Origin of the sequence: Streptomyces sp. NPDC058008 (assembly GCF_042886395.1) — a bacterium.
Lineage (GTDB): Bacteria > Actinomycetota > Actinomycetes > Streptomycetales > Streptomycetaceae > Streptomyces.
Window position 1 is genome coordinate 74,968 of sequence record NZ_JBHVQX010000001.1, and the last position, 50,389, is coordinate 125,356.

Genomic DNA, 50,389 nt, shown 5'->3' on the forward strand with positions numbered 1-50,389 from the left:
TGGGGCCCCTTTGGGTGCTATGGAATCTGTTTTTTGTTTAAAACAAATTTTGGAACCGGTTTATTTCAAATTTCTGGCCGGGGCCCGGCACGGGCCCGGGCCCCCCCCCGCCCCCGCGGGGGCTGCCCCGGTCCCGTCCGGCCGAGCGGGTGCCCTCCCGTTCAGCCCTCCTTGATGAATCCTTCCTTCAGCAGCCAGTCCTTCGCCACCTCGTGCGGGTCCTGGCCGTCCACGTCCACCTTGGAGTTGAGCTCCTGCGCGAGATCCGTCGTCAGCTTCCTGGTCACCGGCGCCAGCATCGTGGCGATCTCCGGGTACTTGTCCAGGGTCGCCGTGTGGATGACCGGGGCGGCGTTGTAGTTGGGGAAGAACTTCCTGTCGTCCTCCAGCACGTCCAGGTCCATCGCCCGGATGCGGCCGTCCGTGGTGTACACCTCGCCCAGCAGGCAGGAGTCCGACTTCGACACCTGCGTGTAGATGATCCCGGCGTCCATCTTCTTGATGTTCGAGGCCGGCAGGTCCATCCCGTACTTCTTCTCCATGCCGGGCAGCCCGTCGTCGCGTGAGGCGAACTCGTTCTCCACGCAGACCGTCACGGCCTTCGGGTCCTTCTTGGCGAGCGCGGCCACGTCGGAGAGGGTCTTCAGGTGGTACCTGGCGTTGTTCTTCTTGCTGACGGCCAGGGCGTACGTGTTGTCGAGGGTGGCCGGGGGCAGCCAGGTCACGCCCTTCCCCAGGTCCTCGTCACGGACCGCCTTCCACTGCTTCTCCGGGTCCGCGATCGGCTCGGCATGGCCCAGATAGGTGATCCACGCCGTGCCCGTGTAGTCGTACAGCGCGTCGGCCTGCCCCTGGACGACCGCCTCGCGGGCGCTGATCGACCCCGGCAGGTTCGTGCGGTCCAGCACCTCCGCGCCGGCCGCCTTGAAGACCAGGCCGATCACGTTGCCGAGGATGATGTTCTCGCTGAAGTTCTTCGAGGTGACGGTCAGCGAGGCGCCCTTGAGCGGCTTGCCCTGCCCGACCGACCCCGGTTCCACGTCGTCCACCAGCGGCGATCCGCTCTTCAGCCCGCACCCCGTGAGGAGGAGGGCGAGCGCGGCGACCGACGCCAGGCCCGTGCGTACCCTCATGCGTCCTCCAGTCCGCGCGGCGTCAGCCACAGTTCGACCAGCGAGGCCAGCCAGTCCACGAGCAGGGCCAGCACCACGGTCAGTACCGATCCGAGGACCAGCACGGGCATGCGCTGCGTCTGGATCCCCGAGGTGATCAGGTCGCCGAGGCCGCCGCCGCCCCCGAAGGTGGCCAGCGTCGCCGTGCCGACGTTGAGCACCAGGGCGGTGCGCACACCGGCGAGGATCAGCGGGACGGCGAGCGGGAGTTCCACCCGGGTGAGCGTGCCGACCGCCGACATGCCGATGCCCCGGGAGGCCTCGACGAGGGTCGGCTCGATCGAGTTCAGCCCCGCCACCGTGTTGGAGAGCACCGGCAGGACGGCGTAGATCACCATGCCGATGATCGCGGTCGACGGTCCGATGCCCAGCCAGATCACCAGCAGCGCCAGCAGCCCGATCGCCGGGGTGGCCTGTCCGATGTTGGCGATGGCGGTCACGCCGGGAGCGGCCTTCCTGATGCCCCGGCGGGTGAGCGCGATGCCGAGCGGGATCGCGATGACCAGCACCCAGAAGGTGGAGATCGCGGTCAGCCTGACGTGCTGCCACCAGCGCACCTCGACGGTGTCGCCGGCCAGTGAGTTCCGCGCGATCGAGTCGAGCTCGACGTGCGAGATCCACAGGTACGTCGCCACCAGGACGACCGCGAGGACGGACGGCACCAGCGCGAGCTTCTGCCAGGTGATGCGGCGCCGCGGCCCGGACGGCGGCGCGGAGGGCTCGGCCTCCTCGTCGCGGAAGGCGAGGCCTCCCACGTCATGCTCTCCGGGGGGCCGGGACCCCTTGGGAGGTGCCTGATGACTGGGGGTCATAGCCCGCTGCCACCGCCCTCCAGTTCCCGCTCCGTCCGGTGGACGCGCAGCTCCTCCAGATCGTGCTGGTGCTCCATGGCGGTGAGGCGGTCGGCCTCCAGGAGTTCCTGCACGGAGTTCAGCAGGGTGTGCATGTCGACGACGCCGATGAACTCGCCCCGCCGCCCCGTCACGGCGACCCGCCCGCCGCTGTCGGTCAGCACCGCCTCCAGCGCGTCGTGCAGCGTCGCGTCCCTGGTCACCGTGTCGTGCACCAGCTGACCCGCTCTGGCCAGCGAACCCTTGGCCCGCATCAGGTCGCCGCGCCGCAGCCACTTGTACGGACGGTTGCGGCGGTCCAGCATCAGCAGCTCGTTGTGCCGGCCGTCCCGCAGCTTGTTGAAGATCGACTGGAGCGGGTCCTCGACGGTGACCGTGGGGAAGTCGGCGATCCCCACGTCCCTCACCCGGGTGAGGTTGAGCCGCTTCAGCGCCGCGCCCGCGCCCACGAAGCCCGAGACGAAGTCGTCCGTCGGGTTGGTGAGGATGGCCTCGGGGGTGTCGAACTGCGCGATGTGCGACTGCTCCCGGAGCACCGCGATGCGGTCCCCGAGCTTGATCGCCTCGTCGAAGTCGTGGGTGACGAAGACGATCGTCTTGTGCAGCTCGTGCTGGAGCCGGATCAGCTCGTCCTGGAGGTGGTCGCGGGTGATCGGGTCGACCGCCCCGAACGGCTCGTCCATCAGCAGCACCGGCGGGTCCGCGGCCAGCGCCCGCGCCACGCCCACCCGCTGCTGCTGGCCCCCGGAGAGCTGGCGCGGATAGCGCCCGTGGAACTCGCGGGGATCCAGTCCCACCAGGTCGAGCATCTCCTCGACCCGGTCCTTCACCCCGGACTTGGACCAGCCCGTCATCCTCGGCACGAGGGCGATGTTCTCGGCGACCGTCATGTGGGGGAAGAGGCCGGAGGACTGGATGGCGTAACCGATCTTCCGGCGCAGCTTCACCGGGTCCATGTCGGTGACGTCCTCGTCGTTGATCCTGATCCGCCCGGACGTCGGCTCGATCAGACGGTTGATCATCTTCAGGGTGGTGGACTTCCCGCAGCCCGAGGGGCCGACGAGGATCACGGTCTCGCCGGCCTTGATGTCCATAGACACGTTGTCCACGGCGGGGGCCGGGCTGCCGGGATAGGACTTGCTGAGGTTCTCCAGCCGGATGGTGGCGCCCGAGGTGCCGTCGGGGCGGGGCGGTGCCGGATCCGTCGGCTGGGTGGCGGTCTCAGACACGGATCCCCCTGGAGATGGTGAGCCGCCCGAGCAGGACGTACGCGGCGTCGAAGAGCAGGGCGAGGATGACGATGCCGATGGTGCCGGCGAGGACCTGGTTGATGGCGTTGGCACTTCCCAGTGAGGCGAGTCCGCGGAAGATCTCGTTGCCGAGACCGGGACCCGAGGCGTACGCGGCGATGGCGGCGATGCCCATCAGCATCTGGGTGGAGACCCGGATGCCGGTGAGGATGGGAGGCCATGCGAGGGGCAGTTCCACCTTGAGGAGCCGCCTCGTCCGGGACATCCCGATGCCCTTCGCCGCGTCGACGAGGGACGGGTCGACCCCGCGCAGCCCGACGATGCAGTTGCGGACGATGGGCAGCAGCCCGTAGAGCGTCAGGATGATCACGGTGGGCGGTACCCCGAGGCCGACGAGCGGGATCAGGAGACCGATCGCCGCGAGCGAGGGGATGGTGAGGATCGCCGAGGTGGACGTGACGGCCAGTGAGCCGCCCCAGCCGCTGCGGTAGCTGACGACACCGATCAGGACGCCGAGGAGGGTGGCGATGACCATGCACTGGAAGACGGCGCTCGCGTGCTGGAACGCGTCGGTCAGCAGCTGCTGGTGCCTGGTCCCCAAATACTCCCAGAAGTTCACATGTTGCTCCCTCGGCTCAGTCGGTGTCCTCTGCAGCCTGCTCAACCAGCGGGATAATACGCAGCGGCACCGGGTTTTCCATGACGATCGCCGTGGAGGCCCGGACGATGCCATCAAAGCCGACCACGCGGTCGATCACCCGCTGGAGGTCGGCGTTCGACCGGGCCACGAGCCGGCAGAGCATGTCCCCGTGGCCGGTCGTCGTGTGCAGCTCCAGCACCTCGGGCACCCCCCTCAAATGGGCGCGCACGTCACTGCCTTGGCCCTGCTTGATCTCCAGCGTGGCGAACGCGGTGACGGGATAGCCGAGCGCCGACGGGTCCACGTCCGGGCCGAAGCCGCGGATGACGCCATTCGACTGAAGCCGGTCCAGCCGCGCCTGGACCGTCCCGCGTGCCACCCCGAGCCGCCGCGACGCCTCCAGCACACCGATACGGGGCTCACGCGCCAGCAGCACGATGAGCCGGCCGTCCAGCCGGTCGATCGCCATGATCCGCCTCCCGGGTAGTCAGGCTGTACAGACAGCCCGCCCATCCTGGCGGCAGTGTGTACAGATTGACCAGTGGATGGCCGAACTGTTGCGCACCTTGCGAGGCGGCGGGAACCTTCGGACATGACTGAGACTGTGCACACCACCCCCGACACCGCCCGGCAGGCCGATCCCTTCCCGGTCAAGGGAATGGACGCGGTGGTCTTCGCGGTGGGCAACGCCAAGCAGGCGGCGCACTACTACTCGACCGCCTTCGGCATGAAGCTCGTCGCCTACTCCGGACCGGAGAACGGCAGCCGCGAGACCGCGAGTTACGTCCTGACCAACGGTTCGGCCCGCTTCGTCCTCACCTCCGTCGTCAAGGCGTCCACCGAATGGGGCACCTTCCTCACGGACCACGTGCACGCCCACGGTGACGGCGTGGTCGACCTCGCCATCGAGGTCCCCGACGCCCGGGCGGCCTACGCGTACGCCGTCGAGCACGGCGCGAAGGGCCTCACCGAGCCGTACGAGGTCAAGGACGAGCACGGCACGGTCGTCCTGGCCGCCATCGCCACGTACGGCAGGACCCGCCACACGTTGGTCGAGCGCGGCGGCTACGACGGGCCGTACCTCCCCGGCTACGCCGCCGCCGACCCGATCGTCGAGCCGGCCGCGAAGCGGACCTTCCAGGCCATCGACCACTGCGTCGGCAACGTCGAGCTCGGCCGGATGAACGAGTGGGTGACCTTCTACAACAAGGTCATGGGCTTCACCAACATGAAGGAGTTCGTCGGCGACGACATCGCCACCGAGTACTCCGCCCTCATGTCGAAGGTCGTCGCCGACGGCACGCTGAAGGTGAAGTTCCCCATCAACGAGCCGGCGATCGCGAAGAAGAAGTCGCAGATCGACGAGTACCTGGAGTTCTACGGCGGCGCGGGCGTCCAGCACATCGCGCTCGCCACGAACGACATCGTGGCCTCCGTGCGGGCCATGCGCGCGGCGGGCGTGCAGTTCCTGGACACCCCGGACTCGTACTACGACACCCTGGGGGAGTGGGCGGGCGAGACCCGGGTGCCCGTGGAGACGCTGCGCGAGCTGAAGATCCTCGTCGACCGCGACGAGGACGGCTACCTGCTCCAGATCTTCACCAAGCCGGTCCAGGACCGCCCGACGGTCTTCTTCGAGATGATCGAGCGGCACGGCTCGATGGGCTTCGGCAAGGGCAACTTCAAGGCCCTGTTCGAGGCGATCGAGCGCGAGCAGGAGAAGCGCGGAAACCTCTGACGGACACCGCGAAGGGCCCCCTCCCCGCACGGGGGAGGGGGCCCTTCGCCGTACCGGGCGTCACGGGGACGGTGTGGCGCCGCCCTTCGCGCCCGGGGAGGGGGCCGCGGCGGCGGACGCCTCCGGCCGGCTCTCCTTGGCGGGTTCCGGCGACGCCTCGGGCGAGGGCTCCCGCGACGGGCGTGCCTCCCGCGAGGGGCGCGGCTCGGCGGAGGGCGCCGGCGGCTGCATCTGCGCCGGCCCGCCCGACGCCGGGTCACCCAGCCCGTCCAGCGCCTCCCGTGCGAGCGGGGCGGCCAGCGGCGAGAAGTCCGGGTTCGTACGGAGGGCCTCCTCCAGATGGCCGCGCGCCGGGCCGTCCTCCCCCAGGGCGCTCTCGATCACCCCCAGGTGGTAGGTGTACGAGGCGTTGCGCACCCCGGTCTCCACCGCCCGGTCGGCGTACTGCACGCCCTCCTCGCTCCGGCCCGCCCGGTGCAGCGACCAGGCCAGGGTGTCCGCGACCTCCGAGCTGCGGCGCTGCGCCGCCCACGCGGTGCGCATCAGTTCCACCGCGGCCTCCGGGTCGCCGTGGTCGGCCTCGAAGCGGGCCTCGGTCAGCGACTCGTCGACCCCGGCCGTCCTCGCCCGGGAGAGGAGGCCGCGGAGCTTGTCGTACTGGGTCCGCGCATCGCCGTCCAGGCCCAGCGACTCGTACAGCTCGCCCAGTTCGAGCACGTACTCGGGCCGGGGCAGCTTCGTCGTCACGGTGCGGTACTCCGCCAGCGCCTCGTCCTTGCGGCCCAGGGCCGCCAGGGCGCGGGCCCGGCCCGCGAGGGAGGGGAGGTGGCCGCGGTCGGTGCGCAGGGCCGCGTCGTACTGCGCGAGCGCTACGGCCGCCTCCCCGCGCTCGGCGGCGAGGTCCCCGAGGCGGTCCAGGGCCGCCGCCTTCTCCGCCGGGGTGGCGGCGTGGTCCGCGGCCTCCTGGGCGGTGGCCAGGGCGTCCTCGCGCCAGCCCTGGTCGCGGTACATCCGGGACGTCCTGGCCAGCGCCGTCACGCCCTTGCGCAGGGTGCCGTACTTCTCCGTGGCCCTGGCGGCCGCCGGGTACTCGCCGAGACCGTCGTACGCGTCGATCAGCACCGCGTAGGCCGCCCAGCTCTTCGGCTCCCGGGCGCGGACCGTCTCCCCCCACTTCTTCCCGGCGAGGAAGTCGTTGCGGGCGTTGGCGAGCGCCCCGAGGCCCACCCACGCCTCCGCGTTGCCGCGCTCACCCGGCTGCGCGGCCAGCGACCGCTGGAGGGCCTGCTCGGCCCGCGCGTAGTACGCCGTGTCCGCGGACCGCTGCCCCCACTCCACGTACGCCCTGCCGAGCACCGCCCAGGCCGGGGCGTCCGCCGGGTGCGTCTCCACGAACTTCTGGCGGTCGCCGATGAGGGCCGTCAGATCGGACAGGGACGCGGGGGAGCCCGCCGCCGACGCGGCCTCGGCCCGTGCCACCGGCCCCGGCGCGGGCGGTGCGGCCGCCTCCTCGTCCGGCACGGCGATCACCGCACCGGCCACGAGCACCGCCGCGGCCACCGCGCCGAACGCCGCCCTGCGCAGCGTCGTGCGCATCGGCGCGGGGGGCGGTGGGACGGACGTCGCACCCTGGGGCGGCAGGGGGGAGGGGGGCGGCTCCGGATTCTGCTGCGGCTTGGCATCCATGACCATCACTCTGCGTCAGTACGAAGATCGCATCGCGTTCCGCGAAGGTCGACGCAGACGGGTTCACACCATTGGCCCCGGGTGTCAGGCTCGGATCATGGACGCTCTTCTCGAACGACTGCGAGCGGGTCTTCCGCCCGGGGCACTGATCACGGACCCGGACGTCACCGCCTCGTACGCCCACGACATGGCGAGCTTCTGCGACGCGGGAACGCCTGCCGTCGTGGTCCTCCCGCGCACGGTCGAGGAGGTCCAGCACGTCATGCGGACCGCCACCGCCCTGCGGGTCCCGGTCGTCCCGCAGGGCGCGCGCACCGGACTGTCGGGCGCGGCCAACGCCTCGGACGGCTGCGTCGTGCTCTCGCTGGTGAAGATGGACCGGATCCTGGAGATCGACCCGGTCGACCGGATCGCGGTCGTCGAGCCGGGCGTCGTCAACGCCACGCTGTCGCGCGCCGTCAACGGGCACGGCCTCTGCTACCCGCCGGACCCGTCGAGCTGGGAGACCTGCACGATCGGCGGGAACATCGGCACCGCGTCCGGCGGGCTGTGCTGCGTGAAGTACGGCGTCACCGCCGAGTACGTCCTGGGCCTGGAGGTGGTCCTGGCCGACGGGCGGCTGCTCAAAACCGGTCGGCGCACCGCGAAGGGCGTCGCCGGATACGACCTCACCCGGCTCTTCGTCGGCTCGGAGGGCAGCCTCGGCATCGTCGTCAAGGCCGTCCTCGCGCTGCGGCCCATGCCGCCGCAGCAGCTGGCGCTCGCCGCCGAGTTCCCCTCCGCGGCGGCGGCCTGTGACGCGGTGTGCCGGATCATGGAGCGGGGACACACTCCGTCACTCCTCGAACTGATGGACCGTACGACCGTGCGGGCCGTCAACGCGACGGCCTCCATGGGCCTGCCCGACACGACCGAGGCGCTGCTGCTCTGCGCCTTCGACACGCCCGACCCGGCGGCCGACCTCGCGGCCGTCGGGGAACTGTGCACCGCGTCCGGGGCCACCGAGGTCGTGCCCGCCGAGAACGCGGCGGAGTCCGAACTCCTCCTCCAGGCACGGCGGCTGGCCCTCCCCGCCCTGGAGACCGTCAGATCCGCCACGATGATCGACGACGTGTGCGTGCCCCGCTCCCGGCTGGGCGCGATGATCGAGGGGACCGCCGCCGTCGCCGAGAAGTACGGACTGACCATCGGCGTCTGCGCCCACGCGGGCGACGGCAACACCCACCCCGTCGTCTGCTTCGACCACACGGACGCCGACGAGTCCCGCAGGGCCCGTGAGTCCTTCGACGAGATCATGGCCCTGGGTCTGGAACTGGGCGGCACCATCACGGGCGAACACGGTGTCGGCGTACTGAAGAAGGAGTGGCTCGCCCGCGAACTGGGCGAGGTGGGACTTGAGTTGCAGCGGGGTATCAAGGCCGCCTTCGACCCGCTCGGGCTGCTCAACCCCGGCAAGCTGTTCTGACCCCGGCGCGCCACCGCTCAGCCCTCGCCGTCCTGCGCCTCGTCCTGCGACCACGGATCGCCCAGCCAGAGGTCGTCGGCCGGCAGCGGGGTCAGCAGCTCGGCCAGGGCGCCGTCCAGCCCCAGCAGGGTGCTCTCGGTCCCCGGGGGCACCACCCGCAGGGTGCGCTCCACCCACGCGGCGGCGGCTGCCGACGGCACCTCCAGGAGGGCGTTGCCGTCGGGCGAGGTGAGGGCGACGCAGATGATGCCCCGGTCCTCGACCTTGGTGGGCCAGATCCGCACGTCCCCGTGGCCGCACGGCCGGAACACCCCCTCCACCAGCAGTTCGCGGGCGAACGTCCAGTGCACGGGCGACTCGGAGCCGATGTGGAAGGTGACGTGCACGGCGTACGGGTCGTCGGTGAAGTAGGAGAGCCGGGCGGGCACGGGGACGGACCGCTCGGGCGACAGGACCAGCTTCACTTCCAACTCGCGTTCCACGGCGTTCTGCATGAGGGTGTACGACCTTCCGATGCTCGTAGGGGCCGGTCCCGTGACCGGTCCGCACAAGGAGAGAGCGCCCTCCCGGACGTCTATGACGCGACTTCCCAGAAAAACTTCCCCGGACCCTGAAAGTGGTCCAAACGGCAGGACAGGCCCGGGGGTGCTCGGTGGTCTGATAGATGTGGACCCTTGTATTGAGGCCTCGAAGAGATACGGGACCACGGTGATGAGCGCCCCAACCCCGGCACCCGGTGACGAAAGCCCCCGCGAGGGGTACTACCCCGACCCGTCCATTCCCGGCTACGTCCGGTACTGGAACGGGGCTTCATGGGTCCCGGGCACCAGCCGGCCCGCGCCCCCGCAGGACGGGACGGCCCCCGCGGCGCTGCCCGCCCCGGCGGCCGACCCCGCCCCGGGCCGGCCGGCCCCGGTGGACGAGACGGGTCCGGTGTACCTCGACGCGGACGGGGAGGACGCCGACGGGGCGGACGCGGCCCCCGGCCGCGGCAGGCCGGCGTCCGCCTGGCAGGCCGACACCTCCCGGCAGACCGGTTTCGGCGGTGAACGCGACCACCGGGTCGCCTGGGGCGGCCCGGACCCGCGCGTTCCCGGGGCCGGCGCGCCCGGACCCGGCGCCGGGGCACCGCCCTCCGCCTCCGTACCGCGGCCCGCCGCCTCCCCGGCGGACGGCGCGCCCGCCGACCCCCGGCGGCCCGGCGTACCGGAACCGGCGCGCGGGGCCCTGCCCGGGATGCGGGACGGCAACGACGAGGTGACCGAAGGCACCGTCACCCTCCGCGCCGAAGGCCCCGGCAGCCGTCCGCCGACCGACGGCACGGTCACGATCCGCCCGGTGGGCCCCGCCGCGGGCCGGCCCCCGCTTCCCCGCCAGGAGGGGCCCGCCCACCCGGACGGGGCGAGGGGGGTCCGCGCCCTCCCGCCGGGCGGAGCCCCCCAGCCCGCGCCCGCTCCCGCTCCCGCGTCCACCCCGCCGCAGGCCCAGGCACCGGCACCGGGCACGCCCCCGCCGCCGGGCGCCGCCGGGGCCGCGCCCTGGCCGCAGCAGGTCCACCAGCTCGCCCAGCCCGCCCCGACGGCGCGCCCGCAGCAGCCCCTGACCGCGCGCCAGGGGCCGCTGCCCGCCCAGCAGCAGGGCGTCGTGCCCGGTCAGCAGGGCCCGGTCGTGCCCTGGAAGCCTCCGGTGGACGATCCCTTCCAGCAGCTGGCCCGGTCCCAGGCGGCCGCCAGGCCCGCCGCGCTCGGCAAGCGGCTGGCCGCCCGGCTCGTGGACACGGCCGTGCTCGGCGCGCTCGTCGGCGCGGCCGGCTTCCCGCTGGTCACCCGGGCGCTGGACCACGTCGACCAGAAGATCCAGGCGGCGAAGCTGTCCGGTGAGACGGTCACGGTCTGGCTCCTGGACTCCACCACGGCCGCGCTGTTCGGCGGGGTGCTCGCCGTCTTCCTGGTCCTCGGCGCCCTCCTGGAGGCCGTGCCCACCGCCAGGTGGGGCCGCACGCTGGGCAAGAAGCTGTGCGGTCTGGAGGTGCGGGACATCGAGAGCCACGACGCGCCGGACCTCGGGGCGGCGCTGCGCCGCTGGCTGGTGTACGGCGTGCTGGGCCTGGTCGTCGTCGGGGTGGTCAACGTGCTCTGGTGCCTGATCGACCGTCCGTGGCGCCAGTGCTGGCACGACAAGGCGGCCCGTACGTTCGTCGCCGGGGGCTGAGCACCCCGTACGCCCGTGTGCTGACGCCCCGTCCCCCGAAGGGACCTCAGCCGTTGCGGGCCTTCTCGGGCCGGGGTGCACTGCCCCCATGAGCAACGAACCGCCGCCCCCGCCGCCCGACGACGACCCGTTCTCGAAGCGGCCGCCGCAGGGGCCGCCACCCCCGCAGGGCGGTTCGCCCTACGGCGGCGGGCCGCCCCCGCCGCCGAACGACCCGTACGGCGGCGGTCCCTTCGGTGCCGACCCGCTGGCCGGCATGCCTCCGCTGGCCGAACCGGGCAAGCGGATCCTGGCGCGGCTGATCGACTTCCTCATCATCTCGATCCCGCTGTACCTGATCTCGCTGCCCTTCGGCGGCGCGGTCGACGTCTCGGACGACAACAACGGCAGCTTCGGCAACGCGGTGGGCAACGCCTACACCGGGCACCAGCTCGTCTGGTCGCTGATCGGCCTCGTGGTGTACGTCGGCTACGACACCTACTTCACCCACAAGGACGGCAGGACGCCGGGCAAGCGGCTGCTGAAGATGCGGGTCGCGATGCTCAACGACGGCTCGGTTCCCGACACGAGCTCCTCGCTGGTGCGGGCCGTCGTGCTCTGGCTCCCGGCGCTGCTGTGCTGCCCGTGCCTGTGGTGGCTGATCAACATCGTGCTGATGTTCACGGACAAGCCCTACCGGCAGGGTCTTCAGGACAAGGCGGGCAAGACCGTGGTCGTCACCGTCCCGTGAGGCCCCGGGCGTTCAGCGGCGCAGCGAGTGCTCGCCGACCCGTGCCCGCTGGGCGGCGGCGATCTCGATGTCCTCGATGGTGCGGTGCGTGCGGGCGGCGGTGGGCGGTGCCGTCAGCCGGCGGACCGGCTTCGCGCGGGCCGGCAGGGCCATGGCCACCAGCAGCCCCAGCACCATCGCCGCGGTGCCGACGGCGGCGACGCCGATGCCCGACTCCGTGCGGAACAGCAGCAGCATGGCGAGGGCGCAGACGACGACGGTGGCCGAACCGTAGGAGATCTGTGCGGCAGTCGGACGCGGCATGGCGGTATCCGTCCTCGGGGTGTCGGATAGGGAGGTCTCTCAAGCCGTTCGCACTGTCAATCGACTCTACGACGGTGGATGCCCGGGAGGAACCGGCAGTAAGCGCCGCCTCACCGACGGTGCCGGTGCACGGGGGGCGCACGGAGTCACGCCGGCACCGGCCGGGGCGTTCGGCGCGCCGGTCGGGGGTCCGGCCGCACGTCCGGATACCGGAAGAGGCCTCCCGCATAGTGCACTTGGTATGTGCAAGTCAAGATCTGTCTTTTCTCTCATAACTCCGATCGAATGTCGTCACTTGTGACGCGTTGAACGCGCGCGGCCCGTCTTCACCCCCTGGCCGCGGACGCGAACGCCGGGGAGGACTGCATCACGTGACCACTCAGAGACGGGCGCTGCGCGCCACCGCCGTAGCCGTGTGCCTGGCCGCCACCGCCGCGACGGCCTCCGCCTTCGCCACGGCGCAGGCGGACGAAAGGGCGCCGGGCTCCGGCGTCTCCGTCGTCGACCGCCAGGACCCCGCGCCGGTCAAGGCGCACGAACACGACCTGGAAGGCCCCTTCAGCAAGCAGCAGGACGCCCAGCGTCAGGCCGCGCTGGAGAAGGTCCTGTCCGGCGACAAGAAGGTGACCGCCCAGGGCGGTTCGAAGGTCGTCAAGCTCGGCAAGAGCAAGTACGTCGAGCTCGGGCGCGAGAAGACCGACAAGATCTTCACCATCCTCGTGGAGTTCGGCGACCAGGTCGACGACACCACGATGTACGACCCCGACGGCGACGGCCCGAAGCCGCCCGTCAGGAAGTACGGCGGCACGCCCGGCCCGCTGCACAACGAGATAGCGAAGCCCGACCCGGCGAAGGACAACAGCACCGCCTGGCAGGCCGACTACGACCAGGCCCACTTCCAGGACCTGTACTTCGGCCAGGACAAGGGCAAGGACTCGCTCAAGACGTACTACGAGAAGACGTCCTCGGGGCGCTACTCGGTCGACGGCGAGGTCTCCGACTGGGTCAAGGTCCCGTACAACGAGGCCCGTTACGGCTCGAACTACTGCGGCTCGACCAACTGCGCCAACGTCTGGGACGCCGTCCGCGACGGCGTCAACGCCTGGGTCGCCGACCAGAAGGCGAAGGGCCGTACGCAGGCCCAGATCAAGGCGGACCTGGCGCAGTACGACCAGTGGGACCGCTACGACTACGACGGCGACGGCGACTTCAACGAGCCCGACGGCTACATCGACCACTTCCAGCTGGTCCACGCCGGTGAGGACGAGTCCGCCGGCGGCGGCGCCGAGGGCACGAACGCCATCTGGGCGCACCGCTGGTACGCCTACGGCACGAACGCCGGCGCGACGGGCCCCGCGGGCAACAAGGCCGGCGGCACCGAGATCGGTGACACGGGCATCTGGGTCGGCGACTACACCGCGCAGCCCGAGAACGGCGGCCTGGGCGTCTTCGCCCACGAGTACGCCCACGACCTCGGCCTCCCGGACCTGTACGACACCTCCGGCGGCGGCGAGAACTCGGTCGGCTTCTGGTCCCTGATGTCGGCGGGCTCCTGGCTCGGCACCGGCAAGGGCGAGATAGGCAACCTCCCGGGCGACATGACCGCCTGGGACAAGCTCCAGCTGGGCTGGCTCGACTACGACAAGGCGAAGGCCGCGACGAAGTCGACCCACAAGCTGGGTGTCGCGGAGTACAACACCAAGGACAAGCAGGCGCTCGTCGTCGATCTTCCCGAGAAGGCCGTGACCACCACGGTCACCAAGCCGGCCGAGGGCTCCAAGCAGTGGTGGAGCGACATGGGTGACGACCTGTCGAACACCCTGACCCGCTCGGTCGACCTGACCGGCAGGTCCTCGGCGTCGCTGGACCTCTCCGGCTGGTACGACATCGAGGCCGACTACGACTACCTCTACACCGAGGTGTCGGAGAATGGCGGCAGCAGCTGGACCGCGCTCGACGGCACGGCCGACGGCAGGGCCATCCCGCGTGACGCCAGCGACAAGCCGGCCCTGACGGACGTCTCGGGCGCGTACAAGAAGCTGTCGTACCCGCTGGACGCGTACGCGGGCAAGAAGATCGACCTGCGCTTCCGCTACCAGACGGACGGCGGCGCGGGCGGCAAGGGCTTCACCGCCGACGCCATCACGGTCACCGCCGACGGCGCCGTGGTCTTCAGCGACGGTGCCGAGGGCGACGACAACGGCTGGACCGCCAAGGGCTTCTCGCGGATCGGGGAGTCGTTCACCAACGACTACCCGCAGTACTACATCGCCGAGAACCGCCAGTACGTCTCGTACGACAAGACCCTCGAGGTCGGCCCGTACAACTTCGGCTTCTCCACCACCCGTCCGGACTGGGTCGAGCACTACTCGTACCAGAACGGCCTGATGGTCTGGCTCTGGGACACCTCCCAGAAGGACAACAACACCTCGCAGCACCCCGGCCAGGGCCTGATCCTTCCGGTGGACTCCCACGCCAAGCCGCTGAAGTGGGCGAACGGCACGGTCGTCCGCAACAAGATCCAGCCCTTCGACGCGCCGTTCAGCTGGTACCCGAACAAGGGCTTCACGCTGCACAACGCGGACGTCCCGCTGAAGATCAAGCCGTCGCTGGGCGTCCCGGTCTTCGACGACCGCAAGGGCACCTACTGGTACGCGGAAAACCCGACAGGAAGTGTCAAGGTTTCTGACACCAACACCAAGATCTCCATCGTGAACGAGCCGCTCAGCGGCTCGACGATCACGTTGAAGGTCGGCCCCTCGGGCAAGTAGAAGAAGAAACCGCAGGTCGAAGCATGATCGGCCGTCGCCCTCTAGCGGGCGGCGGCCGATCGTGTTTAGGTGCGTCCTACCGGATCCTTATTGACACGAAGTCTTACGGGGGAGCACGAAGCATGGCAGGCGGAGGTTTCTGCAGGTTGCCGAACGGCACCGTGGTGGTGGCACTGACCCTGAACGGCCCGGCCGGCGGCCGCGGCCACGGGGAGCAGGTACGGGTGCTGGTGCACGCCGTGAACCGGGCGCGCGCCCTGACCAGGCTGCGCAACCTCGGGATGCGCGCCGTCTACCTCAGGGGCAACGCCCACCCGCCGACCCCGGACGAGGTCACGGCGGTCCTGCACCACCCGGACGGGCTGCTCTGGCGCACGGCGCCGCAGACCGGACAGGAGCTCTGGCACCCGATACGGGCGCTGCTGGGCTCCGCCGGGTACGCGGGGCCCGCCCGCCCGGCGGCCTGAGCCGGCCGGGCAGGTCAGACGACCGGCTTGCCCGACAGCTCCACGCCCGCGGTGCGCAGCTCCTCCAGGGCCCGCTCGGTGGTCCCCTCGGCGACTCCGGCGGTCAGGTCGAGCAGCACCTGCGTGGCGAAGCCCTCGCGGGCGGCGTCCAGGGCGGTGGCCCGCACACAGTGGTCCGTGGCGATGCCCACGACGTCGACCGCGGTGACGGAACGGTCCCGCAGCCACTGGGCGAGCCCGGTGCCGTTCTCGTCGACGCCCTCGAAACCGCTGTACGCCGCGGAGTGGGCGCCCTTGTCGAAGACGGTGTCGATCGCGCCGGAGGCCACGGCCGGGGCGAAATTGGGGTGGAAGCCCACGCCCTCCGTGCCGGCGACGCAGTGCGGCGGCCAGGAGTGCTCGAAGTCGGGGGTGTCGGAGAAGTGGTCACCGGGGTCGATGTGGTGGTCCCGGGTGGCCACGACGTGGCGGTAGCCGGGCCGGGCCTCGCCGATCAGGTCGGTGATGGCGGCGGCGACATCGGCGCCGCCCGCCACCGCGAGGCTGCCGCCCTCGCAGAAGTCGTTCTGAACGTCCACGACGATCAAGGCGCGATGCATGGCGGTTGTCCTTCGGTGGGGGTCGGGCTCGTGCTGCGGAGCGGTGCGGTGGGGACGGTGGTGGGGTCGTGCCTCCGAGCCTAGAGACTCGGCGCACCCCGCGGGAGGGGGTGCACGCGTCGGCTCTCCTCCCCCCGACACGCCGGATCGGGCGGTACCGGTTCCGGACGGGCCCGGCCGGGCCGCCAGGGGCCCGTCAGGGGCCCGCGGGCCCGTGCGCCGGTGCCGTACGCGCCCCGCGGGCCTCAGGCGTACTCGGTGGGCAGCACGGGTTCCCCGCGCGACAGCTGCATCGCCGACATCGGCAGTCCGGCCCGCGCCCTGACGTGCCGCTCGCGCGCGGCCTCCAGCGGCTCCCGGCCGACCACCTCGCCGCCCCTGACCAGCTCCACCAGCAGCTGCCGGTCCGCCAGCTCCTCCGGAACCCCGCCGCTGCCGATCACCTCGGCCTCGGCCACCCCGTGCCCGTCGAGCCGGCGCGCGGCCCACTTGCGGCCGCCCCTCGACGACTTCGCGCCCAGTGACTTCTTCACCACCGGGAGCAGCGGGTCGGCCGGATCGGCGGAGCGCGCACGCGCCACCAGTTTGTAGACCATCGAGCAGGTCGGGTGCCCGCTGCCGGTGACCAGCTGCGTGCCCACCCCGTAGGTGTCGACGGGCGCGGCGGCCAGCGAGGCGATGGCGTACTCGTCCAGGTCCGAGGTCACCACGATCTTCGTCTCCGTGGCGCCGAGCTCGTCCAGCTGCTGGCGCACCCGGTGCGCGACGAGCAGCAGGTCGCCCGAGTCGATGCGTACGGCCCCCAGCTCGGGACCCGCGACCTCCACCGCCGTACGGACGGCCTCGGCCACGTCGTAGGTGTCGACCAGCAGCGACGTGCCCCGGCCCAGCGAGTCCACCTGCGCCCGGAAGGCGTCGCGCTCGCTGTCGTGCAGCAGGGTGAAGGCGTGTGCGCTCGTCCCGACGGTCGGGATGTTGTAGCGGAAGCCGGCCGCCAGGTCCGACGTCGTGTGGAAGCCGCCGATGTACGCGGCGCGGGCCGACGCCACCGCCGACAGCTCGTGCGTGCGCCGCGCGCCCATCTCGATGAGCCTGCGGCCGCCCGCGGCGGCCGACATCCGGGACGCGGCGGCCGCGATGGCGGAGTCGTGGTTCAGGATCGACAGGATCACGGTCTCCAGCAGCACGCACTCGGCGAAGGAGCCCTCGACCCGCAGGAGCGGCGAGCCGGGGAAGTACACCTCGCCCTCCGGGTAGCCCCAGATGTCGCCGCTGAAGCGGTAGTCGGCCAGCCAGTCGACGGTGGCCGCGTCCACGACGTGCTGGTCGCGCAGGAAGGTGAGCATCTCGTCGTCGAAGTGGAAGTTCTCCACCGCGTCGAGCACCCGGCCGGTTCCCGCGACGACGCCGTAGCGCCGCCCCTCGGGCAGCCGGCGCGTGAAGGCCTCGAAGACGGAACGGCGGTCCGCCGTTCCGGCCTTCAGTGCGGCCTGCACCATCGTGAGCTCGTACTGGTCGGTGAAGAGCGCGGTCGACGGCACACCGACCCGCCGCCCAAGGTCCGCTGAGTTCATGCCGGGGATGCTACTCCCTATTCGTCAAAGTGACGAGATGGGGGCGCCGTTTGTGCGCGGGCCCCTCACAGGTGGCAGCATGGGGTGGGTGAGCGTTGCTTCCCCCGTAGAGATCGAACGTCCGGAATCGGCCGAGGAGACCTTCGCCGTCCCCGAGCCCGACGTCCCCTGGGTGACGCTGGTGCACAACGACCCGGTCAACCTCATGAGCTATGTGACGTATGTCTTCCAGGCCTACTTCGGCTACTCCAAGGACAAGGCGCACAAACTGATGCTCGACGTCCACCAGAAGGGCCGTGCGGTCGTCTCCAGCGGCAGTCGCGAGGAGATGGAGCGCGACGTCCAGGCCATGCACGGCTACGGGCTCTGGGCCACGCTGACCCAGGACCGCAACTGACCCACCGCTGCCCTCCGCCCGACCCACCATCGGAGAATCCATGGCCGGCCACTTCGAGGCCATCCCAGGCGGCGGCGCGTCCGTCGCCCTCGACGAGGTCGAGGTCGCCATCCTGCGCTCCCTCGCCGTCCAGCTGCTCGAACTGATCGGCCCCGGCGACGAACCCGCCGAGGGCGAGGACCCGCTCGCGGCCCTCTTCACCGAGGGGCCCAGCGAGCCGCCCTCCGACCCGGCCCTCGCCCGGCTCTTCCCGGAGGCCTACGGGAACGAGGACAAGGAGCTGCGCGAGGCGTCCGCCGAGTTCCGCCGCTTCACCGAGAACGACCTGCGCACCGGCAAGCGCGAGAACGCCCTCGCCGTCGTGCGGTCGCTCGACGCGCTCTCGCCGGTGGCCGACACCGGCGCGGTGCTCACCCTCACCGCCGAGGAGTGCCACCACTGGCTCGGCTCCCTCAACGACCTCCGCCTCACGATCGGCACCCGCCTGGAGGTGTCCGACGAGGACGAGGGCCAGGACGGTTCGCTCTACCGGCTCCCCGACAGCGATCCGCGCAAGCCGATGGTGATGGCGTATCTCTGGCTCGGCGCCCTCCAGGAAACGCTCGTGGAAACGCTGATGCCCGACTGAGGTCCCCGGACTCGCTCAACGGATGCTCAAATCCGAATAACGATCCCGTCACCTGAATGGCGTTCTTTGCAGCGCCTGGAAACGCTTGTCCGCTTTTTCCTGTGGTGTGCGCCACATAATGTCCGACAGTACGACCCCGCGACCGTGATAAATCTTCACGACCGCCCGGGGACGCCACCCCTGTCCCCGGGGGCGCCACGAGCCGGCCGAACGCCGGCGGCACTCCATCCATATCCGGGGGGATCAGGACCTGATCCGACGCAGAGGACGGCGCGGATCGGCGTGGAGAAAGGCGCACCACCATGACATCGGCGCAGGTCGACAACGGACAGGCGGACGGCCCGAAGGGGGCCGCCGACGCCCCGGCGGGCGAGGGATACCAGCGTGGCCTGGGAGCCCGCCAGATCCAGATGATCGCCATCGGCGGAGCCATCGGCACGGGACTCTTCCTCGGCGCGGGCAAAGCCATCGACCGGGCGGGCCCCAGCCTCATCCTGGCGTACGCCATCGCGGGCCTGGTCATCTTCTTCATCATGCGCGCCCTGGGCGAACTCCTCATGTACCGCCCGGTGTCCGGCTCCTTCTCGGAGTACGCGCGTGAATTCCTCGGGCCGTTCTTCGGATTCGTCACCGGCTGGACGTACTGGCTCTTCTGGGTCGTCACGGGAATCACCGAAGTCACCGCCGCGGCGACCTATATGACGTACTGGTGGAATATCCCGCAATGGCTGTCCGCGCTGGTGTTCACGGTCATTCTCTACGGCGCCAACCTGATCTCCGTGAAGCTCTTCGGCGAGCTGGAGTTCTGGTTCTCGATGGTCAAGGTCACCGCGATCCTCGGCATGATCCTCATCTGCGCCGGGGTGCTCACGGTCGGCTTCTCCGACGCCGGTGACACCGCGACCGTCAGCAATCTGTGGAACGACGGCGGCTTCTTCCCCCGGGGTGTCGGCGGCACGCTGATGACCCTCCAGATCGTGATGTTCGCGTTCCTCGCCGTCGAGCTCGTCGGCGTCACCGCGGGAGAGTCCAAGGACCCCAAGACCGTCCTGCCCAAGGCCATCAACACCGTGCCGTGGCGCATCGCCGTCTTCTACGTGGGCGCGCTGATCATGATCCTCTCGGTGGTCCCGTGGAGCACCTTCAAGCCGGGCGTCTCGCCGTTCGTCGCCGCGTTCGAGGAGATGGGCCTCGGCATCGGCGCCGCGATCGTGAACTTCGTGGTGCTCACCGCCGCGCTCTCCTCCTGCAACTCCGGGATGTACTCCACCGGCCGCATGCTGCGTGACCTCGCGGTCAACGGCCAGGGCCCCAAGGCCTTCACCAGGCTGACCAGGAACGGCCTCCCGCTGGTCGGCACCACCTTCTCCGCCGCGCTGATGCTCGTCGGCGTCTGGATCAACTACCAGTGGCCGGGCGACGCGTTCAACTACGTCGTCTCCTTCGCGACCATCTCCGGCATGTGGGCCTGGATCATGATCCTGGTCTGCCAGATCCGCTTCCGCGCCAGGGCCGACCGCGGCGAACTGCCCCAGTCCAGCTTCAGGGCGCCCGGGGCGCCGTTCACCAGCTGGTTCGCCCTCGGGTTCATCGGACTCGTCATCCTCATGATGGCCATCGACAAGGACGCCAGGATCTCGCTGTACTGCGCACCGCTGTGGGGCCTCATCCTGGGCGTCTCCTACCTGGTGCTCAGGTCGCGCGACCCTGACGGAAAGGCCTTCGCCAAGCGCTGAACGGCGCGACGGCAGCCCCGGGACACGGGCCGCCCCAACGGCCCCGTCCGGCATCCGGGCCCCCGCGTACCACGCCTCGGTACGCGGGGGCCCGTCTGCTTATCCTGGGGGCCATGCTGACCCTTACCCAGGCGCTCCACGACCAGATCGTCGCGCACTCCCGCGCGGACCACCCCGACGAGGCGTGCGGAGTGGTCGCCGGCCCGGCCGGGACGGGCCGTCCCGAACGCTTCGTCCCCATGCTCAACGCCGCGCGCTCACCCACGTTCTACGAGTTCGACTCCGCGGACCTGCTGAAGCTCTACCGTGAGATGGACGACCGCGACGAGGAGCCGGTGATCATCTACCACTCCCACACCGCGACCGAGGCCTACCCCTCGCGCACCGACCTCACCTACGCCAACGAGCCCGGCGCCCACTACGTCCTGGTCTCCACCGCGGACACCGACGACGCGGGCCCCTTCCAGTTCCGCTCGTACCGGATCGTGGACGGCGAGATCACCGAGGAAGAGGTCGAGATCGTCGAGGCCTACCCGGGCGCCGCCTGACGCCCGGGGGCGGCCCCGGACGCACCGCCCCCACCCGCTGTCCGCATCGCGAACGCTCACCATCCACCATGTGGAATCACACTCCGGGTTACGGGTGGGGAATCGATACGATGAGCGCATGGTTCCCCATGACGTGAGCGACAAGACGCCGGGCATGCTGCTCGTCGCGCGGCTGCACGTCGACCTGTGCAGGCTTTCCAGCGCGATGTGTCCGGCTGCCGCCTGCCCGTGAACCGCCCGGCCTGAGCCGCGGTCCGAGCGCACCACGTACGCACCACCCCCCGCGCGGGGGCACACGAACGCGCGCCCCCGCCACCTCCCCGCTTCCGACAGGAGCCCACGCCATGGCCATCGAGGTCCGCATCCCGACCATCCTCCGCACCTACACCGACGGCGCCAAGGCGGTCGAAGGCAGCGGGGAGACCCTCGCCGACCTCCTCGTCGACCTGGAGAGCCGTCACCACGGCATCCGTGAGCGCATCGTCGACGGCGACCAGCTCCGCCGCTTCGTGAACGTCTACCTCAACGACGAGGACGTCCGCTTCCTCGACGGCATCTCCACCAAGCTCAGCGACGGCGACAACGTCACCATCCTTCCGGCCGTCGCCGGCGGCATGCGCTGATGCGGTACGACTCCCCGCTGGCGGCCGTGGGCAACACGCCCCTGGTCCGCCTCCCCCGGCTGTCCCCGTCCGAGGACGTCCGCGTCTGGGCCAAGCTGGAGGACCGCAACCCCACCGGCTCGGTCAAGGACCGCCCGGCGCTCCACATGGTGGAGCAGGCGGAGAAGGACGGCCGCCTGACACCCGGCTGCACCATCCTCGAACCCACCAGCGGCAACACCGGCATCTCGCTCGCCATGGCGGCCAGGCTCAAGGGCTACCGCATCGTCTGCGTCATGCCGGAGAACACCTCGCAGGAACGGCGCGACCTGCTCACCATGTGGGGCGCCGAGATCATCTCCTCCCCGGCGGCCGGCGGCTCCAACACGGCCGTCCGCGTCGCCAAGGAGCTCTCGGCCGAACACCCCGACTGGGTCATGCTCTACCAGTACGGCAACCCGGACAACGCGGGTGCCCACTACGCCACCACCGGACCGGAGATCCTCGCCGACCTCCCCTCCATCACGCACTTCGTGGCCGGCCTCGGCACCACCGGCACCCTCATGGGCGTCGGCCGCTACCTCCGGGAGAACAAGCCGGACGTCAGCATCGTCGCCGCCGAACCGCGCTACGACGACCTCGTCTACGGCCTGCGCAACCTCGACGAGGGCTTCGTGCCCGAGCTCTACGACGCCTCGGTGCTCACCACCCGCTTCTCCGTCGGCTCCGCCGACGCCGTCACCCGCACCCGTGAGCTCCTCCAGCAGGAGGGCATCTTCGCGGGCGTCTCCACCGGCGCCGCACTCCACGCCGCCATCGGCGTCGGCCGCAAGGCCGTCAAGGCCGGCGAATCCGCGGACATCGTCTTCGTCGTCGCCGACGGCGGCTGGAAGTACCTGTCGACCGGCGTCTACACCGCGCCCACGACGGAAGCCGCCATCGAGACGCTGCACGGCCAGCTCTGGGCCTGACGGACTTTCACACCGCCCGGCCGGCGCCGGCGGCCTCGCGCTCCGGAGGCGCGGGACGGGAGGAACACCCCGCCCCGCGCCTCCCGCGCGTTCAGCCCAGGCCGCGCACCCGCCCCCACACCGCCCCGTCCAGCTCGCCCGCCTTCCGCCGGAACCCGGACACCGCGACGTCCCGCAGCTCGTCCGTCTCCAGGAAGCTCTGCCGGCCCCGCGCGTCGCCCACCGCACCCGGCGGCAGCGCGATCACGCCGGGCCGCTCCGTGTGATGCTTGCTGGTGATCTTGGCGACGACCGCCGTTCCGCCCCGCACCGACAGCACCAGGCACGGCCGGTCCTTCGACCCGGGCCCGTCCTCGAACGGCACGTCGGCCCACCAGATCTCCCCGGGCCGCGGCACACCGTGCGGCCGCCCCTTCTTCTTCTGCGGAGCCCTCTGCGGCGCCCGTCCGGGCGGGCGCGTCCGCCCGCCGGGACGACGCGGCCCGCGCCCGCCCCGCCCCCGCGCATCGGAGACCGTCGCCACGAGCGCCAGCAGGACCACGACGGCCGCGGCCGCCCACCACCACGAGTTCATGCCCCGACCGTACCGGCGCCCGGCGGCACCCGGCCTTCCATCGAACCGGTGACAGCACAGGTGAGTTCCCCCACAACGGCAGGCCGTGGAGGAGCGACCAGGTCTTTCGCGCCTTACGCTCGACGGACCGCACGAACCCTCCCCGTTCCCACGCCTCGGAGGTTCACGCTCCATGAAGCTCACCGTCGTCGGCTGCTCCGGCTCGTTCCCCTCCGCGGGTTCGGCATGCTCGAGCTACCTCGTAGAGGCCGACGGCTTCCGGCTGCTCCTCGACATGGGCAACGGCGCCCTGGGCGAGCTGCAGCGCCATGTAGGTCTCTACGACCTCGACGCCATCTTCCTCAGCCACCTCCATGCCGATCACTGCATCGACATGTGCGCGTACTTCGTCGTCCGGTACTACCGCTTCGACGGCGGACGCCCCGCCGCCATCCCCGTGTACGGCCCCGAGGGCACCGAGCAGCGGCTCACCACGGCCCACGCCGACACCCCGTCCGACCACGCGATGGGCGAGGTCTTCGACTTCCAGACGCTGAAGGCCGGCTCGTTCGATATCGGCCCCTTCTCGGTCCGCACGGAGAAGCTCCGCCACCCCGTCGACACGTTCGGCATCAGGATCGAGCACAACGGGCGCACCCTGACGTACTCCGGCGACACCGGAACCTGCGAAGCGCTGGCCGAACTCGCCGAGGACGCCGACCTGTTCCTCTGTGAAGCATCGTTCATCCATGGCAAGGAGGACATTCCAGACCTCCACCTCAACGGCCGCGAGGCAGGCGAGTACGCCGCCCGCGCCGGAGCGGGACGGCTGGTCCTCACGCACATCCCGCCGTGGACGGACGCCGAACGCAACCTCGCCGACGCCCGCGAGGTCTACGAGGGCCCGGTCGAGCTGGCCGTCCCCGGCGCGGTGTACGAGGTCTAGGGACCGGCGACGGTACGGCGAAGCCCCTCACCTCCGCGCGGGAGGTGAGGGGCTTCGCCGTACCGTGCGCGACCGGGCCGGACTACTTGGCCTCGGCCTTCTGGAGCTCGGCGAGCTCCTCGTCGGACTCGCGGCCCGGCGTCGGCAGGTTGAACTTCGTGATCGCGAAGCGGAAGACCACGTAGTAGACGACCGCGAAGCAGAGGCCGATCAGCACCAGCAGCCAGGGCTTCGACGCGATGCCCAGGTTCAGCAGGAAGTCGACGAGACCGGCCGAGAAGCCGAAGCCGTCCTTCATACCGAGCGCCCAGGTCAGGGCCATCGAGACACCGGTCAGCACCGCGTGGATCGCGTACAGCACCGGGGCGATGAACATGAAGGTGAACTCGATCGGCTCGGTCACACCGGTGACGAACGAGGTCAGCGCGAGGGAGAACATCATGCCGCCGACGACCTTGCGGCGCTCGGGGCGGGCACAGTGCACGATCGCGAGGCAGGCCGCGGGGAGGGCGAACATCATGATCGGGAAGAAGCCGGTCATGAACTGCCCGGCGTCCGGGTCGCCCGCGAGGAAGCGGGCGATGTCGCCGTGGGCGCCGTTGTACTCGCCGGCCTGGAACCACGGGAAGGAGTTCAGCAGGTGGTGCATGCCGACCGGGATCAGCGCGCGGTTGGCGACACCGAAGATGCCCGCGCCGACGGCGCCCGAACCGACCAGCCACTCACCGAAGTTGTGCAGGCCCGTGCCGAGCACCGGCCAGATGACGCCGAAGACGATGCCGATGACCAGGCCCGCGAAGGCCGAGAGGATCGGGACCAGGCGGCGGCCGCTGAAGAAGCCCGCCCAGTCGGGCAGCTTCGTGCGGTAGAACCGCTGGTACAGCAGGGCCACGACTATGCCCATCACGACACCGCCGAGCACACCCGCGTTGACCGGGGCGTCGCTCATCACGATCTTGCCGTCGGCCACGCTCGCGACCTGGGGCAGGTTGCTGTCGGTGAAGGTGGCGAGCACCTTCTGGAAGACCAGGTAACCGGTCACCGCGGCGAGCGCCGTCGAACCGTCCGACTTCTTCGCGAAGCCGATGGCGATGCCGACGGCGAACAGCAGGGCCATGTTGTCGAGGATGGCGCCGCCGCCCGCCGCCATGTAGCCGGCCAGCTTGGTGATGACGGTGGGGAACGACTCGCGGCCGAGCATGTCGGCATTGCCGAGCCGGACCAGCAGCGCCGCCGCGGGCAGGACGGCGACGGGCAGCATGAGGCTGCGGCCGATGCGCTGCATCACAGCCATCACGCCGGCGCCCCGCTTCTTGGCGGGGGCGGCCGGAGCGGTGTCCGTACTCATCAACTTCCTCCAGTTGGCAAGGCGCCGCCGGGGACAGGTGATGGGGTGGGCGGCGACTCGAGGAACGCGGCGGCAGAAACGGCCGCGTGGTCTGGACCACTGAGTGGTGTAGACCAGTTTTAGCACGGTGAGGGTTAGATAAGGAACCTTCAATTTGCCCCGTAGTGCACCCGCCACCCTGGGTGACGCGTCGAAGCCCCCGGACCGGGGGGTCCGGGGGCTTCGGGGGCCGGGCGGGGGCGCCTACTTCGTGAGGTCGTCCTCGATCTTCTTCTCCACCTCGGCGGGTTCGCGTCCCGGGGTCTGGAGGTCGAACTTCGTGATCGCGAACCGGAAGATCACGTAGTAGACGACCGCGAAGCACAGCCCGATCGGGATGATCAGCCAAGGCTTCGTGTCCAGGTGCCAGTTGACGACGTAGTCGATCAGTCCCGCCGAGAAGCTGAACCCCGCGTGGACGCCCAGCGCCCACGTCACGCCCATCGACACCCCGGTGAGGACCGCGTGCACCCCGTACAGCAGGGGGGCGACGAAGAGGAACGAGAACTCCAGGGGCTCGGTCACCCCCGTCACGAACGATGTCAGCGCCACGGACAGCATCAGCCCGGACACCTCCTTGCGCCGCTCCGGGCGCGCGGTGTGGGCGATGGCCAGCGCCGCGGCCGGCAGGCCGAACATCATGATCGGGAAGAACCCCGAGGTGAACTGTCCCGCGGACGGGTCCCCGGCGAAGAAGCGTGAGATGTCGCCCTGCGCGGTGCTGCCGTCGGGGCTGGTGAACTCGCCCGCCTGGAACCAGAAGAAGGTGTTCAGGAACTGGTGCATGCCGATGGGGATGAGCAGCCGGTTCGCGAAGCCGAAGATCGCCGCGCCCCAGGCGCCCAGATCGATCAGCTGCTTGGCGAACCAGGTCAGCGCGTCACCGACCGGCTGCCACAGCAGGCCGAACAGCACCCCCAGGATCACGCAGAGGAACGCCATCAGGATCGGTACCAGGCGGCGCCCGTTGAAGAAGCCGAGCCAGTCCACCAGCTTCGTACGGTGGTAGCGCTGCCAGACGACGGCGGTCAGCAGGCCGATGAGGATGCCGCCCAGGACCCCCGGGTTCTGCGGCACCCCGTCGGGGGTCGCGTCCGTCACCGAGCCGTCCACCGGGAAGGCCGTCAGCACGCCCCGGTAGACGAGGAAGCCGACGACGGCGGCGAGCGCCGTCGAGCCGTCCGCCTTCCTCGCGAACCCGATCGCGACCCCGATGCAGAAGAGGAGGGGGAGTCCCACCTCGCCGTCGAGGATCGCCGTGCCGCCGTTGAGGAGCACCTTCGCGAACTTGTCCCAGAAGGCGCCGTGCAGGGAGGAGTCGAAGAGGTTGCCGAGGCTGACGAGGAGGCCCGCGGCGGGCAGGACGGCCACCGGCAGCTGAAGGCTCCGGCCGACCTTCTGCAACCCCTGCACCGGCCCGTTCCACCAGGTCCGCTGCGGTGGTGCGGCCGCGTTCGAGCTCATCGGCGTCCTCCCGGAACAGGCGGGGTTTGGCGGTTCCCGCAAACTGGTGTAGACCAGTTCGGTACGGTGCGGAGCCCCGTCGGAAGGCGGGGCGCCGGTGATCGTCATCATGGGGGACGGTGCGGTTACCCGCCCGTGAAGTTGGTCCAACCGTGCGTTACCGTGATGAAACAGACCCACGGTGGGCCGCCCCCACGCACGCACAGACCAGGGAGAAGGACATGGCCAGCAAGGCTGAGAAGATCGTCGCCGGGCTCGGAGGTATCGAGAACATCGACGAGATCGAAGGCTGCATCACCCGCCTGCGCACCGAGGTCCACGACCCCAGCAAGGTCGACGAAGCCGCGCTCAAGGCCGCCGGCGCCCACGGCGTCGTCAAGATGGGCACCGCGATCCAGGTCGTCATCGGCACCGACGCCGACCCGATCGCCGCCGACATCGAAGACATGATGTGACCGGCTGACCCCGCCGGCCCACCACGGTCCCACGCGCAGGCCCCGCTCCGCCCCCCGACCGGCGAGGAGCGGGGCCTGCCGTGCACCCGAACGGACCCGGCCCGCCCAGCCGATAGGCTCGGCCCCATGTCTCGTATCGACGGCCGCACCCCCGAACAGCTCCGCCCGGTCACCATCGAACGCGGATGGAGCAAGCACGCCGAAGGCTCCGTGCTCGTCTCCTTCGGCGACACCAAGGTCTTCTGCACCGCCTCCGTCACCGAAGGCGTCCCGCGCTGGCGCAAGGGCAGCGGCGAAGGCTGGGTCACCGCCGAGTACTCCATGCTGCCCCGCTCCACCAACACCCGCGGCGACCGCGAGTCCGTACGCGGCAGGATCGGCGGCCGCACCCACGAGATCAGCCGTCTCATCGGCCGTTCCCTGCGCGCCGTGATCGACTACAAGGCCCTCGGCGAGAACACCGTCGTCCTCGACTGCGACGTCCTCCAGGCCGACGGAGGCACCCGCACCGCCGCCATCACCGGTGCCTACGTCGCCCTCGCGGACGCCGTCGCCTGGGCCCAGGGCAAGAAGCTCGTCAAGCACGGCCGCAAGCCCCTCACCGGCACCGTCGCCGCGGTCAGCGTCGGCATCGTCGACGGTGTCCCCCTCCTGGACCTCTGCTACGAGGAGGACGTGCGCGCCGAGACGGACATGAACGTGGTCTGCACGGGCGACGGCCGCTTCGTCGAGGTCCAGGGCACCGCCGAGGCCGCGCCCTTCGACCGTGACGAGCTCAACGCGCTCCTCGATCTCGCCACCGGCGGCTGCACCGACCTGGCCAAGCTTCAGGAGGAGGCGCTCGCCCGCACACTCGCCGGGTAAAGAAGCAACCAAAAGCGCAGGGCACAGCGTCGTAGCGGATACGGGCGCACGGGTCGAACCGTGCGCCCGTCCACGTATCCGCCCCGGGGAGGGACCGCACCATGGCCTCGCGCCGCCATCAACGCACCGCACTCACCGTCACGGCCGCCCTGCTGACCCTCACCGCGGCCGTCGGCTGCGGAGCCGTCGACAAGGCCATGGACTGCGTCCGCACCGCCGACGCCATCGCCACGAGCGTCAACAGCCTCCAGCAGGCGGTGTCCAGTGCCTCCGACGACCCGACACAGGCCTCGGAGGCACTCGACCGGATCGACCAGGACATCAAGGACCTCGGCGACACCACGGACGACGCCGACCTGAGCAAGGCCGTCGACGGCCTCCGGGCCGGCGTCACCAACGTCCGCGACGCCCTCGACAAGGGCGACACCACTCCTGACCTCACCCCCGTCACCGACGCGGCCACCGAGATCGGCAAGGTCTGCACCCCCTGACCGGACGGTGATAATCGACGCATGACGCGCCTGATCCTCGCCACCCGCAACGCCGGGAAAATCACCGAACTCCACGCGATCCTCGCCGACGCGGGCCTGACCCACGACCTCGTCGGCGCGGACGCGTACCCCGACGTCCCCGACGTCAAGGAGACCGGCACCACCTTCGCCGAGAACGCCCTCCTGAAGGCGCACGCCCTCGCCCGGGCCACCGGCCACCCCGCCGTCGCCGACGACAGCGGCCTCTGCGTCGACGTGCTCGGCGGGGCCCCCGGCATCTTCTCGGCCCGCTGGGCCGGCGCCCACGGCAACGACGCGGCCAACCTGGACCTGCTCCTCGCCCAGCTCTCCGACATCGACGCCCCGCACCGCGGCGCCCACTTCGCCTGCGCCGCGGCCCTGGCCCTCCCCGACGGCACGGAACGCGTGGTCGAGGGCCGCCTCACGGGCACGCTGCGCACTGCCCCGGCGGGCGCGTACGGCTTCGGCTACGACCCGGTCCTCCAGCCGGACGGCGAGACGCGGACCTGCGCGGAGCTGACCCCGGCGGAGAAGAACGCGATCAGCCACCGCGGCAAGGCGTTCAGGGCGCTGGTACCGGTGGTGCGGGAGCTGGTGGGCTGAGACCGGCACGGGAAAGGCTCAGCGCGTACGGGGACGGGCTGAGCCTTTCGTGCGGTACGCGAGAAGGGACTCGAACCCTCACGCCACTAGGGCACTGGTACCTAAAACCAGCCTGTCTAACCAGTTCCAGCACTCGCGCGTGCACCCCGCAGTCTACAAGGGGAATGCGCGGCGGGAGGGAAGAGGTCGAACCGCCTGCGCCACACCGCACCCGCGCGTACGGGACGCGGAAGGGCCCGTGCCGCTCCCGGGGGATGCGGTACGGGCCCTTCCGTGCGGAGCGCGCGTCAGAACTTCGGGTCCGGCGTCTGGGAGTGGACCAGTTCGGCCGCCTCCGCCTCCGTCTCCACCGAGGGCGGGGAGCCGGCCAGCGGCTGGTTGGCGGTCTCCTTCATGCAGGCCACCGCGATCACGCCGACCAGGGCCGCCGCCATCGCGTAGTACGCCGGCATGAGGTTCGACCCGGTCCAGCTGATCAGGGCCGTGATCACCAGCGGGGTCGTACCGCCGAAGATCGAGGCCGAGAGGTTGTAGCCGACCGACAGGGAGCCGTAGCGGACGTTGGTCGGGAACAGGGCCGGCAGGGCGGCGGACATCGTGCCGAGCATGCAGACCAGGGAGAGGCCCAGCATCACCATGCCGATGACGATCGCCGGGATGCTGCCCTGCCGGATCAGCAGGAAGGACGGCAGGGACAGGACCAGGAAGCCGAGCATGCCCGCCATCAGCAGCGGCTTGCGGCCGTAGCGGTCCGAGAGCTTGCCGAACCTGCTGATGATCATCATCAGGAAGACCATCACGGCGAGCAGGATGAGCAGGCCGTGCGTCTCGCTGTAGCCGAGCTCGTCCGAGAGGTACGTCGGCATGTACGACAGCAGCATGTAGTCGGTGATGTTGTACGCGCCGACGAGGGCGATGCAGAGGATCAGCGTCGGCCAGTACTGGCGGAAGATCTTCGCGAGGTCGCCCTTCGCGGTGGACTCGACGTGGTCGGCGGCCTCGGTGGCGTGGGCGGTGCCGCCCTCCAGCTTCTGGAAGGCGGGGGTCTCGTCCAGGCGGAGCCGCAGGTAGAGGCCTACGAGGCCGAGGGGACCGGCGACGAGGAACGGGATGCGCCAGCCCCAGGACTCCATCTGGCCGGTGTCCAGGAGGGCGTACAGCAGGGTGACGAGTCCCGCGGCGCCGACGTACCCGGCCAGGGTGCCGAATTCGAGGAAGCTGCCGAAGAAGCCGCGGCGCTTGTCGGGGGCGTACTCGGCGATGAAGGTCGAGGCGCCGCCGTACTCGCCGCCGGTGGAGAAGCCCTGGAGCATCCGGAAGAAGATGAGCAGGACCGCGGCCCAGACACCGATGGTGTCGTGGGAGGGGATGAGGCCGATCGCGAAGGTGCCGACCGCCATGAGGATCATGGTGAGGGCCAGCACCTTCTTACGGCCGATCTTGTCGCCCATGGGGCCGAAGAACATGCCGCCGAGCGGCCGGACCAGGAAGGCCACGGCGAAGGTCGCGAACGACGAGAGGAGCTGGGTGGTGTCGTTCCCCGAGGGGAAGAAGACGTGCCCGAGGGTGACGGCCAGGTAGGAGTAGATGCCGAAGTCGAACCACTCCATGGCGTTACCGAGCGAGGCGGCCTTCACCGCGCGCTTGACCGCCTGGTCGTCGGTGATCGTGATGTCCGTGCGACGGAGCCGGGGGTTCTGGCGCTTCCGGATGACCCGGAAGAGCGCCGGGTGGCGTTTGACCGCATCAGGGTCGGCCGCCTGGTGGGGGTCGGAGGCCGCCATGGCCGGTTCCTTTCGTCGAACGGTGTTCCAGGAAAGGCTTCTGCGCAGTCATGGCGGTTGCAAACCGGATCAACGGGTGTTTGCGACCTCGCTCACACCATTGTGGGCTGGTATGCCCACGAATGGGGGTCAGATACCCAGGTCTTTGATGATCTTGGCGACGTGACCGGTCGCCTTGACGTTGTAGAGGGCCTTCTCCACCTTGCCCTCTTCGTCGACCACGACGGTGGAGCGGATCACGCCCGTCACCACTTTGCCGTAGAGCTTCTTCTCGCCGAACGCGCCGTAGGCCTCCAGGGTCTCCTTGGAGGGGTCGCCGACCAGGGTGACCTTCAGGTTCTCCTTCTCGCGGAACTTCGCGAGCTTCTCCGGGCTGTCGGGCGACACGCCGATGACGTCGTAGCCCGCGCCGGTGAGGAGGTCGAGGTTGTCCGTGAAGTCGCAGGCCTGCTTGGTGCAGCCGGGGGTGAGCGCGGCGGGGTAGAAGTAGACGATGACCTTGCGGCCCTTGTGGTCCGAGAGCGAGACGTCGTTCCCGTCGGCGTCCGGAAGGGTGAAGGCGGGGGCGGTGTCGCCGGTCTGGAGTCGCTCGCTCATGTTTCTCCTCGAGTGGCACGCGTGCTGTGTGGCACCGAGCGTAATAGGGGGTGCCGCCGGGTGTGGGGGCGGCCGAGCTGACAGACTGTCGATGACGGTTTACCCGACGACGACCACGGAGGCGGCGCAGTGTCGGATACCAGGACCCCTGCGCAGATCGAGGCGGACATCATCAGCAGGCGCGAGCAGCTTGCGGTGGTGCTGGACGAGATCGGGGTGCGGGTGCACCCGAAGACGATGATCGGCGACGCGAAGGCCAGGGTCGCGTCGACGGTGGACCGGACGGCCGGGCGTGCGTTCGTCGCGGTGAACCGCTCGGTCTCGGACGTGAAGGCGCAGTTCGTGGCAGAGGACGGTTCGCCGCGGCTGGAGCGCGTGATCCCGGCGGCGCTGGTGGTGGCCGGAGCGGTGGCGCTGCTGACGGTGTCGACGCGGCGCAAGCGGCGCTGAGGGCGGATTCCGGGCGGCCCTGGGGCGTGTGGAGCGGTCCGGGGCAGGTAGGTTTCTGCGCGTGAGCGACAACGGCATGAGCAACACCGACGACAAGCTGCCGATCCGGATGCTGCACGACCGTGTGCTGGTCCGGTCGGATTCACCCGAGGGTGAACGGCGGTCGGGCGGCGGCATCCTGATCCCGGCGACCGCGGCGGTCGGGCGGCGCCTGGCGTGGGCCGCGGTGGTCGCGGTGGGCCAGAACGTGCGGACCGTGGAGCCGGGCGACCGGGTGCTGTACGACCCGGAGGACCGCGCCGAGGTCGAGGTGCGGGGTGTGGCGTACGTGCTGATGCGCGAGCGGGACCTGCACGCGGTGGCGGCGGACCGGTTCGAGGGTTCGGTGGATTCGACCGGGCTGTACCTGTAGGCGACTGTTTCGTGTGGGCCCGGTGACGGTCGTCACCGGGCCTTTCGGCTGTTCGTCGCTACGGTGGTGTGACCCCCGACGAGACGCGCCGTACCGGGTTTCCGCAAAGACGACGCACCCGTGTTGTCCGCGTGATCCGTCGTGGAGGTGCTGTCGTGGCGTGGGTGCTGCTGATCGTGGCCGGGCTGCTGGAAGTGGGCTGGTCGATCGGGATGAAGTACACCGAGGGGTTCACCCGGCTGTGGCCGAGCGTGTTCACCGGGCTGGGGATCGTGGCCAGCATGACGCTGCTGGCGCAGGCGGCGAAGACGCTGCCGATCGGGACGGCGTACGGCGTGTGGGTGGGGATCGGCGCGGCCGGTGCGGCGGTGCTGGGCATGGTGGTGCTGAACGAGCCGGTGACCGCGGCCCGGATCTTCTTCGTCTGTCTGCTGCTGGTGGCCGTCGTCGGGCTGAAGGCGACGTCCGGGCACTGAGTGGTCAGGGGCGGGTGGGGCCCTGGGGGTCCTGCCCGCCCCCTTCGCGCGGGTCACCGGGGCCGTCGCCCGCGGGGCGGTCGCCGTCCGGACCGGCCGGGTCCTGGCGGTCCGGCCCGGTGAGGGGGTGCCGGACGGCCGGCCGGGCGACGGGGCCGGGTGTGGCCGACGCGGTGGCGGGGTCTGCGGTGCGGGGCCCTCCGTGGGCTCCTGAGGGGGCGTCCGGTGCGTGGGAGCGGGCGCTGTCCCGTTCCTCACGGGGCTCGCGGGTGCCGGGCTTCCCGGTGCCCCGGCCGTCCCCCGGCTTCCTGGAGTGTCCGGGGGAGGGGCTTCCGTCAGGGTCCGGGCTCCCGTCGGGGTCGGGCTCCTCGGGGCCCTCGTCGGCCTCCAGCTGGAAGTCCTTGACGGGGCTGCCCTCCAGCGCCGCCCTGGTGTACGCGGCCCAGGTCTGGGCGGGTGCGCCGCCGCCGTTCATGCGGGCCAGGCCGAGTGCGCCGTAGAGGGGCTTCTGGACGCCGGTCCCGGGGTCCTGGCCCATGACGGCGATGACGGTGGCGAGGTCGGGTGTGTAGCCGGCGAACCAGGCGGCCTTGTCCTCCTCGGCGGTGCCCGTCTTGCCCGCGGCGGGGCGTCCGGCTCCCCCGGCGGCGGTGCCGGTGCCGCCGTCCACGACGCTGCGCAGGACGGAGGTGGTGGTGTCGGCGGCTTCGCGGCTGATGGCCCGTCGGGTGGTCCTGGCGGGGAGGTCGAGGTCGGTGGCGTTCTTGCTGATCCTGGAGACGAGGGTGTGGGCGCGCTGCCTGCCGTGGTCGGCGAGGGTGGCGTAGGCGGAGGCCATGTCGAGGACGCTGGCGGTGGCGGGGCCGAGCGCGATGGAGGGGGAGGCGGTGAGGTCGGGGGTGCCGCTGGGGACGCCGAGGGCGATGGCGGTGTCCCTGACCTGGGCGGGGCCGACGTCCTGGGCCATCTGAGCGTAGACGGCGTTGACGGACTTGTCGGTGGCCTCGCGGACGGTGATGGAGCCGTAGTCGACGTCGTCCTCGTTGGCGGGGGAGTAGTCGGTGGATCCGGTGGTGCCCTGGACGGTGCGTTCGTTCGTGCCGTCGTAGCGGGTGTTGGGGGTGATGGGGCGGTCCTTCTGGGTGGTGGACCCGTGGGCGAGGGCGGCGGCCAGGACGAACGGCTTGAACGTCGATCCGACCTGGTAGTCGCGGCGGGTGGCGTTGTTGACGTACTGCTTCGTGTAGTCGACACCGCCGTAGAGGGCGACGACCTCGCCGGTGGCCGGGTCGATGGAGGCGCCGCCCGCGCGGACGTTGCGGTCGGCCTCGCGGTCGTCGCTGGTCTTGGACAGGACGTTGTCCTTGACCGCCTCGACGAGGGCGTCCTGCTTCTTCTTCCGGAGCGTGGTGGTGATGCGGTAGCCGCCGGTGGCGAGGGTGGCCTCGGTGATGATCCGGTTGCTGACGAGGTAGGCCTCGACGGCCTGGACGATGTAGCCGCGCTGGCCGGAGAGGGCGGTGGCGGGCTTGGCCTCGCCGGGGACGGGGAACGCCATGGCGTCGCGGTCCGCGGCGCTGAGCCAGTGGTGCTCGACCATGCCGTCGAGCACGTAGTGCCAGCGGGCGAGCACGGCGTCCTTGTTCTCCGGGTGGGCGACGACGTCGTAGGAGCTGGGGGCGTTCAGCAGGGAGGCGAGGTAGGCGCCTTCGCCGGCGTCGAGGTCCTCGACGTCCTTGCCGTAGTAGGCGTGGGAGGCGGCCTGGATGCCGTAGGCGTTGCGCCCGAAGTAGCTGGTGTTGAGGTAGCCCTCGAGGATCTCGTCCTTGCTCTGTTCGCGGTCGAGCTTGATGGAGATGAAGAGTTCCTTGGCCTTGCGGACGACGGTCTGTTCCTGGCCGAGGTAGTAGTTCTTGACGTACTGCTGGGTGATGGTGGAGCCGCCCTGCCTGCCCTTGCCGGTGAGGGTGTTCCAGCCGGCGCGGAAGGTGGCTTTGACGTCGATGGCGTCCTCGGAGTAGAAGTCCCGGTCCTCGGCCGCGAGTACGGCGTGCTGGATGGTGCGGGGGACGCGCCGCAGGGGGATGTTCTCGCGGTCGATCTCGCCGTCGCGGGCGATGACGGTGCCGTCCTCGTACGTGTAGACGTTGGACTGGGCGGTCGCGGCGGCGTTGGCCGCGGGGATGTCGACGAGCTGGTAGCCGGCGATGAATCCGCCGACGAGGAGGACCGCGAGCAGGAGGAGGCCTCCGAGCACCATGCGCCAGGTGGGGAGGGCGCGACGCCAGCCGGTGCGCTTGGGCCGCTTGGGGCGTTTCGTGCGCTCCTCGGGTTCCTTTGCGCCGTTCGTGTGCTGGGTGTCGGGTGCGGGGGCCGCGGCCGAGGGTTCTCGGGGGGCCCAGCCCTCGGAGCCCTGCTGACCAGGGTCTCCGCTGTGCTGCGGTGGCTCGTGGCTCATGACGGTGGAGGCTCCTCGACTGCGGATGATTTTCCTATAGTGCACTTTTCGGGCGGAGAACCCTCGGACTTCCCGCACGGAAACGGGGTCGCGGCGGCCTGTCGCGGTGGACTAGGGTCGTGCGCTTTGGCGGAGGAGGGGGGCGAGGGTGCGGCTCTATGCCGTGGTGGCGGCCGGCGGGTTCCGGCGGTACGCCACCTACCGGATGGCGACGCTCGCGGGGGTGTTCACCAACACCGTCTTCGGTTTCATCATGGCCTACACCTACACGGCCCTGTGGGACGAGCGCCCGCAGCTCGGCGGGTACGACATGTCGCAGGCGCTGACCTACGTGTGGCTGGGCCAGGCCCTGCTGATGACCTGCGCGATGATGGGCGGCGGCTTCGAGGACGAGCTGATGGAGCGCATCCGTACGGGCGACATCGCGGTCGACCTGTACCGGCCCGTCGACCTCCAGCTGTGGTGGCTGGCGGGGGACCTGGGCCGGGCGGCGTTCCATCTGCTGGGGCGCGGGATCGTTCCGCTGGTGCTGGGGGCCCTGGCCTTCGATCTGGCGCTGCCGTCCTCGCCGTGGACCTGGCTCGCCTTCCTGGTGTCGGTGGCGCTGGGGGTGGTGGTGAGCTTCGCGGTGCGGTTCCTGGTGGCGCTGTCGGCCTTCTGGCTGATGGACGGGGCCGGGGCCATGCAGATGGCCTGGCTGGCGGGGCTGTTCTTCTCCGGGATGCTGCTGCCGCTGAACCTGTTCCCCGGGGTGCTCGGCGAGGTGGCCCGCGCGCTGCCGTGGTCGTCCCTGCTCCAGGTGCCGGCCGATGTGTTCCTGGGCCGGCACACGGGCTGGGATCTGGCGGGGGCGTACGTCTTCCAGGCCGGCTGGGCGGTGGTCCTGCTGCTCGCGGGGCGGCTGTTGCAGTCGGTGGCGACCAGGAGGGTGGTGGTCCAGGGTGGCTGAGGTGGAGGCCGGGGCCGGGCGGCGGGCCGTGGAGCCGGGGGTGGTGTTCGCCGAGCGGTCGCGGCTGGTCGAGGGCGTGCGGGCGTACCGGCTGATCGTGACGATGTGGCTGCGCTCGACGATGGCCTACCGCGCGTCGTTCGTGATGACGGCCGTCGGGAACTTCGTGGCGACGGGCTTCGACTTCGTCACGATCATGCTGATGTTCGCGCACGTCGACGTGCTGGGCGGGTTCACCCTGCCGGAGGTCGCCCTGCTCTACGGGACGTCGGCGACCGCGTTCGGGCTGGCCGACCTCGTGATGGGGTCGATGGACCGGCTGGGGCGACGGGTGCGGGACGGGACGCTGGACACGCTCCTGGTGCGGCCGGTGCCCGTGCTCGCGCAGGTCGCGGCGGACCGGTTCGCGCTGCGCAGGCTGGGGCGGATCACGCAGGGGCTGCTGGTGCTGGGCTACGCCCTGCTGTCGCTGGACATCGCGTGGACGCCGCTGAAGGTGGTGATGCTGCCGCTGACGCTGCTGAGCGGGGCGGCGATCTTCGGGGCGGTGTTCGTGGTGGGGGCGGCGTTCCAGTTCTTCGCCCAGGACGCCTCGGAGGTGCAGAACGCGTTCACGTACGGGGGGACGACGCTGTTGCAGTACCCGCCGTCGGTGTTCGCGAAGGACCTGGTGCGCGGGGTGACCTTCGTGGTGCCGCTGGCGTTCGTGAGCTGGCTGCCGGCCCTGTACGTGCTGGGCCGGGACTATCCGCTGGACCTGCCCCGGTGGGTGGCGTTCCTGCCGCCGGTGGTCGCCGCGGGGTGCTGGGTGCTCGCGGGGCTGGCGTGGCGGAAGGGGCTGCGGGCGTACCGCAGTACGGGAAGCTGAGGAGTGGGCGTGGACGAGATGGACTTCATCGAGCTCGACGGCGTGGAGAAGGTCTTCGACGTGCGCCGCAGGACGGGCTTCATGCGGCGTGAACGGCGTGAGGTGCGGGCGGTGGACGGGATCAGCTTCCGGGTGCCGCGCGGCGAGATGGTCGGCTACATCGGCCCGAACGGGGCCGGCAAGTCGACGACGATCAAGATGCTGACGGGCATTCTCACCCCGAGCGGCGGCCGGCTGCGGGTCGCGGGGATCGACCCCTCCCGGGAGCGCACGAAGCTGGCGCACCGGATCGGGGTGGTGTTCGGGCAGCGTACGACGCTGTGGTGGGACCTGCCGTTGCGTGATTCGTACGCGCTGATGCACCGCATGTACCGGATCCCTGACCGGCGTTACCGGGAGAACCTGGAGCGGTGCGTCGAACTCCTCGATCTGGGCGCGCTGTTGGAGGTGCCGGTGCGTCAGCTGTCGTTGGGGCAGCGGATGCGGGGCGACATCGCGGCGGCGCTGCTGCACGATCCGGAGGTGCTGTACCTGGACGAGCCGACCATCGGGCTGGACGTGGTGTCCAAGGCCAAGGTGCGCGGATTCCTGAGGGACCTGAACGCGGAGCGGTCCACGACGGTGCTGCTGACCACGCACGACCTGACCGACATCGAGCAGTTGTGCAAGCGGGTGATGGTGATCGACCACGGCCGGCTGATGTATGACGGCGCGCTCGCCGGGCTGCACGAGGTGGGGGAGAGCGAGCGCACCCTGGTCGTGGACCTGGAGCGCGAACTCCCGCCGATCGAGCTGGGGTCGGAGCCCTCGGTGCGGGTCGTGAAGGTGGAGGGGCCCCGGCAGTGGCTGGCGTTCCCCGCGTCGGCGTCGGCAGCGCCGCTGGTGGCGCGCATCGCGGCGGACTATCCGCTGGTCGATCTGTCGGTGCGGGAGCCGGACATCGAGTCGGTGATCGCGAAGATGTACGTGTCGGATCCGGCTCACTAGGCCCCTTCGGGGATTGCTCTATAGGGTGCGCGGTATGACAAGTGAAAGCCCGGACATGCGTGCCTCCGACGCGGAACGTGAGCGGGTCGCGGAGACCCTGCGGGAGGCCGTGGCCGAGGGCCGGCTGGAGATGGACGAGTTCGAGCAGCGGCTCGACGCGACGTTCAAGGCGCGCACGCACGGGGAGTTGGTCCCCCTCGTACGCGATCTCCCGGTGCCGGGCGGTGCCGCCGGGCCGGTGACCGGTGCGGTGGCCGAGCGCAAGGGCTCGTCCGCCGGCTGGCCGGCCCGGATCGGGGGCACGGCCACCTCCTCGGGCGCGTTCGCCTTCTGGGGCGGGTTCAACCGCAAGGGCCGCTGGACGGTGGGGCCCAGGTTCACCGCGTTCGCGATGTGGGGCGGTGGCGAGATCGATCTGCGGGAGGCCCACTTCGCGGAGCGCGACGTCGTGATCCGCTGCTTCACGATCATGGGCGGTATGCAGGTGACGGTGCCGCCGGACCTCAACGTCCAGGTCAGCGGCCTCGGCATCATGGGCGGCTTCGGGGAGCACTCCAAGCTCGACGAGGAGGCGGAGCCCGCTCCGGACGCCCCGCGGGTGAAGATCACCGGGTTCGCGCTGATGGGCGGGGTCGGTGTGGAGCGCAAGCGGACCAGGGCGGCGAAGCGGCGGCTCCAGGAGCAGGAGCGCGAGCGGCTGCGGCGTGACGAGGGCGACGGGCGCAAGGAGCTCGGCTGAGCCGGGCGGTCCGCGACGGCGGCCGTCCCGGCGGGACGGCCCCGGTGCGTCAGAAGGCGTCGGACTTCGGTGTCCCGTCCACGGCGTCGAGGTCTATGGCGCGGCCCAGGGCCCGGTAGCCGGCGTCGTTGAAGTGGAGCCGGTCGCCCGAGTCGTATGCGGGCAGGACGCGTTGGGGCGCGTACGGGTCCCGTACGGCCCGGTCGAAGTCGAGGTACGCGTCGAAGATCCGGCCGGAGCGGATCTCCTGGTTGACGGCGAGGCGCACGCTGTTGCGTGCGGGGGTCCAGGTTCCGTATCCCTGGAAGGGCGTCAGTGTCGCCCCGACGACCCGCAGTCCCCGGGCGTGTGCGCGCTCGGTGAGGGAGCGGAGTCCCGAGGTGATGCGCCGGGCGTCGGGTTCCTGGGGGAACTGCTGCACGTCGTTGATGCCGAGCGCGATGATCACGGTCTTCGCGCCGGCGACGGACAGGACGTCGCGCTCGAAGCGGTGGGTGGCGCTCGGGCCGCCCAGGTTCTTCACGCCGTTCGCGGTGAGCGGGCTGTCGCGCAGCAGGCGGTTGCCGGCTATGCCCTGGTTGGCGATCCCGTAGGCGTGTCCGAGGCGGTCGGAGAGGACGTCGGTCCAGCGGCTGTTGGCGTCGGTGGTGGAACCGCTGCCCGCGGTGAGGGAGTCGCCGATGACGACGATCGCGCCGGGCGAGGCCGTGTTGCGGACGTCGACGGCCGTCAGGTAGCGCCACCGGGTGGTGCTCCAGGTGCCGTGGTCGTCGGCCAGGAAGGAGGTCTGGTGGGTGTTGGGGTGCTGGGTGACGGGCCCGTCGGCGTAGGGGGTGCGGAGGGTGACCTCCAGGTCGGCGTCGGGGGCGACGGGTACGACGACGGGGTCGCTGACGACCTGCCGGCCCGGGGCGACGGTCACGGTGGGCCGCCCCCGGAAGGTCACCGGGCGCGTGTTGACCGCTGCCCGGTCGACGACGAGCGGGGTGGCGCCGAAGAGGTTGGACAGGGTGATGCGGGCGGCGTCACCACCGACGCTGGTGTGCACGATGTTGCGGATGGTGCGGCCGGGGTAGCCCTGTCCGGCATGCGGTTCCGCGCTGACGGGGGCCGCGGTCCAGGTGGCGACCCAGGTGCCGGCGGAGGTGGCCGGTGCGGCGGGATCGAGGGCCGCCGTGTGGTTCCGGGTCCCGCCGGGCGGTGTCCGGGGTCCGTCGGAGACCAGCGAGGTGCCGAACGCGGCGGCGGTGGCGAGCGTCGCGGTTCCCGCCACGAGGGCGATGAGCAGGGCGTACCCCTGGCGCCTGGGCATCTGCGGTGTTTCTCCTTGCGGTGTCCGGCCCGCTGTCCGGGCTGCTCTCATGATGCGACAGGCCCCGGGGAACTCGACGTGCGGCCCAGGAGTAGGTCAGGTAGGGACAATGCGTACGGCACGGCGTGACGCGTACGCGGACGGGTGGAGCGGATGGAACAGGACGCGGGACAGGGAACGGCACCGGAGGCTTCCGGCGGGCGGCCGGGGCCGGGCCTGGGCGGCTTCGCGTACACCGCGGCCGACGAGGAGAAGCAGCGCGGCGTGCGCCGTATGAAGACCACCGCCACGGGTCTGCTCCTGCTCGTCGCGCTCGTGTACGTCCTCGCCACCTGGGCGAAGAACGCGGGTGTGGGCGGCTGGCCGGGCTACGTCGCAGCGGCCGCCGAGGCCGGGATGGTGGGTGCGCTGGCGGACTGGTTCGCCGTCACGGCGCTCTTCCGGCGCCCGCTCGGTCTGCCCATCCCCCACACCGCCATCATCCCCACCAAGAAGGATCAGCTGGGGGCGTCGCTCGGTTCCTTCGTGGGCGAGAATTTTCTCTCCGGGGACGTCGTTCGTGACCGAATTCACGCGCTGGGGGTCGGGGCTCGGCTCGGTGCCTGGCTGTCGGAGCCGGAACACGCGGACCGGGTCACCGCCGAGCTGGCCACCGCGCTGCGCGGGGCGCTGACCGTGCTGCGGGACTCCGATGTGCAGGCGGTCGTCGGGGAGGCGATCACCCGGCGGGCCGACGCGGCGGAAGTCGGCCCGGGGATGGGCAAGATGCTGGAGAAGATCGTCGCGGACGGCGGCCACCGCAGGGTCGTCGACCTCGTCTGCGTGCGGGCGCACGACTGGCTCGTCCTGCACGGGGACTCCGTGATGGACGCGGTGCAGGGCGGGGCGCCGGGCTGGACCCCGCGGTTCGTCGACAAGCGGGTGGGGGAGCGGGTCTACAAGGAGCTGCTGCGCTTCGTCACGGAGATGCGGGACATGCCGGGGCATCCGGCGCGCGGCTCGATCGACACGTTCCTGACGGACTTCGCCGCCGACCTCCAGACCGACTCGGACACCCGGGCCCGGGTGGAGCGGCTGAAGTCGGAGATCCTGGGGCGCGGTGAGGTCCAGGACGTCATCGCCTCCGCCTGGTCCTCGGTGCGCACGATGATCATCGCGGCGGCCGAGGACGAGCGCAGCGAGCTGCGGATGCGGGCCCGCGCGTCGCTGATGTCGCTGGGCGCCAAGCTGTCCACGGACAAGCGGTTGCAGGCCAAGCTGGAGGGCTGGCTGGAGGATGCCGCGGCGTACGTCGTCACGACGTACCGCACGGAGATCACCTCGCTGATCAGCGACACGGTGGCCGGCTGGGACGCGGACCAGACCTCGAAGAAGATCGAGGCGCACATCGGCCGCGACCTGCAGTTCATCCGGATCAACGGCACGGTGGTGGGCGCGCTGGCCGGGCTGGCGATCTACTCGGTGTCGCACGCGCTGGGAGGCTGACCGGGGGCGTGCCCGTCCTGTCGCACGGACACGTCCCCGGGTCACGCGGGGAGTTGCAACCCCCAGTACGCACCCCTTGGCGCCCGTGTTCAATCCCCGGGGCCGGACTTTCTCGGACGGGTGCCGTCCGCCGGGCCGGGCCGCTCCGCCCGCCGTGCCGTGGGGGCGGGTCCCGGTCACCTGGTCCGCCGCCGTGACCGGGGCCTGGGGTCTACCGCGCGGCGCGCCGGGTGACCGCCCATGAGGCGGCGGCGACCCCGCCCGCCACGGTGAGGACCGCGGGCCAGGCGCCCAGCTTCCTGGCCAGGGGGTGCGAGCCGGCGAAGGCGGCGACGTAGGCGACGGTCAGCCCGGTGGCCGCGCGGGCCCCGGCCTGCCGGTTCCACTCGTACGCTGCCGCCGACCCGGCGGCGGCCAGGGCGACGCCGCCCAGTGGACGCTTCCCGGTCCAGCGGGCGATTCCGTATCCGCCGAGGAGACCGCCCGCCGCCACTGCCGCTGCCGGGACCTTCGCCATTGCCGCCACCTTCGCCTTCCTGCCTGTCCGTACGCCGTGGATCCGGCGTGTCCGAGGATAGGTCCCCGGCCGGGCGGACCGGGCGGGCACCCGTCAGTCGGTGCCGAACTCCATGGCGGCGCGGTCCAGCAGCTCGTCGTCGCCGGAGACCTCGCCGCGCGAGGCGATGGCCTGGGCGCCGCCCTCGGGCATGGCGCCGATGAGGCCGGTCGCCGCGGCCTGCGCCGCGCCGATCAGCGAGGGCTGGGAGGTGCCGACGAGGCCGAGGCCCGCGAACTGCTCCAGCCTGGCGCGCGAGTCGGCGATGTCGAGGTTGCGCATGGTGAGCTGGCCGATGCGGTCCACGGGGCCGAACGCCGAGTCCTCGGTGCGCTCCATGGACAGCTTGTCCGGGTGGTAGCTGAAGGCGGGGCCGGTGGTGTTCAGGATCGAGTAGTCCTCACCGCGCCGCAGCCGCAGCGTCACCTCGCCGGTGACGGCCGAGCCGACCCAGCGCTGGAGGGACTCGCGGACCATCAGCGCCTGCGGGTCCAGCCAGCGGCCCTCGTACATCAGCCGTCCCAGACGCCGGCCCTCGCTGTGGTAGTGGGCGAGGGTGTCCTCGTTGTGGATGGCGTTGACGAGGCGCTCGTAGGCGGCGTGCAGCAGCGCGAGGCCGGGCGCCTCGTAGATGCCGCGGCTCTTCGCCTCGATGATGCGGTTCTCGATCTGGTCCGACATGCCCAGGCCGTGGCGTCCGCCGATCGCGTTGGCCTCCATCACCAGGTCGACCGCGGTGGCGAACGGCTTGCCGTTGATCGTCACCGGGCGGCCCTGGTCGAAGCCGATCGTGACGTCCTCGGTGGCGATCTCGACCGAGGGGTCCCAGAACCGGACGCCCATGATCGGGTCGACGGTCTCCACACCGGTGTCCAGGTGCTCCAGGGTCTTCGCCTCGTGGGTGGCGCCCCAGATGTTGGCGTCGGTGGAGTACGCCTTCTCGGTGCTGTCGCGGTAGGGCAGCCCGTGGGCCACCAGCCACTCCGACATCTCCTTGCGGCCGCCCAGCTCCGTCACGAAGTCGGCGTCGAGCCACGGCTTGTAGATGCGCAGGTGGGGGTTGGCGAGGAGCCCGTAGCGGTAGAACCGCTCGATGTCGTTGCCCTTGAACGTGGAGCCGTCGCCCCAGATCTGGACGTCGTCCTCCAGCATCGCCCGGACCAGCAGGGTGCCGGTGACGGCGCGGCCGAGCGGCGTGGTGTTGAAGTACGCGCGGCCGCCCGAGCGGATGTGGAACGCGCCGCAGGCGAGTGCGGCCAGGCCCTCCTCGACCAGCGCCGCCCGGCAGTCGACGAGGCGCCCGATCTCGGCGCCGTAGGCCTTCGCGCGGCCGGGCACCGAGGCGATGTCGGGCTCGTCGTACTGGCCGATGTCGGCGGTGTAGGTGCACGGGACGGCACCCTTGTCGCGCATCCACGCGACCGCGACCGAGGTGTCGAGTCCGCCGGAGAAGGCGATGCCGACGCGCTCGCCGGTGGGCAGGGAGGTGAGAACCTTAGACATAGGAAGAGTATGCACTCGCGCGCATGTATATGCAAATGCGAGGGCGGGGTGCCCCGTGTCCGGTGCCGCCCCGTGGGGAGTCGAGGGGTGCACAAGCGTTTACCCTGAGGGTGAACGCTTGTGCACCCCCCCTTTCTCCCCGCGTACGGAGCCCCGATGACCGCACCCGCACCGGCCGCCGCCCCGCCGGGCCACCCCCGCTTCGCCGTCGGCGTCCTCGCCTTCTGCGGTGTCGTGGTCGCGATCATGCAGACGATCGTCGTCCCGCTGCTCCCCCACATACCGGACCTCACCGGCGCCACCCCGGCGGCGGCCAGCTGGCTGGTCACCGTCACGCTCCTCACCGGTGCGGTGTTCACCCCCGTGCTGGGCCGGGTCGGCGACATGTACGGCAAGCGGCGGGTCCTCGTCGCCTCCCTCGGGGTCCTCGTCGTGGGCTCCGTCCTGTGCGCCGTCAGCTCGCAGATCGGCGTACTGATCACCGGCCGCGCCCTCCAGGGCGCGGCCATCGCCGTGGTCCCGCTCGGCATCAGCATCCTGCGCGACGAACTCCCGCCCGAGCGGGTGCTGTCCGCGGTGGCGCTGATGAGCTCCTCGATGGGCATCGGTGCGGCGGTGGGCCTGCCGATCGCGGCCGTGGTCATCGAGAACTTCGAGTGGCACACCATGTTCTGGGTCTCCGGGGCCATCGGGCTGCTCGACGTCGTCCTGGTGCTCCGCTTCGTACCGGAGTCCCCGCTCCGCTCCCGCGGCCGGTTCGACGTGCTGGGCGCGCTGGGCCTCGGCGCGGCACTGGTCTGCCTCCTGCTCGCCGTCACGCAGGGCGGCGACTGGGGCTGGGTCTCGGTGCGCACCCTCGGCCTGTTCGCCGCCGCGGTCGTGATCGCGCTGGTCTGGGGGGCGTACGAGCTCCGGGTGCGCACCCCCATGGTCGATCTGCGGGTGTCGGCCCGCCCCGCGGTGCTGCTCACCAACATCGCGGCCCTGCTGATCGGCTTCGCGTTCTACGCCAACTCCCTGGTCACCGGCCAGATGGTGCAGGAGCCGAAGGCCACCGGCTACGGGCTCGGCGCCTCGCTCGTCGTCAGCGGGCTGTGCCTGCTGCCCGGGGGCGTGACGATGGTGCTGCTCTCGCCCGTGTCGGCCCGGATCTCCGGCAGGCACGGTCCGAGGACCAGTCTCGCGCTGGCCTCGGCGGTCATCGCCGTCGGCTATGTCGTGCGGTACTTCACCAGCCACAGCCTCTGGGCGATCGTCGCGGGCGCCACGGTCGTGGCGGCGGGCACCGCCATCGCGTACTCCGCCCTCCCGGCCCTGGTGATGCGCGGTGTGCCGGTCGGCGAGACGGCGGCGGCCAACGGCCTGAACACCCTGATGCGTTCGGTCGGCCAGGCGTTCTGCAGCGCCACGGTGGCCGCCGTGCTCGCCCACATGACGTTCCTGGCGGCGGGGCGCCCGGCTCCGACGCTCGGGGCGTACCAGCTGGTCTTCCTCATCGCGGCGGGCGCGGCGGTGCTCGCCCTCGTGGTGACGCTGTGCCTCCCCGGCGGCCGGAGGGGTGCGGGTACGGTCGGGGGGAGACGCAGGAACGTCGGCCGTACGCGGGCGACGCCGATCCAGGAGGGCTCTTGACCGCCGGAGTCACCGCAGCGACACCACCGGACGCGGGGGCGTCCGCCACGGGCAGGGACGCGATCCTGCTCGCCGCCCGCCGGGCGTTCACGCAGCGCCCGTACGCGGAGGTGACGATCCGGGGCATCGCGGCCGACGCGGGGGTCAGCGCGTCCCTCGTGGTGAAGCACTTCGGCCGCAAGGAGGAACTCTTCAACACGGTCGCCGACTTCGGGCCGGCCGCCGGGGAGCTCTTCGACGCCCCGCTCGACGCCCTGGGCCGCCACATGGTGCTCACGCTCGTACGCCGGCGCAGGGAGCAGAAGGGGGACCCCCTGCTGCGGGTCGTCTTCTCCCTCGGCAACCACGACGAACGCTCGCTGCTCCGCGACCGTTTCCGCGAGCAGGTGACCGCGCGCCTGACCGCCCGGCTCCCCGGCCGTGAACGCGCCCTGCGCGCCGAGCTGATCGCCGGCCACCTCATCGGCCTGGGCGCCACCCTGAGCCTGCACCGCGAGGGGGCCGGGGCCCGGGCGACGCCCGAACACCTCGCCGACCTGTACGCCCCGGCGCTACAGGCCCTGGTGGCGGGCTGACCCGCCGCCGGGCGTCCGGCCGGGTCACACCCGCAGTACGTCGATCCCGAGGCCGGTGAACTCCTCGACGACGTCCTCGGGGGCGTCCCGGTCGGTGACCAGGACCGACACCGCGCCGGTCTCGCAGACCTGGGCGAAGGCCCGGCGGCCCAGCTTGGAGGAGTCGGCCACCACGACGACCGTGCCCGCGCACTCGGCCAGGGCGCGGTTGGCACCCGCCTCGGACTCGTCGTGCGTGGCGGCGCCGAACCGTGCGTGCACGGCGTCCACGCCCAGGATCGTGTAGTCCAGGGCGAGGGTGCGCAGCACGGAGTCGACCAGGGGGCCGACGAGTTCGTACGAGTTCGGTCTGGCCACCCCGCCGGTGACGACGATCTTCACCTGGGGGCGGACCGCCAGCTCGTTGGCGATGTTGATCGCGTTGGTCACCACGGTCAGTGCCACGCCGCCGCCCGCGGGCTCCGGCCGCAAAGCCAGTTCCCTGGCCACCTCGGAGGTCGTCGTGCCGCCGTTGAGGCCCACGGTGGAGCCCGCCGGGATCAGCTCGGCCGCGGCCTTCGCGATGCGCTGCTTCTCGTCCGCCCTGCGGGCCGCCTTGTAGCGCAGCGGCAGGTCGTAGGCGACGGTGCTCACGACGGCGCCGCCCCGGGTGCGGGTCAGGAGGTTCTGGCGTGCGAGCTCGTCCAGGTCGCGGCGGACGGTGGCCGCCGAACAGCCGAGCCGTTCGGCGGCGTCGAGTACGTCGATCTGGCCCTGGTCGCTGAGGATCTCCAGCAGCCGGGTCCATCGTGTGTGTGCCGCCACCTGGTCCTCCTCGCTCGCCGGGAAGCCTATCGTCCGGGCCGGGCCAGGACGCCCAGCAGGCGCGCCACCTCCGCCGCGACCGCGTCACGGGCCGGGCCGAGGTACTTCCGGGGGTCGGCGGTCCCCGTGTGGGCGTCCAGGTAGGTGCGGACGGCCCCGGTGAACAGCTTGTTCAGGTGCGTGGAGATGTTCACCTTCGTCATGCCCGCGCCGACCGCCGCCGCCAGGCCCGTGTCCCCGACGCCCGAGGAGCCGTGCAGGACGAGCGGGACGCCGACCGCGTCGCGCAGCCGGGAGATGAGCGCCAGGTCGAGGACGGCGTCGCGGGTCAGCATCGCGTGCGAACTGCCGACGGCCACGGCGAGCGCGTCGACCTCGGTGGCCTCGACGAACGCCCGCGCCTCGTCCGGATCGGTGCGCACCCCCGGGGCGTGCGCCCCGTCCTTGCCGCCGATCTCGCCGAGCTCCGCCTCCACCCAGACCCCGTGGCCGTGGCAGTAGGTGGTGATCTCGCGGGTCGCGGCGACGTTGTCGGCGTAGGGCAGGGCCGACGCGTCGAACATGACGGACGTGAAGCCGAGCCGTACGGCCTCGCGCACCAGCTCGGCCGACTCGGCGTGGTCGAGGTGCACGGCCACCGGCACACCGGCGGCGCGGGCGACGGCGAGCGAGGCGAGCCCGATGGGTTCGAGGGCGCCGTGGTAGCGGGCGGTGTTCTCGCTGACCTGGAGGATCACCGGCAGCCCGGCGGCCTCGGCCCCGCTCGCGATGGCCTGCGCGTGTTCGAGCTGTACGACGTTGAAGGCCCCGACGCCGGTCGCGTCGGTCCGGGCGCCGTCGGTGATCTCACCGGTGGATATGAGCGGCATGGGCGTCCTTCGCGGGGTGCGGGTTGCGTGAACCCAGGCGAATGGTGCTCGAAGTTGCTCATTTATAGCTTGTTTCAAGCAGATTGGAAAAGATCGATCGTCCATGGCGGGTCCGGGAGCGGTTCCCGTGCCCTCGGAGACGAGCACCCGGCCCGGTCGTCGCGCCGGGCCGGCCGGGTGCTCGTCTCCGACGGCCCGACCGGCGGCTTCTTCGACGCGGCCGGCCCGGCCGCCTGGTGACCCCTCGGGCGCCGGGTGCGGCCGCCCCGGGCGGTCCCCCGACGGCCCCCGGCGGCGCGGGCGCGGGGTGTGGGGGCGGCGTACGCCCGGAGCCAATTCGGTGGCCCCGCGTCCCGGTGCGCCCGTACGGTGCGCCCATGACAGCGCAGCTTCGCCTGGAGAAGGTGACCCCGGACAACGTGCTCGACGCGTGCCGCCTGAAGGTCGCGCCCGAGCAGGAACGATTCGTTTCCCCGGTCGCCCGGTCGCTGGCCGAGGCGTACGCCGACCCGGTGACGGCCTGGCCGCGGCTCGTCTTCGACGGTGACCGGCTGGTCGCCTTCGTGATGGCGTTCTTCGACGTACGGTTCCACCCCGCCGACCCCGACGACCGGCCCCGCTCCGGCCTCTGGCGCCTGGCCGTCGCCGAAGGCGAACAGGGCAAGGGCTACGGGCGCTTCGCCGTGGACGCCGTGTGCGAGGAGGTCCTGCGGCGAGGCGGGACGCGGGTGACGGTGACCTGGGGGGAGGGGGAGCACGGACCGGAGGAGTTCTACCTGCGGCTCGGGTTCCGCAGGACGGGCGAGAAGAGCGAGGACGAGGTGGTCGGCGAGATGGACCTGCCCCGAGGGTGACGGCTCACCGGTAGCGGGACGGGCCGTGCGGGCCGTGGGCGACGGCTCTTCGGTCAGGGACGGGCCCTGCGGGACGCGCGGGTGACCGTTCCCCGGTGGCGGGACGGGCCTTCCTGCGGGTGGCTGTTCGCCGGTCTGCTCCCACGGGACGGGCCGGCCCCCGGCGGCCGGTCTCCGGTCAGGGGATGGGCCGTACGGGCCGAGGGCGACGGCTCTCCGGTCAGGGGACGGGCGCTGCCTCGCGCGGGTGACCGCTCTCCGGCCACGCGACGAGCCCGTCCGGCGCGGCGGGATGTTCCCAGGTCACGGGACGGACCGGCCTCGTGGGCGGCCGTTCCCCGGTGATCCACATGCGGTGACGGCCCGGGGGCGCGAGGATCGGGGATACGGGCGGTGGCCCGGCTCGCGCCAAGGCCCTCTCGGGCCGGTTCTCCCTTCCAGGCGCACCGGCCGCCTCCCGGCCAAACCGTCAGGGGGGCCTCTGGAGGTACCGGATGCCGCGCCCCCTGTGGACGGGAGCGATCAGCTTCGGGCTGGTCACGATCCCGATCAAGGTGGTCTCCGCCACCGAGAACCACGCGATCTCCTTCCACCAGTACCACCGGGAGGACATGGGCCGGATCCGTACCCGCAAGGTGTGCGAGCTCGACGGTGAGGTCCTCTCCCAGGACGAGATCGGCAAGGGGTACGAGGTCGCCAAGGACCGGACGGTGCCCGTCACGGACGAGGAACTCGACCGGATGCCGCTCCCGACGGCGAAGGCCATCGAGATCGTGGCGTTCGTCGAGGCCGGAAGCATCGACCCCGTACGGATCAGCGACAGCTACTACCTGGCGGTCGACGGCCAGGTCGCGGCGAAGCCGTACACCCTGCTGCGGAGGGCGCTGGAGCGCAGCGACAAGGTCGCCGTGGCGAAGTTCGCGTGGCACAACCGGGAGCGGCTCGGTCTGCTGCGGGTGCGGGACGACGCGATCGTGCTGCACTCGATGCGCTGGCCCGACGAGATCCGCAGCCCCGAGTCGCTCGCCCCCAGGGAGACCGAGCTGGACGAGGACGAGATCGAACGTGCCGTGCAGCTCACCGACAGCATGGCCCTGGACGGCATCTCCGGCTTCCGCGACCGCTACCGCGAAGCCCTGGAGGAGCTGATCGCCGCCAAGTCCGAGGGAAAGGCCCTTCCGGCCGCGGCGGGCGGGGAGGAAGAGGAACCGGGGAAGGTCATGGACCTGATGGCCGCGCTGAACGCGTCGGTGAAGGCGGCCAAGGAGACACGGGGCGAGGACGCGACCGTGCACGAGATGACACCCGGCAAGCCCCGCGCCCGGAAGAAGGCCGCCTCGGCCGCGAAGAAGACGGCCTCCAGGAAGACGGCTTCGGGGAAGACGGCGGCGGCCGGGAAGCAGCCGTCCCGGAAGACCGCGGCGAAGAAGCGGACCGCCTCCTGACGGGACGCCCCCGGCCATACTGCGGCGCCTACTCGCCTTCCTGAGGGGCCGGCCCACCGTCCGAGGCGCACGGTCCACCTTTCTGAGGGGCAGGCCCACCGTCCGAGGCGCACGGTCCACCCTTCCTGAGGGGCAGGTCCACCGGCCTGAGGGCCCGTCCACCTTCCTCCTGAGGGCCTGAACCACCGCCACGTGAAGACCCCGTCCACCGTCCCGAGGGCCCGAATCACCGTCACGTGAAGACCCGTCCACCGTCCTCAGGGGCCGCTCCGCCTTCCTGCGGCTCCGGCCCGCCGGCTCCCAGGCCCACCAGCTCTCCGCCCGCTCCGGCCCGCGAGCGCTCCGGCTCACCCAGTGCCCAGGCGTGCCGGTTCTCCCGCCCGCCAGCTCCCCGGCTCTCCCGCCCACCAACTCTCCCGCCCGCTCCGGCCCGCGAGCGCTCCGGCTCACCCAGTGCCCAGGCGTGCCGGTTCTCCCGCCCGCCAGCTCCCCGGCTCTCCCGCCCATCAGC

51 protein-coding genes, 1 tRNA gene and 1 riboswitch are annotated in these 50,389 nt (G+C 71.2%); of the genes, 30 read left to right on the forward strand and 22 right to left on the reverse strand.

The window, feature by feature from the left end; translation table 11 throughout:
• Positions 1 to 161: 161 nt before the first annotated feature.
• Genes ACFVS9_RS00280 through ACFVS9_RS00300 form a run of 5 tightly spaced genes read right to left on the reverse strand, consistent with a single transcriptional unit; the run spans position 162 to position 4,382 of the window.
• The gene (locus tag ACFVS9_RS00280; protein WP_383118011.1) at positions 162 to 1,133 is read right to left on the reverse strand and encodes a glycine betaine ABC transporter substrate-binding protein; all 972 of its coding nucleotides are present in this window, start codon (positions 1,131 to 1,133) and stop codon (positions 162 to 164) included.
• Positions 1,130 to 1,984 carry an ABC transporter permease gene (locus ACFVS9_RS00285; RefSeq protein WP_383118010.1) on the reverse strand — a complete coding sequence of 285 codons (855 nt, stop codon included), beginning with the start codon at positions 1,982 to 1,984 and terminating at the stop codon, positions 1,130 to 1,132. Before ACFVS9_RS00285 ends, ACFVS9_RS00280 begins: the two co-directional genes overlap by 4 nt.
• A complete protein-coding gene (locus ACFVS9_RS00290; RefSeq protein WP_383118009.1) occupies positions 1,981 to 3,252 on the reverse strand; it encodes a betaine/proline/choline family ABC transporter ATP-binding protein in 1,272 nt (423 codons plus the stop codon). The genes ACFVS9_RS00285 and ACFVS9_RS00290 overlap by 4 nt, the downstream gene beginning before the upstream one ends.
• Positions 3,245 to 3,892, reverse strand: a complete 648-nt coding sequence (locus ACFVS9_RS00295; protein WP_383118008.1) for an ABC transporter permease — start codon at positions 3,890 to 3,892, stop codon at positions 3,245 to 3,247. Before ACFVS9_RS00295 ends, ACFVS9_RS00290 begins: the two co-directional genes overlap by 8 nt.
• A gap of 16 nt (positions 3,893 to 3,908) precedes the next feature.
• Positions 3,909 to 4,382 carry an Lrp/AsnC family transcriptional regulator gene (locus ACFVS9_RS00300; protein ID WP_383118007.1) on the reverse strand — a complete coding sequence of 158 codons (474 nt, stop codon included), beginning with the start codon at positions 4,380 to 4,382 and terminating at the stop codon, positions 3,909 to 3,911.
• Between the two features lie 123 nt (positions 4,383 to 4,505).
• On the opposite strand from ACFVS9_RS00300, the gene hppD reads away from it, so the two are divergent.
• Positions 4,506 to 5,651, forward strand: a complete 1,146-nt coding sequence (gene hppD / locus ACFVS9_RS00305; protein ID WP_383118006.1) for a 4-hydroxyphenylpyruvate dioxygenase — start codon at positions 4,506 to 4,508, stop codon at positions 5,649 to 5,651.
• 60 nt (positions 5,652 to 5,711) lie between these two features.
• Here hppD and ACFVS9_RS00310 read toward each other — a convergent pair whose 3' ends face one another.
• A complete protein-coding gene (locus ACFVS9_RS00310) occupies positions 5,712 to 7,337 on the reverse strand; it encodes a tetratricopeptide repeat protein (protein WP_389929120.1) in 1,626 nt (541 codons plus the stop codon).
• 97 nt (positions 7,338 to 7,434) lie between these two features.
• On the opposite strand from ACFVS9_RS00310, the gene ACFVS9_RS00315 reads away from it, so the two are divergent.
• Positions 7,435 to 8,802, forward strand: coding sequence for an FAD-binding oxidoreductase (locus tag ACFVS9_RS00315; RefSeq protein ID WP_389929122.1), 1,368 nt, complete (start codon positions 7,435 to 7,437; stop codon positions 8,800 to 8,802).
• A gap of 17 nt (positions 8,803 to 8,819) precedes the next feature.
• Here ACFVS9_RS00315 and ACFVS9_RS00320 read toward each other — a convergent pair whose 3' ends face one another.
• Positions 8,820 to 9,296: an SsgA family sporulation/cell division regulator gene (locus ACFVS9_RS00320; protein ID WP_383118003.1), complete on the reverse strand. Its 477-nt coding sequence runs from the start codon at positions 9,294 to 9,296 to the stop codon at positions 8,820 to 8,822.
• Between the two features lie 217 nt (positions 9,297 to 9,513).
• On the opposite strand from ACFVS9_RS00320, the gene ACFVS9_RS00325 reads away from it, so the two are divergent.
• Complete coding sequence (locus tag ACFVS9_RS00325; protein ID WP_389929124.1) at positions 9,514 to 11,013, forward strand: RDD family protein; 1,500 nt, start codon at positions 9,514 to 9,516, stop codon at positions 11,011 to 11,013.
• 88 nt (positions 11,014 to 11,101) lie between these two features.
• Positions 11,102 to 11,743 carry an RDD family protein gene (locus tag ACFVS9_RS00330; RefSeq protein ID WP_383118001.1) on the forward strand — a complete coding sequence of 214 codons (642 nt, stop codon included), beginning with the start codon at positions 11,102 to 11,104 and terminating at the stop codon, positions 11,741 to 11,743.
• 12 nt (positions 11,744 to 11,755) lie between these two features.
• Here ACFVS9_RS00330 and ACFVS9_RS00335 read toward each other — a convergent pair whose 3' ends face one another.
• Positions 11,756 to 12,046, reverse strand: a complete 291-nt coding sequence (locus tag ACFVS9_RS00335; protein WP_383118000.1) for a hypothetical protein — start codon at positions 12,044 to 12,046, stop codon at positions 11,756 to 11,758.
• Positions 12,047 to 12,417: 371 nt separating this feature from the next.
• On the opposite strand from ACFVS9_RS00335, the gene ACFVS9_RS00340 reads away from it, so the two are divergent.
• A complete protein-coding gene (locus tag ACFVS9_RS00340) occupies positions 12,418 to 14,817 on the forward strand; it encodes an immune inhibitor A domain-containing protein (protein WP_389929127.1) in 2,400 nt (799 codons plus the stop codon).
• A 122-nt stretch (positions 14,818 to 14,939) separates the two neighbouring features.
• A complete protein-coding gene (locus ACFVS9_RS00345) occupies positions 14,940 to 15,284 on the forward strand; it encodes a hypothetical protein (RefSeq protein ID WP_383117998.1) in 345 nt (114 codons plus the stop codon).
• A gap of 14 nt (positions 15,285 to 15,298) precedes the next feature.
• On the opposite strand, the gene ACFVS9_RS00350 is transcribed toward ACFVS9_RS00345, so the two are convergent.
• Together ACFVS9_RS00350 and ACFVS9_RS00355 are read right to left on the reverse strand one after the other, a co-directional pair.
• Positions 15,299 to 15,883, reverse strand: coding sequence for an isochorismatase family protein (locus tag ACFVS9_RS00350; RefSeq protein WP_383117997.1), 585 nt, complete (start codon positions 15,881 to 15,883; stop codon positions 15,299 to 15,301).
• A gap of 245 nt (positions 15,884 to 16,128) precedes the next feature.
• Complete coding sequence (locus ACFVS9_RS00355; protein ID WP_389929129.1) at positions 16,129 to 17,457, reverse strand: nicotinate phosphoribosyltransferase; 1,329 nt, start codon at positions 17,455 to 17,457, stop codon at positions 16,129 to 16,131.
• 79 nt (positions 17,458 to 17,536) lie between these two features.
• On the opposite strand from ACFVS9_RS00355, the gene clpS reads away from it, so the two are divergent.
• The 7 genes from clpS to ACFVS9_RS00390 all read left to right on the forward strand — a co-directional run bounded on the left by clpS (position 17,537) and on the right by ACFVS9_RS00390 (position 22,339).
• Positions 17,537 to 17,854: an ATP-dependent Clp protease adapter ClpS gene (gene clpS, locus ACFVS9_RS00360; RefSeq protein ID WP_389929131.1), complete on the forward strand. Its 318-nt coding sequence runs from the start codon at positions 17,537 to 17,539 to the stop codon at positions 17,852 to 17,854.
• A 40-nt stretch (positions 17,855 to 17,894) separates the two neighbouring features.
• The gene (locus tag ACFVS9_RS00365) at positions 17,895 to 18,482 is read left to right on the forward strand and encodes a DUF2017 domain-containing protein (protein ID WP_389929133.1); all 588 of its coding nucleotides are present in this window, start codon (positions 17,895 to 17,897) and stop codon (positions 18,480 to 18,482) included.
• A 302-nt stretch (positions 18,483 to 18,784) separates the two neighbouring features.
• Positions 18,785 to 20,218, forward strand: coding sequence for an amino acid permease (locus tag ACFVS9_RS00370; RefSeq protein ID WP_383117993.1), 1,434 nt, complete (start codon positions 18,785 to 18,787; stop codon positions 20,216 to 20,218).
• Between the two features lie 113 nt (positions 20,219 to 20,331).
• Positions 20,332 to 20,766: a Mov34/MPN/PAD-1 family protein gene (locus tag ACFVS9_RS00375; protein WP_383117992.1), complete on the forward strand. Its 435-nt coding sequence runs from the start codon at positions 20,332 to 20,334 to the stop codon at positions 20,764 to 20,766.
• A gap of 118 nt (positions 20,767 to 20,884) precedes the next feature.
• Positions 20,885 to 20,998, forward strand: coding sequence for a putative leader peptide (locus ACFVS9_RS00380; RefSeq protein WP_015577357.1), 114 nt, complete (start codon positions 20,885 to 20,887; stop codon positions 20,996 to 20,998).
• A gap of 112 nt (positions 20,999 to 21,110) precedes the next feature.
• Complete coding sequence (locus ACFVS9_RS00385) at positions 21,111 to 21,389, forward strand: MoaD/ThiS family protein (protein ID WP_383117991.1); 279 nt, start codon at positions 21,111 to 21,113, stop codon at positions 21,387 to 21,389.
• Positions 21,389 to 22,339 carry a PLP-dependent cysteine synthase family protein gene (locus tag ACFVS9_RS00390; protein WP_389929136.1) on the forward strand — a complete coding sequence of 317 codons (951 nt, stop codon included), beginning with the start codon at positions 21,389 to 21,391 and terminating at the stop codon, positions 22,337 to 22,339. The genes ACFVS9_RS00385 and ACFVS9_RS00390 overlap by 1 nt, the downstream gene beginning before the upstream one ends.
• Positions 22,340 to 22,430: 91 nt before the next feature.
• Here ACFVS9_RS00390 and ACFVS9_RS00395 read toward each other — a convergent pair whose 3' ends face one another.
• Positions 22,431 to 22,913 carry a type II toxin-antitoxin system PemK/MazF family toxin gene (locus tag ACFVS9_RS00395; protein WP_383117989.1) on the reverse strand — a complete coding sequence of 161 codons (483 nt, stop codon included), beginning with the start codon at positions 22,911 to 22,913 and terminating at the stop codon, positions 22,431 to 22,433.
• 172 nt (positions 22,914 to 23,085) lie between these two features.
• On the opposite strand from ACFVS9_RS00395, the gene ACFVS9_RS00400 reads away from it, so the two are divergent.
• Positions 23,086 to 23,838 (forward strand): MBL fold metallo-hydrolase, encoded by a 753-nt coding sequence (locus ACFVS9_RS00400; protein WP_383117988.1) that lies wholly within the window; start codon positions 23,086 to 23,088, stop codon positions 23,836 to 23,838.
• 82 nt (positions 23,839 to 23,920) lie between these two features.
• Here the strand turns inward: ACFVS9_RS00400 and ACFVS9_RS00405 are convergent, their stop codons facing one another.
• Both ACFVS9_RS00405 and ACFVS9_RS00410 read right to left on the reverse strand, forming a co-directional pair.
• On the reverse strand, positions 23,921 to 25,186 hold the full coding sequence (locus ACFVS9_RS00405) for a PTS transporter subunit EIIC (protein WP_383113060.1): 1,266 nt from the start codon (positions 25,184 to 25,186) through the stop codon (positions 23,921 to 23,923).
• A gap of 243 nt (positions 25,187 to 25,429) precedes the next feature.
• Entirely contained in the window at positions 25,430 to 26,689 is a 1,260-nt protein-coding gene (locus ACFVS9_RS00410; protein ID WP_383113061.1) for a PTS transporter subunit EIIC, read from the reverse strand.
• A gap of 221 nt (positions 26,690 to 26,910) precedes the next feature.
• Between ACFVS9_RS00410 and ACFVS9_RS00415 the strand changes: the two genes are divergently transcribed.
• From ACFVS9_RS00415 to rdgB, 4 genes are all read left to right on the forward strand, one after another.
• A complete protein-coding gene (locus ACFVS9_RS00415) occupies positions 26,911 to 27,144 on the forward strand; it encodes a glucose PTS transporter subunit EIIB (RefSeq protein WP_014156020.1) in 234 nt (77 codons plus the stop codon).
• 126 nt (positions 27,145 to 27,270) lie between these two features.
• Complete coding sequence (rph, locus tag ACFVS9_RS00420; RefSeq protein WP_383113062.1) at positions 27,271 to 28,008, forward strand: ribonuclease PH; 738 nt, start codon at positions 27,271 to 27,273, stop codon at positions 28,006 to 28,008.
• A gap of 101 nt (positions 28,009 to 28,109) precedes the next feature.
• Positions 28,110 to 28,499 (forward strand): hypothetical protein, encoded by a 390-nt coding sequence (locus tag ACFVS9_RS00425; RefSeq protein WP_389929140.1) that lies wholly within the window; start codon positions 28,110 to 28,112, stop codon positions 28,497 to 28,499.
• A 21-nt stretch (positions 28,500 to 28,520) separates the two neighbouring features.
• Positions 28,521 to 29,123, forward strand: coding sequence for an RdgB/HAM1 family non-canonical purine NTP pyrophosphatase (gene rdgB / locus ACFVS9_RS00430; protein ID WP_389929142.1), 603 nt, complete (start codon positions 28,521 to 28,523; stop codon positions 29,121 to 29,123).
• Positions 29,124 to 29,178: 55 nt separating this feature from the next.
• Here the strand turns inward: rdgB and ACFVS9_RS00435 are convergent.
• The 3 genes from ACFVS9_RS00435 to bcp all read right to left on the reverse strand — a co-directional run bounded on the left by ACFVS9_RS00435 (position 29,179) and on the right by bcp (position 31,504).
• Positions 29,179 to 29,262: transfer RNA gene (locus ACFVS9_RS00435), tRNA-Leu, on the reverse strand.
• Between the two features lie 148 nt (positions 29,263 to 29,410).
• Positions 29,411 to 30,907, reverse strand: a complete 1,497-nt coding sequence (proP, locus tag ACFVS9_RS00440) for a glycine betaine/L-proline transporter ProP (RefSeq protein WP_389929144.1) — start codon at positions 30,905 to 30,907, stop codon at positions 29,411 to 29,413.
• Positions 30,908 to 31,036: 129 nt separating this feature from the next.
• Complete coding sequence (gene bcp / locus ACFVS9_RS00445) at positions 31,037 to 31,504, reverse strand: thioredoxin-dependent thiol peroxidase (protein ID WP_383113066.1); 468 nt, start codon at positions 31,502 to 31,504, stop codon at positions 31,037 to 31,039.
• Positions 31,505 to 31,633: 129 nt separating this feature from the next.
• Between bcp and ACFVS9_RS00450 the strand changes: the two genes are divergently transcribed.
• The 3 genes from ACFVS9_RS00450 to ACFVS9_RS00460 all read left to right on the forward strand — a co-directional run bounded on the left by ACFVS9_RS00450 (position 31,634) and on the right by ACFVS9_RS00460 (position 32,842).
• Positions 31,634 to 31,954, forward strand: a complete 321-nt coding sequence (locus ACFVS9_RS00450) for a DUF3618 domain-containing protein (protein ID WP_383113067.1) — start codon at positions 31,634 to 31,636, stop codon at positions 31,952 to 31,954.
• Between the two features lie 76 nt (positions 31,955 to 32,030).
• The gene (locus tag ACFVS9_RS00455) at positions 32,031 to 32,366 is read left to right on the forward strand and encodes a co-chaperone GroES (protein WP_033298980.1); all 336 of its coding nucleotides are present in this window, start codon (positions 32,031 to 32,033) and stop codon (positions 32,364 to 32,366) included.
• A gap of 49 nt (positions 32,367 to 32,415) precedes the next feature.
• A riboswitch (guanidine-III (ykkC-III) riboswitch) is annotated at positions 32,416 to 32,485 on the forward strand.
• Between the two features lie 36 nt (positions 32,486 to 32,521).
• On the forward strand, positions 32,522 to 32,842 hold the full coding sequence (locus ACFVS9_RS00460; RefSeq protein ID WP_383113068.1) for a DMT family transporter: 321 nt from the start codon (positions 32,522 to 32,524) through the stop codon (positions 32,840 to 32,842).
• A gap of 4 nt (positions 32,843 to 32,846) precedes the next feature.
• Here the strand turns inward: ACFVS9_RS00460 and ACFVS9_RS00465 are convergent, their stop codons facing one another.
• Positions 32,847 to 35,300, reverse strand: a complete 2,454-nt coding sequence (locus tag ACFVS9_RS00465; protein WP_389929147.1) for a transglycosylase domain-containing protein — start codon at positions 35,298 to 35,300, stop codon at positions 32,847 to 32,849.
• Between the two features lie 148 nt (positions 35,301 to 35,448).
• On the opposite strand from ACFVS9_RS00465, the gene ACFVS9_RS00470 reads away from it, so the two are divergent.
• Genes ACFVS9_RS00470 through ACFVS9_RS00485 form a run of 4 tightly spaced genes read left to right on the forward strand, consistent with a single transcriptional unit; the run spans position 35,449 to position 38,843 of the window.
• Positions 35,449 to 36,249, forward strand: coding sequence for an ABC transporter permease (locus ACFVS9_RS00470; protein WP_383113070.1), 801 nt, complete (start codon positions 35,449 to 35,451; stop codon positions 36,247 to 36,249).
• Position 36,250: 1 nt separating this feature from the next.
• Positions 36,251 to 37,117, forward strand: coding sequence for an ABC transporter permease (locus ACFVS9_RS00475; RefSeq protein ID WP_383113160.1), 867 nt, complete (start codon positions 36,251 to 36,253; stop codon positions 37,115 to 37,117).
• An 18-nt stretch (positions 37,118 to 37,135) separates the two neighbouring features.
• Positions 37,136 to 38,104, forward strand: coding sequence for an ATP-binding cassette domain-containing protein (locus ACFVS9_RS00480; protein WP_383113161.1), 969 nt, complete (start codon positions 37,136 to 37,138; stop codon positions 38,102 to 38,104).
• Between the two features lie 55 nt (positions 38,105 to 38,159).
• A complete protein-coding gene (locus ACFVS9_RS00485) occupies positions 38,160 to 38,843 on the forward strand; it encodes a DUF1707 domain-containing protein (RefSeq protein ID WP_383113162.1) in 684 nt (227 codons plus the stop codon).
• A gap of 49 nt (positions 38,844 to 38,892) precedes the next feature.
• Here the strand turns inward: ACFVS9_RS00485 and ACFVS9_RS00490 are convergent, their stop codons facing one another.
• Complete coding sequence (locus ACFVS9_RS00490) at positions 38,893 to 40,155, reverse strand: SGNH/GDSL hydrolase family protein (RefSeq protein WP_389929149.1); 1,263 nt, start codon at positions 40,153 to 40,155, stop codon at positions 38,893 to 38,895.
• 153 nt (positions 40,156 to 40,308) lie between these two features.
• Here ACFVS9_RS00490 and ACFVS9_RS00495 point away from each other — a divergent pair, with 153 nt between their 5' ends.
• A complete protein-coding gene (locus ACFVS9_RS00495; RefSeq protein ID WP_389929151.1) occupies positions 40,309 to 41,640 on the forward strand; it encodes a DUF445 domain-containing protein in 1,332 nt (443 codons plus the stop codon).
• A gap of 211 nt (positions 41,641 to 41,851) precedes the next feature.
• Here ACFVS9_RS00495 and ACFVS9_RS00500 read toward each other — a convergent pair whose 3' ends face one another.
• Both ACFVS9_RS00500 and argG read right to left on the reverse strand, forming a co-directional pair.
• Positions 41,852 to 42,157, reverse strand: coding sequence for a hypothetical protein (locus ACFVS9_RS00500; RefSeq protein WP_383113073.1), 306 nt, complete (start codon positions 42,155 to 42,157; stop codon positions 41,852 to 41,854).
• Between the two features lie 93 nt (positions 42,158 to 42,250).
• The gene (argG, locus tag ACFVS9_RS00505) at positions 42,251 to 43,699 is read right to left on the reverse strand and encodes an argininosuccinate synthase (RefSeq protein ID WP_383113074.1); all 1,449 of its coding nucleotides are present in this window, start codon (positions 43,697 to 43,699) and stop codon (positions 42,251 to 42,253) included.
• 156 nt (positions 43,700 to 43,855) lie between these two features.
• On the opposite strand from argG, the gene ACFVS9_RS00510 reads away from it, so the two are divergent.
• Together ACFVS9_RS00510 and ACFVS9_RS00515 are read left to right on the forward strand one after the other, a co-directional pair.
• Positions 43,856 to 45,331 carry an MFS transporter gene (locus tag ACFVS9_RS00510; RefSeq protein WP_389929153.1) on the forward strand — a complete coding sequence of 492 codons (1,476 nt, stop codon included), beginning with the start codon at positions 43,856 to 43,858 and terminating at the stop codon, positions 45,329 to 45,331.
• A complete protein-coding gene (locus ACFVS9_RS00515; RefSeq protein ID WP_389929155.1) occupies positions 45,328 to 45,906 on the forward strand; it encodes a TetR family transcriptional regulator in 579 nt (192 codons plus the stop codon). The genes ACFVS9_RS00510 and ACFVS9_RS00515 overlap by 4 nt, the downstream gene beginning before the upstream one ends.
• A gap of 24 nt (positions 45,907 to 45,930) precedes the next feature.
• On the opposite strand, the gene ACFVS9_RS00520 is transcribed toward ACFVS9_RS00515, so the two are convergent.
• Complete coding sequence (locus ACFVS9_RS00520) at positions 45,931 to 46,710, reverse strand: DeoR/GlpR family DNA-binding transcription regulator (protein WP_383113077.1); 780 nt, start codon at positions 46,708 to 46,710, stop codon at positions 45,931 to 45,933.
• A gap of 26 nt (positions 46,711 to 46,736) precedes the next feature.
• Positions 46,737 to 47,579, reverse strand: coding sequence for a ketose-bisphosphate aldolase (locus ACFVS9_RS00525; protein ID WP_389929157.1), 843 nt, complete (start codon positions 47,577 to 47,579; stop codon positions 46,737 to 46,739).
• Between the two features lie 377 nt (positions 47,580 to 47,956).
• Here ACFVS9_RS00525 and ACFVS9_RS00530 point away from each other — a divergent pair, with 377 nt between their 5' ends.
• Positions 47,957 to 48,433, forward strand: a complete 477-nt coding sequence (locus ACFVS9_RS00530) for a GNAT family N-acetyltransferase (RefSeq protein ID WP_383113079.1) — start codon at positions 47,957 to 47,959, stop codon at positions 48,431 to 48,433.
• 494 nt (positions 48,434 to 48,927) lie between these two features.
• On the forward strand, positions 48,928 to 49,878 hold the full coding sequence (locus ACFVS9_RS00535; RefSeq protein ID WP_389929159.1) for a Ku protein: 951 nt from the start codon (positions 48,928 to 48,930) through the stop codon (positions 49,876 to 49,878).
• Positions 49,879 to 50,389: the final 511 nt, after the last annotated feature.

What these genes read in the sequence shown, in the direction of transcription:
- ACFVS9_RS00280 (WP_383118011.1), bottom strand. Translation starts at nt 1,133, where the DNA reads ATGAGGGTACGCACGGGCCTGGCGTCGGTCGCCGCGCTCGCCCTCCTC.
- ACFVS9_RS00285 (WP_383118010.1), bottom strand. Translation starts at nt 1,984, where the DNA reads ATGACCCCCAGTCATCAGGCACCTCCCAAGGGGTCCCGGCCCCCCGGA.
- ACFVS9_RS00300 (WP_383118007.1), bottom strand. Translation starts at nt 4,382, where the DNA reads ATGGCGATCGACCGGCTGGACGGCCGGCTCATCGTGCTGCTGGCGCGT.
- hppD (WP_383118006.1), top strand. Translation starts at nt 4,506, where the DNA reads ATGACTGAGACTGTGCACACCACCCCCGACACCGCCCGGCAGGCCGAT.
- ACFVS9_RS00310 (WP_389929120.1), bottom strand. Translation starts at nt 7,337, where the DNA reads ATGGATGCCAAGCCGCAGCAGAATCCGGAGCCGCCCCCCTCCCCCCTG.
- ACFVS9_RS00315 (WP_389929122.1), top strand. Translation starts at nt 7,435, where the DNA reads ATGGACGCTCTTCTCGAACGACTGCGAGCGGGTCTTCCGCCCGGGGCA.
- ACFVS9_RS00320 (WP_383118003.1), bottom strand. Translation starts at nt 9,296, where the DNA reads ATGCAGAACGCCGTGGAACGCGAGTTGGAAGTGAAGCTGGTCCTGTCG.
- ACFVS9_RS00325 (WP_389929124.1), top strand. Translation starts at nt 9,514, where the DNA reads ATGAGCGCCCCAACCCCGGCACCCGGTGACGAAAGCCCCCGCGAGGGG.
- ACFVS9_RS00330 (WP_383118001.1), top strand. Translation starts at nt 11,102, where the DNA reads ATGAGCAACGAACCGCCGCCCCCGCCGCCCGACGACGACCCGTTCTCG.
- ACFVS9_RS00335 (WP_383118000.1), bottom strand. Translation starts at nt 12,046, where the DNA reads ATGCCGCGTCCGACTGCCGCACAGATCTCCTACGGTTCGGCCACCGTC.
- ACFVS9_RS00345 (WP_383117998.1), top strand. Translation starts at nt 14,940, where the DNA reads ATGGCAGGCGGAGGTTTCTGCAGGTTGCCGAACGGCACCGTGGTGGTG.
- ACFVS9_RS00350 (WP_383117997.1), bottom strand. Translation starts at nt 15,883, where the DNA reads ATGCATCGCGCCTTGATCGTCGTGGACGTTCAGAACGACTTCTGCGAG.
- ACFVS9_RS00355 (WP_389929129.1), bottom strand. Translation starts at nt 17,457, where the DNA reads ATGAACTCAGCGGACCTTGGGCGGCGGGTCGGTGTGCCGTCGACCGCG.
- clpS (WP_389929131.1), top strand. Translation starts at nt 17,537, where the DNA reads ATGGGGTGGGTGAGCGTTGCTTCCCCCGTAGAGATCGAACGTCCGGAA.
- ACFVS9_RS00365 (WP_389929133.1), top strand. Translation starts at nt 17,895, where the DNA reads ATGGCCGGCCACTTCGAGGCCATCCCAGGCGGCGGCGCGTCCGTCGCC.
- ACFVS9_RS00370 (WP_383117993.1), top strand. Translation starts at nt 18,785, where the DNA reads ATGACATCGGCGCAGGTCGACAACGGACAGGCGGACGGCCCGAAGGGG.
- ACFVS9_RS00375 (WP_383117992.1), top strand. Translation starts at nt 20,332, where the DNA reads ATGCTGACCCTTACCCAGGCGCTCCACGACCAGATCGTCGCGCACTCC.
- ACFVS9_RS00380 (WP_015577357.1), top strand. Translation starts at nt 20,885, where the DNA reads ATGGTTCCCCATGACGTGAGCGACAAGACGCCGGGCATGCTGCTCGTC.
- ACFVS9_RS00385 (WP_383117991.1), top strand. Translation starts at nt 21,111, where the DNA reads ATGGCCATCGAGGTCCGCATCCCGACCATCCTCCGCACCTACACCGAC.
- ACFVS9_RS00390 (WP_389929136.1), top strand. Translation starts at nt 21,389, where the DNA reads ATGCGGTACGACTCCCCGCTGGCGGCCGTGGGCAACACGCCCCTGGTC.
- ACFVS9_RS00395 (WP_383117989.1), bottom strand. Translation starts at nt 22,913, where the DNA reads ATGAACTCGTGGTGGTGGGCGGCCGCGGCCGTCGTGGTCCTGCTGGCG.
- ACFVS9_RS00400 (WP_383117988.1), top strand. Translation starts at nt 23,086, where the DNA reads ATGAAGCTCACCGTCGTCGGCTGCTCCGGCTCGTTCCCCTCCGCGGGT.
- ACFVS9_RS00405 (WP_383113060.1), bottom strand. Translation starts at nt 25,186, where the DNA reads ATGAGTACGGACACCGCTCCGGCCGCCCCCGCCAAGAAGCGGGGCGCC.
- ACFVS9_RS00410 (WP_383113061.1), bottom strand. Translation starts at nt 26,689, where the DNA reads ATGAGCTCGAACGCGGCCGCACCACCGCAGCGGACCTGGTGGAACGGG.
- ACFVS9_RS00415 (WP_014156020.1), top strand. Translation starts at nt 26,911, where the DNA reads ATGGCCAGCAAGGCTGAGAAGATCGTCGCCGGGCTCGGAGGTATCGAG.
- rph (WP_383113062.1), top strand. Translation starts at nt 27,271, where the DNA reads ATGTCTCGTATCGACGGCCGCACCCCCGAACAGCTCCGCCCGGTCACC.
- ACFVS9_RS00425 (WP_389929140.1), top strand. Translation starts at nt 28,110, where the DNA reads ATGGCCTCGCGCCGCCATCAACGCACCGCACTCACCGTCACGGCCGCC.
- rdgB (WP_389929142.1), top strand. Translation starts at nt 28,521, where the DNA reads ATGACGCGCCTGATCCTCGCCACCCGCAACGCCGGGAAAATCACCGAA.
- proP (WP_389929144.1), bottom strand. Translation starts at nt 30,907, where the DNA reads ATGGCGGCCTCCGACCCCCACCAGGCGGCCGACCCTGATGCGGTCAAA.
- bcp (WP_383113066.1), bottom strand. Translation starts at nt 31,504, where the DNA reads ATGAGCGAGCGACTCCAGACCGGCGACACCGCCCCCGCCTTCACCCTT.
- ACFVS9_RS00455 (WP_033298980.1), top strand. Translation starts at nt 32,031, where the DNA reads ATGAGCAACACCGACGACAAGCTGCCGATCCGGATGCTGCACGACCGT.
- ACFVS9_RS00465 (WP_389929147.1), bottom strand. Translation starts at nt 35,300, where the DNA reads ATGAGCCACGAGCCACCGCAGCACAGCGGAGACCCTGGTCAGCAGGGC.
- ACFVS9_RS00480 (WP_383113161.1), top strand. Translation starts at nt 37,136, where the DNA reads ATGGACTTCATCGAGCTCGACGGCGTGGAGAAGGTCTTCGACGTGCGC.
- ACFVS9_RS00485 (WP_383113162.1), top strand. Translation starts at nt 38,160, where the DNA reads ATGCGTGCCTCCGACGCGGAACGTGAGCGGGTCGCGGAGACCCTGCGG.
- ACFVS9_RS00490 (WP_389929149.1), bottom strand. Translation starts at nt 40,155, where the DNA reads ATGCCCAGGCGCCAGGGGTACGCCCTGCTCATCGCCCTCGTGGCGGGA.
- ACFVS9_RS00495 (WP_389929151.1), top strand. Translation starts at nt 40,309, where the DNA reads ATGGAACAGGACGCGGGACAGGGAACGGCACCGGAGGCTTCCGGCGGG.
- ACFVS9_RS00500 (WP_383113073.1), bottom strand. Translation starts at nt 42,157, where the DNA reads ATGGCGAAGGTCCCGGCAGCGGCAGTGGCGGCGGGCGGTCTCCTCGGC.
- argG (WP_383113074.1), bottom strand. Translation starts at nt 43,699, where the DNA reads ATGTCTAAGGTTCTCACCTCCCTGCCCACCGGCGAGCGCGTCGGCATC.
- ACFVS9_RS00510 (WP_389929153.1), top strand. Translation starts at nt 43,856, where the DNA reads ATGACCGCACCCGCACCGGCCGCCGCCCCGCCGGGCCACCCCCGCTTC.
- ACFVS9_RS00525 (WP_389929157.1), bottom strand. Translation starts at nt 47,579, where the DNA reads ATGCCGCTCATATCCACCGGTGAGATCACCGACGGCGCCCGGACCGAC.
- ACFVS9_RS00530 (WP_383113079.1), top strand. Translation starts at nt 47,957, where the DNA reads ATGACAGCGCAGCTTCGCCTGGAGAAGGTGACCCCGGACAACGTGCTC.
- ACFVS9_RS00535 (WP_389929159.1), top strand. Translation starts at nt 48,928, where the DNA reads ATGCCGCGCCCCCTGTGGACGGGAGCGATCAGCTTCGGGCTGGTCACG.